The organism is Arcicella rosea (assembly GCF_014204325.1).
In the GTDB taxonomy this organism is placed as follows: Bacteria; Bacteroidota; Bacteroidia; order Cytophagales; family Spirosomataceae; genus Arcicella; species Arcicella rosea_A.
Map to the genome: position 1 here is coordinate 57,672 of NZ_JACHKT010000015.1, position 57,671 is coordinate 115,342.

A 57,671-nucleotide genomic window follows, 5' to 3' on the forward strand; every position below is an offset into this window, starting at 1 on the left:
ATTGCTAAAAAATTAGGTGTCAAATTGGTGGGTGTTAATATCAAAGGGGCATCTTGGTTTCCTTCGATGGCTCATGTACGTTATGAATTACCTTGGGGAAAGGATAAGCAAACGGGTTTTTCTACTTCTTTAAGCAAAGCAAAAAATAAATATGTATTTCTGCCGGTGGGTACAAAAATCTATCAATGCAGCGATAAGTATTGGGATAACAATGTAAAATTCACGGAGAAATTATTGCTAAGCATAGAAGGAAGTAAAAACGACTACACAGTTTCGTTAGAGTAAAAGTAAAACTCAATATAAATCATTTTAAGTAATGAACATAATTCAAGTGATTTTCTTGTCAACCTATTTTAGGCAAGCACAACTAATCACCAATCACTATTTACTAATTACTAATTAATTCAATTTTAAAAAATAGAAATCATGAAAGCATTATTCTCTAAAATCATCACTCCTGTTTATACTTCTGCTTGGTACACTGACTTGTTATTGGCTTTGCCACGTATTATTGGCTGTTACTTTTTAGCCGTAAATTTTGGCGGAAGTAAGTTCCCTTGTCCAGATTGGTTTATTCAAGATGTGACCAAATTTGGTTTTCCTTTTCCTGCCTTTTTTGCTTGGGCTGCAGTACTTGCCGAAACATTCGGGGGAGCATTGTTAGTGTTGGGTTTATGTATTCGCTTGGCTGGTTTTATGGTGATGTGTACGATGTTAGTTGCTATTTTCTTTCAAAAATGGGGAGGCGAAGTATGGGAAATGTTGCCTGCGATGGGCTTCCTTTGGATTTCTATTTACGCTGTCGTAATGGGGTCTGGCACTTTTGGACTCGACCACCTCATTGCAAAAAAATGGTTTAAATAAAACATTTTGTGCTTAATTTGATTTAATTGTTAAACTGCCTAATCATACTTTTATTTCTAAAACATTCCCCCAGATGCAAATCTACTGGTCTAATTATTCTGTTCCGCTTTGGTTTGGTTTTATTCAAGCATGGATTTATGCTTTCCTGTTTTGGAAAAGAGCTTATCAAAACAATCGTCTTTCCGACTACCTATTTGGTCTGGTTTTGATAGGAATGGCTTTTAATATTTGGGAGTATATGTTGGGTTTTTCGGGCATTGAAATCCTTTGGCAAGAACTCAATTTTCTGCCAAGAAACTTTGGACTCGCTTTTCCTCCGCTTTGTTACTTTTATTTTAAAAGTCAGATTGATAAAGATTTCCGTTTTAGTTTAAAAGATATTTTTAACTTTTTGCCCTTTTTGATTGATACTTTTTATAGAATCGTCATTTTTTCGATGGGGAAAGATTTTGTACAATACTTTGAGAAAAATTATCATAATGCTTGGGGAATTGGTCATCTTGAACTGCTGACAAGTATCGTGCTGACTGCCTATTATGTATATCGAGCATTCAAGCTTTACAATCAATATAGATTATGGACAAAAACACAATTCTCTGATATTGAATCGGTTAGTTTTAAATGGTTTCGTAATCTCTTGATTGTATTGCTTTTAGATTGGGCTGTTTCATTGATTAAACTGGTAATCATTAGCAATTTCAAATTAGATTTTTACCAAGATTGGTGGGATAATTTAATAGGTGTGATATTGATTTATTATATTTCTATTACGGGTTATGCACAAGCTCAACCCACCAAAGATTTGGTTTTTAAAGAAACGGAAGATTCTGTATTGGAAAACCCACCCAAAGAAAAATTTGAAGAAGAAGAATTAAGTAAATGGAAAACAAAAATCTTGCAATTGATGCACGAAGAGCAACTGTATTTACAGCCAGAACTCACACTTTCGGATATTTCCAGTCGCCTAAAAACCAATGTGTCAGTACTTTCGGGCGTAGTGAATAATGCTTTTGGAAAGAATTTCAATGATTTTGTGAATGAATACAGAGTAAAAGAGTTTCAAAAAAGAGCCATTTTACCTGAAAATAAAAACATTACACTCTTGGGCATCGCCTTCGACTGCGGATTTAATTCAAAAGCCACTTTTAATCGTTCCTTTAAGAAGTTTACAGGAAAATCGCCGAAAGAGTTTTTGACTTAATACAAAACTGGTTTTAGGATTTCCTAAGACCTAAAATAATCATGAGCGTCACGCCCGAAAGGGCTTATTGAAAATATAAAAATGTATAAAGGCAAAAGGAATATTTACTCTGATACATTTGCGAGCTTGACGCTCTTTGACAGTTTCGGGAGTAGGAAACAATTTACGATTAGTATGATACTTTTCTTTCAATTTTTTCTCCTCAATCGTATTGACTCATACAAGTCATTTTTCACGACAATTTCTTCCGTTGCAATCAAAGAGTATTCTTCATTAGGGAAAAATATATCCCAAATCCAAACAAACAACTTAATATGTTCTGAAGGAGTATTAAAAGGTAATAGATTTGACTCGATTAGTCTTCCAAAATCAATTTTTGTTTTTTTTAGGTAAAATACTAAACTAATTTTAACCTTTACTTTATAAGCATCAGTCGATTCTTCATAGTATGGATAAAGATACTCTTTTAATATTTTTTTTACCTCTTGCTCATTATCGGCATCTAAATATTGTAAACTCCTGAATTCATCTAAATCTGCTCCACCTGCTAAAGGACTAAGGATATCATGTAATAAATATTGGTTTACCTCTATCATTTTATTTTTGGAATTAAGCTATTTGATTTACCCTCCTAAACAAGTAGAAAAACAGTAAAAACGCCTGATAAGCAATCCTATCAAGCGTTTTTTATTAATCCTCAGCTTTTTCTCTTCCGTCTGCCATTCTTACGATTTTGGGCGAAAATTTCGCTAATACTTTTACCAATTCTTCCTGAGCAGCCATTACTTTATTGATGTCTTTGTATGCTTGTGGGGCTTCGTCTAAATCTGCCCCAATCAATTGTACTCCTGCCTTTTCAAGTGCCTCTTTTAAATCACTTTTGGTAATCATTCCTAAAGCTTTGGTTCTCGACATCCTCCGTCCTGCTCCGTGCGAGGCAGAATTAATACCTTCATCAATCCCTTTGCCACGAATCACAAAACCCGGCTGAGTCATCGAAGAAGGAATAATACCTAAATCATTTGCTCCCGCTGGCGTTGCTCCTTTTCTATGCACCATAATTTCAGTTCCATCTGCCAATTGTTCTTTCCAAGCAAAATTGTGGTGATTTTCAATGCGTTTCAAAGGATTTTGATTCATCGCTCTGGCTATTTTATTATGAATTTCATGATGATTCGCCGAGGCATAATCACCTGCTAAATTCATTGCCAACCAGTATTCTTGTCCTTCGTCGGTATTCATATCCAACCAAGCCAAATGCTTGGCTTCTTTGGGTAAGCGAGTTTTGTTCATGGCAATTTTTGAATAATGATTCGCAATATTGCCTCCCAAACCCCTTGAACCAGAATGTGAAAGTAAAGTTAAATATGAACCTTTAGGAATATTCATCAAATCGTCCTCCGCCAAAATTTCCAAAATACCCCACTCTACAAAATGATTTCCTGTGCCAGAAGTACCCAATTGACGGTAAGCTTTGTCTTTCAAATCACGGATAATTTTTATCGCTCCCCATTCCGAACGGTCGAATAATGAATCATCAAATTTCTTCCCTGATTCTGTACCCATTCCGAAAAAAGTATTTTCTGTCAGTACTTTCTTCAATAATTTATCTTCTTTTTGAATCATATTGGCTGGCAAATCGAAGATACTCATGCACATTCGGCAAGCAATATCAACTCCAACGGCATAAGGAATAATAGTGTTGGCGGTTGTCGCCAATACGCCACCAATTGGCAAACCATAACCTTGATGAGCATCGGGCATCAACGCTCCCGCTACTGAAATGGGTAATTTCATAGCAGTTTGCATTTGGTCTAAAGCTCCTTGTTCGATTTGACTCGCTCCGTAAATTTTATAGTTTAAAGCTTCTTCTCGTAAATCTACATCCACATCTGTCTGACGACCCACTTTCTTGATTTCAAAAACAGGTTTAGCGTTTTCGGCTTCTACCAAAGCTCTTCCGTAGTCCGACAATACGATTTCTTGACCAATTTCTTTTAGATGCTTCGTGTAAATGGCAAGGTTTGTTAATTTATTTTTAGAAAAAGCGTACTTTTTCGGGGAATCTATCATTTGGGCAAACATCAAAATCACCTGATTTTTGGGATAAACCCCATGACCAATTAAACCATTGGCTACTCTTAAAAATTTGGCTAAAGCCTCCTCAGTTTCCACGCCCAAAGCTTTTAGTTCTTCTTGGTCGATGGTTTCTTCTTGTAAAATGTTCATTGTTTAGTTTAAGTTTGAATCATTTATTAAAATAGGTGTAGAGATATTTACAAGGCAAAAAACGAAAAGAGAAAGATTTGCTCTACCAACTGAGCTACTACTTGTGTAAAGTAAGTGGGACTCGAACCCACGACCCAACCGCCCCGAAGCATCTCTTTTCTACGGCACTCATTTCTTTGAGGTAACAGGCATCAAATGTTTTATTAAACTGGGACTCGAACCCAAAGCCTAACGCTTTTACCACGAAGTAACATTTGACTAACGACACTCATTTTTACTGGAGCAAAAATCTATACCAAGTGCGGGGCATTGCATTGCTGGAGTCGAACCAAGAAGACCTCATTGAATTTCTCAATCTCGCCATTCCTCCCCTATATGGTTGCTACGAAGTAACTCGGTATTCTACGGCATCCTGTAAAGTCTTTAAAGCTCTATTTTATGAATTGTTTCTAAGACAGATTTTTGTGATTCAAGTGCTTCGAGAACATCAAAAATCTTTTCAGACCAACCTGCTATCAAGAATACATCTTCTTGTGGAGTATTGACTGGCATTTGTCCATATCCTGTTAAATCAAAAAGGTACAATTTTGCATTGGGTGCTATCTTTTTGTAAAGCCTCCAACAGTTTGATAGCGTGTTCTCGCCTTGTGTATCCCATAATTGCATATCTGTAAATATCATTACTTTATCTGCTTGATATTTACGGCTGATTAAATCTTGAATTACCAAGTGTCCATTTGTTGCGTAACCCACTTCACCTTCTCTGCGGTAAAAAGCATCAACATTGGCTAATATTCCTTGTGAAGGTAACTGAACTACTTTCCAAGTGTCACCAAATATACCTGTCACAACGTTTTTACATTTGGCTTGTAAAATCATTCCCAAAAGCAAACCTATATCATAAAACCTAACCTTACTTTTAGGAGAAATATTTTTTTGCATCGACCCCGAAACATCACAAGCAATCACCACTTTTACTTCATTTCCAAAACCTGACAAACTACTTGTACTGTGTTTGATGGCTTCTTCTAAAGTATTCAGTACTAATGAAACATTTCCATGTTTTACTTTCGATAATTCACGATAAGCTGCTAAAAACCTGAACGGTAATTGTTTAGAATTGGCAACAGCTTTTGGATTTGATAAATAATTAAGAGCCTTTTGAAGATATGCTTCTTCTACGTTGGCTTCTAAAATATTTCTTAGGTTTCTCAACATAGCCATGTAGCCAATCTTCTCACTTTCAATAAGTTCTTGCCATTTTTCTTTAAAAGCGGCTTTCTTTTCTTTGTTATTATTGAAATGTTTTTGTCCTAAAGCTGAAAGTTCAGTTTCCCAAGTATAAGGAACAGCCAAAGTATTCTTGGCAATTTTATCAAAAAGTAATTGTTGTTCAGGACTTTTTGGCTTAGGGTGTACCAAAAACAAAGCATCTTTCAGTTTAATACCGTTTGACTGATTGTATTTAGCAAACTGGTATTCATCAAAATTATTAAAAGCACCCGATAAGCCCTTTTGAATTTGTTTTGATAATTTATTGAGTTGCTTTGTGCCAGTACGAGCATTACTTTTTTGATAGTATGCCAATACTTCTACTATTTCATCTGGTCTGACTACGATTTTTTCAATCGTTTTTCTGACCAAGCTATTTCCTTGAGTAACTTTTGCTAATTCAACAGACAGTAAAACAGGTACTGTTCTCAAGTGCATTTGCAAACGCACATAAACAGCAAGTTTAGCAACAAACTCAGGACTTACTTTTTTCATCAATTCCTGAATTCTTTTTTGTCTGCGATTTTCATCTTCATAATAGGTAGCCTCAATTATACTTGTCACAGAAGCTGAATACAATTCCATTTCAGGAGTAATTCTGTAAGTTTTCGAACCTTCATAATTTTTAGAAAGGTTAAGAGCATCTTTAAACCAATTAAATTTCATCATTATAAGCTGTTTTCATTGTTGACACTACAAAGTTGCAAGCTCACAACGCAGTCTTTTTGCGTAGCAAAAATTATTTTCTATTTTTAGTGAAATATTTTAAAAATTCACAATTCAAAACTAATCCTATACAAAGGATTGTCAAATTATTGATTTTGGGTTTCAGATTTCAGCTTTATAAAAAACGTTTTTTAAATTACTTTATCCTATTTCCCGAAATCTGAATTAATTAAATCTTTCGTACAACATAATTCAAAACTCATAATTCATAACTAATTCAATATGCCTGCTAATAGAAATGCCTTGATTCGGTATAAAACCATTGATACTTGTTTGCAGAACCGTCACAGAAAATGGACTTTAGAAGACTTGATAGAAAGTGTTTCGGAGGCTCTTTATGAGTATGAAGGAATCCATAAAGGCATCAGTAAAAGAAGTATTCAGGCTGATATACAAATGATGAGAAGTGAAAAATTGGGTTATGAAGCACCGATTGTTGTCATCGACAAAAAATATTATACTTATGAAGACCCCAATTTTAGTATTACAAAAACGCCTTTGACCAGTGCAGACGTTTCCAGAATGAACGAGGCACTTGATATGTTAAAGCAGTTCAAAGGGTTTTCTCACTTCAACCAACTCAGTGAAGTAATCAATAAATTAGAAGAACATATTTACAGCAATAAAGAAAAACGTAATTCAGTAATTGATTTTGAGAAAAACGAGAACCTCAGGGGACTTGAGTACTTGGATGATATTTACCAATCTATCCTTCAAAAAAAAGCGATATATCTGAATTATCGGTCATTCAAAGCTCAACAGGCAAATCAATTTTACTTTCATGTTTGGTGGCTAAAAGAATTTAAAAACCGATGGTTTGCCGTAGGAGTACGACATAAACATGATGTAATCACCACTTTGGCATTAGACAGAATCTTAGATTTGAAAATTGATGCAGACGCTCCTTACATCGAAAATCTAAAATATAGCCCAGAATTGTATTATTATCATGTGATAGGTGCAACGGTAAGCCATAATGTGCGGGCAAGCAAAGTAAGAATCAAAGTCAGTAATTTGCACGCTCCATACATAGAAACTAAACCTTTGCATCATTCACAACAAGTAGTAGAAAGAAGCAATACGGGAATTATTATTGAAATAAAAGTTCAATTAAACTTTGAGCTTGAGAAGGAATTATTGGGTTTTGGGGAAGGCTTGGAAGTATTAGAACCACCTATTTTAAGAAAAATCATGCAGAAAAGATTGGATAGGGCGAGTGAGCAGTATAGATAATTTTCAATAGGGTCGGGATGAATCCTAACCTTTTACTCATGGCATGACTTAGAGTCATGCCATGAGTTGTTTTTTATCATAAACACTACGCTAAGCGAAGGTATGCAACATTATTTTTTCCCAACTCTTGATTTTATAAACTCTAACTGATCTTCTGTCAATGTTGTCATATCAATGAAATTGCCAAACTTTTTGCTGTGATATAAAATCAAAAACTTACCAAACTCTTTTTGCTTAATAATATGTGACCACAAAAAATCGCTATTAAATGTCAACCCTTTAACAGCAACTCCTCGGTCGCTAAAAGTGTATGTCATCTCATTTTGGAAACTTGGATTTGATGTAAACTGTCTAATAGAAATTAAAACAATTACTGATGGAGCTAACAAAAGAAATATTCCAATAACAATATCATATATTGGCATATCAGTGTAATAATCTATGACTTTAAGATAGTCAAGTAATACAATTGTTAGCAAGTAAAGTCCAAGCAAAGTGGCAAAGATAAATATCGGCTTTTTATAAAGTCCGACATACATTACTCTTGTATACTCTTTTATTGTCAAACGTGTTTTGATTGTAAAGTCTTCCATAGGAATTGAAGGGTTTAGCTAAATTTTATAGTACTTTTTGTATTATTCACAAACTAACTTTAGAATATGGTTTAGATAATTGGTGCGTTGCTTACGCACGTGTTGTTGGTGAGCAAACTCCAACAACAGCAAAAAAATTCTGTTAAAGTGAACGATTTTAATTGTAGTATGTTTAGTTAATACTTGTTTTATTTTGAAACAAGTATTAACTAATAAATAGAATGGCACTGTATAATTTCCCAATTTATATTTTAGTAAAAGGAAGAAAAGCACAAGAACTTTTAAAGAATGAAAACTTTCTTCTTGAAGTTGAAGAATCAATTGATATTGTCGATATACGTAAAATTATACTTAAATACTTTATGATTGATATTGATAATCATAATGATAGAGGTCTAATATCCATTAATGATGATTCGGATGAGCCTTTTAATTACAAATTAGTAATTAAAGATTTACAAGGACCTTACTTAGGTAAATTTTCAAATCAAGTTTAATTGACTAATTATGTATTCAATACTAATTAATAACCATCTCAAACTGGTCTTAAGATTTATTAAGACCTAAAACGAGGAAGAACTTCACGCTCGAAAGGGCTTATTGAAAATATTAAAATTTATCAAGGTAAAATGGATATTTATACCTGATACATTTGTGAACGTGACGCTCTTTAACATTTTGGTTCGTAGGAAACAACCTACGATTATTTGAAATTAAGCCCTTCTTCTTTCGTTGTTGGTGCAGGTTGCCCATGAACCATTTCATAATCTATGATTATTGCAGAGTTTGATATTTCAAGCATTTATCTGTCCGTTTTAAATCCTTCATAAATCCATATGCCTGCAAAAGTTAAAACCCAATAAACTGGGGTACAAATAATTAAGCCAACCAAAAACCACTCTTCTTCACCGCCCATAATGTAACCTGCAATATAGGGTAAAATTAGACTTGCTACGATGATAGCTCTTTGTACTCCTTTGAGTAATGCTTTGAATCTTGGAATCATAGTTTTCTTGTTTTGTCGTTTCTTAAAATGGTACACAACTCGCTAATATGCGAAATTGATGTCGTAATTCTACATTGTTAAACCAATTTTCTATTTTCCGAAAAGTACTACTTTATTTTTTCTCTGCAAACTCCTCTCTATTTTTTATCAAATACCCTTTAAAGCCTAATTAATCGCTTATTCTTTCCTGTTTCTTTTGAAATAATTTACCGTATAATAAAAATACGCTTGTTGATGTCGGTTCAATTTGAAAAAAAATATTAATTTTAAGTAGCTGATAGATAGGCTGATGAATGCTTTTATGGAACTCAAAGCTGTGATTAGTAGGCTTTTTGTCTGAGAAAGAATAATTTCAAAGGCAATCTTTTATATTTGAATGAGTAATGAAAATCAAGATAATTGACTCTTGCACAAGGAAATAACACTAAACTAATTACCTATGAAAGGATACTATAAAATTCCGACAATCATTTTTTCACTACTGTTAATAATTCCAGGAGATAAAATATCATTTCCTGTTTTTTTGATAATTCTATTAAGTTTTACAGGTGGTTTTTTGCAAATACTATTTAGTCTCTTTTCAATTACTTCAATAATTTATTTAATATACTCTACATATTCAAAATTCAACAATAAAGCAGATAGTATTGTTACAATTACAATTATTCTTATCTCCTTTTTATTGCTACTCACACAATATAATACTCTTTATTATTATGGAGATATAGCGGTTTTTATTTCAATATTTTTGTTTCTAGCCTTCTCCATTTTAACGCTTTATTATTCAATTAACAAGCTAATTAATCGAGGGAAATAGCCATTCATAAATTTAGATATATCCTTTTGTTGTTTTAATCATGGGATGACTTAGTGTCATGTATGAGTTGAAATTTGAGTTGGTTTTAATAGACAAGGGTCGGAATTAATCCCGACCCTTGTGAATATTAATGATTATTTTCCTTGAAAACTGATACTTATTTCCCTTGTGCTTCTACCACAGCAATGGCTACCATGTTTACAATTTCACGTACTGATGAACCCAATTGTAATACGTGTACTGGTTTACGTAATCCTAAAAGGATTGGTCCGATGTACTCAATATCACTGGTTTCTTTCAATAAGTTATAGGCAATGTTAGCCGCAGAAAGGTTAGGGAATATTAAAGTATTTGCTCCTTCCTCCGCTAACTTAGAGAATGGATAATTTTCTTTAATCAACTCATTATCAAAGGCTAAGTGTGCTTGCATTTCACCTTCTACAATCATTTCTGGATGCTTTTTCTGTAAAATAGCCGTCGCTTCTCTCATTTTTACAGCATCTTCTCCGTTGGCAGTGCCAAAGTTGGAATAGGTCAACAAAGCAATTCTTGGTTTCAAGTTGAAACGTTCAACAGCCTTGGCAGTTAGTTCTGTAATTTCAACAATGTCTTCAACCGTTGGATTGAAATTCACAGTTGTATCTGAGAAAAATACTGGGCCTTTTTTCGTCAATAAAATATACATACCCGCTACTTTCTTCACGCCATCTTCACGACCAATAATCTGTAAAGCTGGACGAATAGCATCTGGATAATTACGAGTAAGACCTGAAATCACACAGTCAGCATCACCAGTTTCTACCATCATCGAAGCGAAGTAACTGCGTACTTGCATCTGCTTATGAGCTTCGTACTGATTGTAACCTTTACGTTTTCTTTTATTGAAGAAAATATCACCATACTCTTTCAATCGTTCAATCGTTTCTGGTGCACGAGTATCAATGATTTGTACTTCATTCAAATCCAGATTATTTTCTTGAATAATTCTTCTGATTTTATTTTTATCCCCCAATAAAATTGGCACACAAATACCTTCATCTTTCGACTGTTGAACAGATTTTAATACTTTCAGATTTTCAGCATCAGCAAAAACAACTCGCTTAGGCGAACGTTTCGCTTTGTTGAAAATATATTTCATCAATTGATTATCTAAGCCCAAACGTTTACTTAGTTCTAATTCGTAAGCGTCCCAATCCGTAATTGGTTTTTGAGCCAAACCTGCTTCCATTGCCGCACGTGCCACTGCTGGAGCTACGGTAGTAATTAAACGTGGGTCAACGGGTTTTGGAATAATATATGTTCTTCCGAAAGAAAGATTCTTTTCGTTATAAGCCAAGTTTACGATGTCTGGCACTGGTTTCTTTGCTAATTCAGCTAAAGCTTTTGCAGCCGCCAATTTCATGGTTTCATCAATTTCAGTAGCACGCACATCCAAAGCACCTCTGAAAATGTATGGAAAACCTAACACGTTATTTACTTGGTTGGGATAATCCGAACGACCCGTCGCCATAATAATATCTTCACGAGCGGCTACAGCATCTTCATACGAAATCTCAGGCGTTGGGTTTGCCATTGCAAAAACGATAGCATCTTTTGCCATTGATTTTATCATTTGCTGAGAAACGATATTACCAACCGACAAACCTAAGAAAACGTCAGCGTCAACCATTGCCTCCGCCAAATTATGTATATCATTTCGGTCTGTAGCAAAAGGCTGAACGTATTTATTCAAATCTGTTCTTTGTTTCGATACCAAACCATCTTTATCAAACATCAAAATATTCTCTACTTTCGCACCTAAACCTAAGTACAATTTTGCACAAGAAAGCGCCGCAGCACCAGCACCCGAAATCGTGAATTTACAATCTTCAATGCGTTTCCCTACAATTTCCAAAGCGTTCAACAAAGCCGCTGCCGAAATGATGGCTGTACCGTGTTGGTCGTCGTGCATGATAGGAATATTAAGGTCTTTTCTTAATCTTTCCTCAATCTCAAAACACTCTGGCGATTTAATATCTTCGAGGTTTACGCCACCAAAAGTTGGTTCTAAGATTTTTACAGTACGGATAATTTCTTCGGGGTCTTCGGTGTTTAATTCAATATCAAAAACATCAATGTCCGCAAAAATTTTAAACAAAACGCCTTTACCTTCCATCACAGGTTTTGAGGCTTCTGCACCGATGTTACCAAGTCCTAAAACGGCTGTACCATTTGAAATTACGGCTACTAAATTACCTTTTGCTGTATATTTATAAACATCTTCACGGTTGGCTGCAATAGCCAAACATGGTTCTGCAACGCCTGGAGAATAAGCAAGAGAAAGATCTCTCTGAGTTTCGGTTTCTTTGGTTGGAATTACTGCAATTTTGCCTGGGCGACCTTTAGAATGGTAGTCTAACGCATCTTGTTTTCTAATTGAGATTTGGCTCATAATGAAGTGTCACTAATTGGGTTTGTTTAAAAAACTGTCGCAAAAGTACGCTAAGGGTTTTTGATAAACTAAGAAAATCGTGCTGTATTAAAGCACCAGAAAAAATGACGACGGTTCTTTTCTGACAAAAACCATTGTCGAAATATTTTAATATAAAATTTTATTAAAGCGTTACCGCCCAAGTACGCAAGAATATTTGGTGAGAAGCTAAAACTTCAATACCTTCTTTTTCTATTAATTCTTGTTCGTGATTTTCACTATCGGCAATGCCACACCAAGGTTCTATACAAACGAAGTTAGCATTTATTGCTGCCCAAATTCCCAAAAATGGAAATCCTTCAAAATCAAAGGTAAGTTTCGTATCACTATTATCTGCTTTTAAAACTACTGACGTTGATTGTAAATGCTTGAAAACGAGTGCATCTTGATAAAATAATTCTTTGGTCAATGGCAAGCGATTGGTGTTTTCTAAAAAAGTTGAGGCTTCTTTTTTGATTAAACCGCCATCTGCCAATTCCCAACGGGGAAAATCTTCGGTTTGATTAAATTCCAAATAATAATCGTCATAAACAGAATTTTCAGAAAGTGGCACAGCAAAAGCTGGATGCCCGCCTACTGAAAAATACATTTCTTCGTTTCCAGTATTTTTCACAGCATAAGAGACCGAAAGAGTTTTCTCCACTAAAGTATAAACCAAACGAAACTCAAAATTGAAAGGAAATACTTTCAGGCTTTCTTCATCTTCTTTCAACAGAAAAGTGATACTTGATTCCATCTGACTTTCTACTGAAAATACTCTTTCACGAGCAAAACCATGCCGAGGAAGGGTATAAGTTTTTCCTTGATAGCGATACTGATTATTCTTCAAAGCTCCAATGATTGGAAAAAGTACGGGCGAACTTTTCCCCCAAAAGGCAGGGTCGGCATTCCAAATATATTCTGTATTATTTTCTTTGTTGAAAAGACTCACCAACTCAGCCCCAAGTGGATTGATTGTCGCTTTTAGAAATTGATTTTCAATGATTTGCATAATTATTTTATATGTGTCAGTTTATAATTTAATTTTTCTGAAATAAATATTTCGTAGCGGCAATCCCTTGCGGTTGTCGTTGATATTGTAAAGATTCTCTGATGCGGCAACCGCAAGGGATTGCCGCTACGCTTTTTTCAGAAGATTCAAAGCACTCTTTCCATTTGTTCACGGTCAAATTCGCCTTCATTGTTGGCTAACCAAATCGTTGCTACGCCATTTCCGATAAAATTAGTAATCGCTCTCGCTTCCGACATAAATCTATCGACACCCAAAAGTAAGGCTAAACCTTCTACAGGAATAACTTTTACCGCCGAAAGTGTGGAAGCCAACACAATAAAACCGCTACCCGTAACACCAGCCGCACCTTTTGAAGTAATCATCAAGATACCAATTATCGTCAAGATTTGTTGCAAATCTAAATGAACATTGAATACTTGTGCTAAAAAAAGTACTGACATCGACAAATAAATGGTAGTTCCATCCAAATTAAATGAATAACCAGCAGGAACAACCAAACCAACCACCGATTTTGAACAACCCATTTTTTCTAACTTTTCCATCAAAGAGGGCAAAGCCGCCTCTGACGAAGATGTACCCAATACAATCAAAAGTTCTTCACGAATATATTTCAAGAATTTCAAAAGATTGATTTTATACATTCTAAGAATAAAGTACAACACTACAAAAATGAAAATTGCCATCGTACAATAGACTGTCACCATCAATTTTCCTAAAGGTAAAAGCGTATGCACGCCGTACTTGGCAATGGTAAAAGCCATTCCACCAAAAGCACCAACAGGAGCAAAAAGCATTACTTTGTGCAAAGCCCAAAATATTTTATTGGAAATGGGCTGGAGAAAACTAACTACTTTATGGCGTTCACCATAGTTACTAAAGAGTACTCCTAAGAATATAGCGAGGATAAGTACTTGTAAGGTGGCATTGTCTAAAAGGAATTTCAACCAACTAAAAGCCTCTGCCGATTGAGTATATTTTGAAATATCACCGCCTTTTATTTCAGAAGTAACTACGCCATCGCCTGGTCGGATAATATTTGCAACCACAATACCAATCAGCAAAGCGATTGTAGTTACTACTTCAAAATATAAAAGAGATTTGGCACCAACTTTACCAACTTTTTTCAAATCGCCCATTGAAATAATACCTAACATAATGGTAATGAAAATAATAGGGCAAATAAATACTTTTACAATGCTGATAAAAATACTACTCAGAAATTCGCTAAAAGTAGTTTTTATTTCGAATTCAGATAAGTAAAGACTGATTTTAATAGGTTTGTCAAGGATTTTTTGAAGTGCTACTTCTGGTGCGAAATGACCCAGTAAAACCCCTAAAGTAATGGCGGAGAGAACCCAAAAAGTTAAATTTTTAAAAAGTCTTTTCATGAAAATTGGATTTTAAAAGCTTTAAGCTTAAAAGATATTTGTCAAATTCAAATGGTAATTGGCTACCGAAAAAGCTTAATAGCAATATAAGTGTCTTTTTAAAAAAGATTTCAGCTTAAATTAGACATTTAATTTTCGCTTAATAACACAGAACCCCTTTGAACTTAATTTTGGAACTCCTTTTAAAGCGTAACAATTCATTGAAAGTAATCAAAAACTAAAACAAATCAATTTCATGAGAAGTAAATTATTGTTAGCCGCAGGCTTAATATTATCAACTTTTGTAGGTTCACAAGCACAAACAGAAGTAAAGCATTATCCTAATGCCTTGAACTTCTTGGTAATGGGCGACTGGGGAAGAAACGGTGCCGACCACCAAAAACCTATTGCCGCACAAATGGGAACAGTAGCGACAAAAATTAAATCAGAATTTGTGATTGCTACGGGTGATAATTTTTATCCAAGTGGCGTTATCAGCGAATTTGACCCACTTTTCAAGTACTCTTTTGAAGATATTTATACAGATTTTTCTTTGCAATGGGATTGGTATCCAGTCTTGGGAAATCACGATTATAAATCAAATCCTGATGCACAAGTAGCTTATTCAAAAATTAGTCGCCGTTGGAAAATGCCTGCTCGTTATTATTCAAAAACATTTTCTATCAATGGTGATGCCAATCAGCAAGTATTAATTGCCTTTATTGATACCAATCCTTTTATTCCAGAATTTTATAAAGGCGAGTATAGCAAAGCAGTGATCGGTCAAGATAGTACGGCACAAAAAGCATGGCTAGACAAAACTCTTTCTGATAATTCACCATCAATTAAATGGAAAATAGTTGTGGGTCATCATCCACTTTATACTGCTACAGAAAAAAGAAGAGAAAGTTATGATACCAAGGCTACTAGAAATTCATTAAAATCAGTTTTGGATAAACACCAAGTAGATGCTTATTTATGCGGACACGACCATGACTTACAACATTTAAAACCAGAAGGTAAAACACATTATTTTGTATCAGGTTCTGCTTCTGAAAAAACGCCAATTGGTACTTTGCCAATCAGTAAATTAGCCCTTTCAGACTATGGATTTATGGTTTTCTCAGCAACTGCCAACAAGCTATATGTACAAGTTGTAACAGAAGATGGTAAAGTAGTTTACAAAACCGAGTTAAGCAAGTAAACATTAACTTTCGAATAATTTATTCAGCGTATTGAGTGGTAAACCATTTTAAAATGTTATTTACCACTCAATACGCTTTTTTTATGAATGATTTTCTACGGTAAGAAATTACCATATTTTAACATACATTTCTGTAATTCAACAGGTTAACTATTAACTAATTATTACTCCTAGAATAAATTCTTGCCATTCTGGAATTAATCTGCAATTTTTACGTATAAATTTTTGTTCTGGTGATACTAACAAACGAGAAAAGACATTACAAAAATTAAGTAAAAAAGTATTAAATTTAACAATGGCAGAGCATACCAAATGCCTTATTATAGGCTCAGGACCAGCGGGTTACACCGCAGCAATTTACGCTTCACGTGCAGGATTGACACCCATAATGTATCAAGGCCCACAACCGGGAGGGCAATTAACAATAACCAATGATGTAGAGAACTTCCCTGGTTACCCAGACGGCATCCAAGGGCCAGAAATGATGCAAGACCTTGAAAAACAGGCTCGCAGATTTGGTTCAGATGTTCGTTATGGAATGGTAACTTCGGTTGACTTTTCTGTAAGTCCTAAAAAAGTTTTAGTTGACGATACACACGAAATTCTGGCTGATGCCGTTATCATTTCTACAGGTGCTTCGGCTAAATGGTTAGGATTACCTTCAGAACAAGCTTACAATGGTCGTGGAGTATCGGCTTGTGCAGTTTGTGATGGTTTCTTTTTCCGCAACCAAGAAGTAGCAATCGTAGGTGGTGGTGATACTGCCGCAGAAGAAGCTACTTATTTAGCGAATCTTTGTTCAAAAGTACACATGATTGTACGCCGTGATGAATTACGTGCTTCACAAATCATGCAGAAAAGAGTTACATCAAATCCAAAAATTCAAATGCACTGGAATTCATCAACAGATGAAATTTTAGGAGACGATGGCGGAGTAACGGGTGTAAGAATTAAAAATAGTGTTTCTGGTGAAACTACCGAATTACCAGTAACGGGTTTCTTTGTAGCGATTGGTCATAAACCAAACACAGACATTTTCAAGGGTTTCTTGGATATGGATGATGCAGGATATATTTTAACAGAAAAAGGCTCAAGCCGTACTAATATTGCCGGAGTATTTGCTTCTGGTGATGCACAAGACAATATTTATCGTCAGGCAATCACAGCAGCAGGAACTGGCTGTATGGCGGCTTTAGATGCAGAAAGATGGTTAGCAGAAAATGAATTGCACTAACAAACCTTGTGATTGCCCTCTATCTTTCATTAATTTTTTTACAGATGAATACAGTTAAAAATTTATTAGTCTTAGTATTTTGTTTGGTATCATTTATTTCTTTTTCACAAGAATCTGGAAGTTTTAAGAAAAATCCAAAGATGAATGTGAAATCAAATTCAAAAGATAGAAGCACTAAAAATTTAGACGAAGCATTAGATGAATTGCCAAAACTGCAATTCAGGACTGATTATGTTCCTGAACCAGTTTCAACTTCATCTGCCATTACAGCTTCATCCAAATTTGAACCTGCGAAAGAACTCAATGGCTCGATAAGTATTTTTGATACCACCTCTGTAGATGAAAGAGAACCATTAATTGTAGAAATTGAAGAAGAGAATAGAACAGAAGGAAGCGATGATTTTGTATCTGTAGCTACTTACTTTTCTATTTGGGATGCAACCAATATTGACCCTTACGGCATCAATCCAAAAGATTTTGATGATGTAGTTGATATTGAATTGTACAATAAAGAACAAGGAAAATACTGGTCTGTACCGAATAATGCTCCAAAATTGACTTCAGTTTTTGGTCCACGATGGGGAAGAATGCACTCTGGTGTTGATTTAGATTTAGAAACTGGCGACCCTGTTTATGCAGCTTTTGATGGTATTGTCAGAGTATCAGGTTATGATGGTGGCGGATACGGAAAGTTTTTAGTAGTTCGTCATTATAATGGTTTAGAAACACTTTATGGTCACCTTTCATCAAAAAACTTTGAGTCTGGTGCATATGTAAAAGCTGGTGACCAAATTGGCTTGGGAGGTAATACTGGTAGAAGTACTGGTTCACATTTACACTTTGAAACACGTTATGAAGGAAACCCATTCAATCCTGCGATTTATGTATTTAATTTTGCAGGAGAAAGAACTGAACCTGTTTCAGACCATGTGTTGATTTCAGCGAGAGTATTCGATACTTACGGACTTACTTTAGATAACGAATATGGTTCAAGTGCTAGAAAAGTTCAAACTCGTCGCACCGCTTGGACAACCGTTCGTTCTGGCGATTCATTATATTCAATTGCAAACAGAGCAGGAATTTCTGTAGAAAAATTAGCAAGAATGAATGGTATGAGAATTTCAGCCAACCTTAGAATCGGAAGAAGACTAAGAATTCATTAATATTTCACATTTTGAACAAAAGCGTCAGCAGAACCAAAATCTGTTGACGCTTTTGTTTTTTAGCTCAAATTCCTTCTTAAATTGCAAAGGTTTTCAACTCAGCAATAAGAATTTAGATTTTACGATGAAGTTAGATATTTTGGTAATGGCAGCACATCCTGACGATGCCGAACTCGGTTGTGCTGGAACAATTTGTATGCAGATAGCTCAAGGGAAAAAAGTTGGTATTGTAGATTTTACCCGTGGTGAATTAGGAACGAGAGGTACTCCTGAAATTCGTTTGGCAGAATCAGCAGATGCTACAAGAATTTTAGGCGTTCATGCCCGTGAGAACCTAGGTTTTAGAGATGGCTTCTTTGTGAATGATGAAGAGCATTTGATGAAATTAATCAGAGTAATCAGACGTTACAAACCTGAAATTGTATTAGCCAATGCTATCAACGACCGTCACCCAGATCACATCAAAGGTTGTGAATTAGCGATAGATTCATGTTTCAAATCAGGTTTAAGAATGGTTGAAACATTTGAAGACGACGGAAGTATTCAGGATGCTTGGCGACCCAAAAATGTTTATCATTATATTCAAGACCGTTATATAAATCCAGATTTTGTGGTTGATATTTCTGCTTATTGGCAACAAAAAGAAGATTCTATCAGAGCTTTTAGAAGCCAATTTTATGACCCAACTTCAAAAGACCCAGATTCTTATCTTAGTTCGCCTGCTTTTTTAAAATTTGTGGAAGCTCGTAATCGTGAAATGGGGCATAGTATTGGTGCTGAATTTGGAGAAGGTTATACTTCTTACAAAAAAATTGGCGTAACAGATTTATTCCATTTGAAATAAAGATTAAGCGAGTGATTCATCTTCTTAAATCACTCGCTTGATTTTTGAAAACTACGGAGAAAGTCTTTCTATCTTCCAAGTATGCTCTTCTAGTTTAGTATAAGCAATTCTATCGTGTAATCTTGATGGGCGACCTTGCCAGAATTCTACATAATTAGGAATCAACCGATAACCTCCCCAATGTGGCGGACGAGGTATTGGATTATCCCCAAATTTGTCTTTTAAATATTGTTCTCTTTCTTCTAATACTTCACGGTTATCAATCACCATACTTTGGTTAGAAACCCATGCACCAATCTGGCTTCCAATTGGTCGGCTTTGGAAATAAGCATCAGATTCTTCTGCTGTTACTTTTTCAATGATGCCTTCAATTCTTACTTGTCGTTCTAATTCCACCCAAAAGAATGTAATGCAAGCATTAGGATTCTCAGCTAATTCTGTTCCTTTTCGGCTTAAATAATTCGTAAAGAAAGTAAAACCTGTGTCAAAGCCTTTTAGCAAAACGACTCTTGCGGAAGGTTTGCCATCATTTGAAATCGTTGAAATTACCATTGCATTTGGCTCTGGTAATTTACTTTCGATGGCTTCATGAAACCATTTGTGAAATTGTTCTATCGGAGAAATGTTTACGTCTTGAACGTCTAAACTGCCTTTGCTATAATTTTCTCGAAGTGCAGCAATATCGATTTGTGCCATGGTTGGGTCGGCTAAGTACTCGCTTGCCAAATTTTAGTTTATGCTCTTACTGTTTTCGGAGTGATTATCTCTTATCGTTTTAAATGATTTTGTAATAAATAATCATTTTTGTAAAACGAGTTAAAGTCTCCGAATAACTAAAGCACAATTTCGGGAAAATAAACCAAAGCCACAATGAGGAAAGTTATTGTAATAAAGCAATTTTTTTAAATAATACCAACTAAGATACAACAAAGCGTTTTCTCCTTGAAATGGGAAGGATTCTTCCATCTAAAAGTACAATTGATTTCCTTCCGACTTTACTAATAAATTTTTGATTGACTAAATACTTTCGATTGATTCTAAGAAAACAATCCGTATTTACTCTTTCTTCAACATTCGACAACGTTTTAGAAATTAATCTTGTTTTACCCATTGCGAAATGAATTCTAGTGTAATTAATCTCACCTTCAAAAAAGATAATTTCATTGGCAAAAAAAGTAGCTCTTTTTCCCAATTTGAATTGAATTTGAAAAATGTGTTGCGGTATCATAGTATTGTTCTATTAGGAGGATTTCACGCAACAATATTCCTACTAATTAACAATTTGAACAATGTGTTAAATACGGTAAAATACACCGTAATTAACCCGTTTTTAACCTAAAACTTTTAGCTGGCTCAATCCGTATTTTGATTGACAAACACTTTTAAGAGAAGAACAACATTTTTTTAATCACAGAATTTCAGTAGTTTAAATAGGCTTTATACTTTTGCTACAAAGTATTACATTACCTAAAACAACTATGAAAATGTCTGAAATTTCTCGTCGTGATTTCCTTTATCAAGCAGGTTTGTTAGCATCTGCTTCTTTGTTTTCTTTTGAAAGTCAGGCTAAAGTGCCTAATCTTCAGTTAGCGTATTCAGCCATTACTTGGGGTGGAAAAGACCTTGATGCCATGAAAGATATTACTTCATTAGGCTTTAAAGGCGTTCAATTAAGAGCCAATGCCTATGATACTTATAAAACTAAAGTACAAGAGTTGAAAGAAGTAATCGCTTCTAATAGCTTATCTTTAGCGATGTTTTCAAGTGGAAATGTTGAGATTGACCCTGCTAAAGAAGCAAGTACTATTGACTATCACGTAGCTCATGCAAGTTTTGTAAAAGCGTTGGGTGGAAATGCCATTCAATTAACAAATTCTGTACGTCCGAAAGATAGATTGCCAACCACTGAAGAATTAAAACGTTTGGCGTTCGTCATGAATGAAATTGGAAAACAAACAGCCGATTTAGGAGTACAAGCAGTATATCATAATCACATGCACCAATTGGGCGAAACGCCCGAAGAAGTAGATATAATTGTACAGGCGATGAATCCGAAATACATGAAATTATTATTGGATGTTGCCCATTATCATCAAGGCGGAGGTATTCCTGCAAAAGCAGTTTTGCAGTATAAAGACATCATTGGAGCATTGCATATAAAAGATGTAAAAAGTCCTTTAGCAGATAAGCCTAATGACCCTAAAGCCTATAAATTTGTGGAATTAGGACAAGGAAATGTGGATTTGAAAGCTGTATTTGATAATCTTCAAAAGATTAAGTACAATAAATGGGCAATTGTAGAATTAGACGGCGTACCTGAAAAAACTCGTACTCCTTTGCAATCTGCGGAAATCAGCAAAGCATTTTTAAAAGATACTATCGGTTTTAAGATTTAATATTTTAAATAAATTTAATGGCTTCGATAAATTTTTAAATTTGTCGAAGCTAAAATTGACTTTACTATTTTCATCATCATTCTCTTTTTTTCATTCTCTAGGTATTTCTATTACTCCTTCTTGATAAATTTCTTCTCAATTCCTCAATTTCAAAAACAAAAGATAGGAATCAAAATGATTTAAGCGTTCTCGTATATTTATTAGAGTACATCGAAAAATTAATAAGATTTCCTGAAAAAATAGACACCACCTTTCTTCATTCATCTGGTTATTTATTGGTTGTTACAATTGTTACTCTCCAAAATTAGGATTTATAAATCTCAAAGATAGCTTAATGATGCAAATCTAAAGTATTTGAAAATCATTAAACAATTAACTGGCACACTTTTTTAGTGTTGATGCGACAAGTAAAACGCATTTTTTGATTTAATCAAAATTTTATTAGTGACGAAATAATGTAAGTTTTTATATAAAATCTTTGGTAAGCGAAGCATTATGATTTATTTTTATAATCTATTTGCAAATATTATCCTTTATAAATATGAAATTAGCTCACTTAATACTAACCTATACAGACCCTAAGCAAACTGAAAGATTATTAATGAATCTGTGGCATCCAGACTCAGATTTTTATATTCATGTGGATAAAAAAATAGATATAAAACCCCACCTATATTTAAATGATATTAAGAATGTTTACCTAATCAAAAATAGAGTTGAAGTACGATGGGCTGGGTATAATACTGTTAAAGCTACTTTTAGCTGTATTAAAGAAATTCAAGCAACGGGCAGAAAATATGATTATATCAATTTTATGAGTGGACAAGATTATCCTATTAAGTCTCTAGCATATATCTTGGCATTTTTGAAGGAGCATCAAGGAAAACAATTTATTGAAGCCATTAATATTGAAAAAGATGTAAAAGAAGATATGCCAAAACTAAATAGGTTTCATTTAGTCAACTTTACATTTAAAGGAAAATATAAGCTTGAATGGCTAATTAATATTTTTCTTGCTCCAAGGAAAATACCCAAAGAACTTACTATTTACGGCAAAGCGATGTTTTGGACATTAACACAAGATGCCGCTAATTACGTAGTAAAAACTGTTGAGGGAAACAGAAAGTTTTTAAACTTCTTTCTATATAGTTGGGGTTGTGATGAGTTTGTTTTTCAAACAATTTTAATGAGCTCTAGTTACAAAGATGCGATTACAAATAATCATGCTAGATACGTTGATTGGTCTGCTGGAGGGCCACATCCCAAAACGCTTGGGGTTGAAGATTTTGACAATTTAATGAAGTCTGAACATCTTTTTGCAAGGAAATTTAAAACGAGTCACGATTCAGAAATACTTGATTTAATAGATAAACACATACATAATAATAAATGGCTGAACTTTTAACCCTAAAAACTTTTCACGATAACAGAGGTTCATTGACGGTACTAGACCGTATAATTCCATTTGAAGTAAAAAGGTTATTTTATATTTATGGTGTTGATGAATCATCAAGAGGTGGACACAGGCATCATGAAACCCGACAAGCCGCTATTTGTATTCAAGGTTCTTGTGAAATTGTAAACCATAATGGAGAGCAACAAGAGCTTTTTTTATTGGATACTCCTGATAAATGCCTGATTCTTGAACCGAGAGATTGGCATATCATGCAAAACTTTAAACCAAATACTATTTTATTAGTGTTAGCTTCAACCGCATTCGATCCATCCGATTATATTTTTGAGCCTTATCAAGCCTGAAATAATAGAAAGGTTCTCTTGGTATTTTTGAGTATCCAGAGAACCTTTCAAAATAAATTTATAAACTGAGATTAATCCCTACACTAAGTGCGTTACTTCTCATAAAGCTATTTACTTCCTGATTTTTCACCCATGAATTAAATGAATTTTGAGTTGTTCCTTCAAGATGCAAACCTAATTTGGGCGTAAATTGCCAGCCTAAGCCCAAGCCAACCCTCACTCCAAAAATAAAGCTTGAGCCATTTTCAAGATGTTTGCTGTCGTAGCTAATCTTTTTACTATCTTCATAGATTATTCCCGCTACACCATAAAACGTTGTAAGAGCATCGTATGCGATATATCGATAGCTTGATTGCCTTTGAAAAGTAAAGTCTGCAATCCCATAAATTTTTAAATTAAGGTGCTTCTTTTTTTTACTTTGTAAGTTTAGAATATCATTTTGTGTTGTAATCCCTAAAGTAAAGGTTGTCATGCGGTGATCTTCAGTCATTAACATACTTCTAATGTTGTAGAGAGTATCTGGAGTTAGTTTTACTACTTCTGCAAATCTTTCAGCGGGAATATTAATCGTTCCTATAGGCAATATTGCACTGTAATATTGACTGCCATTTTTGGTATTGAGAAATACAGTTGGATAGCTCCAATAGCTATGCCATAATGGTATGTTTTTAAAAGGTTTGCCCAAATTATAACTATTGTAAGCTAGACTAATTCCCATTCTTGATTTCTCTGTGATTTTCCATGCAATATTTGCTTTTAGGTAAGTACTTGAGCTTTTTTCTGGATAAACTATATTGTAATCCAACGAATTGTCAGATTTAAACTTCCAAGTATTGGATGAAACGCCATAGTCGAATGAGACGATTGGGTGTTTTAAACTCAATTTAGAGCCTGTTTTTCTCGGTGCTTCTTCAGGTAAATCTTCTTCAAATACTTCTAATGGATGAATTTTATTTTTTAGTTTTTCTCTATTGATAGCTGATAAATCTCTCAATATTAAATCCTTATGCTTTATTTCTTTGAGCTTTATATTACTACTTTTTGAGTTTTGCCCAAGTATCACTGATGATGAATAGCCTTCATTATTTATCATTTCGTCCTTGGTTAGTTTTGTGCTTTTTGGCTCAGTGTGTTTTGTCTTAGAAAAAGCTAAAACTTCAATACTTTTCAGCTTTTGAGCTTCATTTAATGAATTTTGTCGGCTAATTGTTTCTTTGTTTAATATCGTTTTAGGCTTGTCTGAAACACTTGTGTGTGACATAATTTCAGCATTTGGAGGCAGGAGATTTGCCTCGACAAAAGTTGTTTTTTTGATTCCAAAAAACATTAAAGTGGAAATCATCAAAAATCCTGAGGTAAAAAAGAGGTACTTCATCATAGGTTTTATTTTTTTGTTTTCTTTATGAATAGTTTCAGCTGCAATACTTTCCCAAAGATTTTCTGGCGGAGGGAAAGCTTGGTTTTCAAGCGACTTTCTGAAAAAGCTATCTAATTTATGTTCTTGGTTATTTTCCATTGTCTTCTTTATTTCGTTACTCCCGATAATTTTTTCTGTAAAATTCTTCTGGCATCTGCCAAATTAGATTTAGAAGTACCTTCGCCAATGCCCAATTGTTCGGCAATTTCTCGGTGTTTCAATCCTTCAAAAACATATAGGTTAAACACTAATCTGTACGAAGGCGGTAATTCCTGAATCAATTGTAAAATTTCTTGATTGGACAAATAGCCTAAAATATCATCTTCACTTTCTATATCATAAACCTCTTCACTGTCTTCAAAAGCAATGTTTTTCCATTTGGTTTTACTTCTAAAATATGCTAAAGCGGTGTTGACAACCACTCGTTTTGCCCAACCTTCAAAAGAGCCTTCATTTCTAAAGTTTTTCAGTTGATGATAAATCTTGATAAAACTTTCTTGTAAAATATCCTTGGCTTCATCTTTATCTGCGGCATAGCGTAAGCAAACCCCAAACATTTTTGGTGCAAGGGCTTGGTAAATCTTCTCGAAAACAAGATGATTACCTTTTTGGAATTCTTCTATATAAGATGAAAGTTTATCGGGCATAATTTAAAGCAATAGCTAACAAATTCAGTTTCTAAAGATAAGATGGAATTTGAGATGAAATGGTGGGTTGGGAGGGGAGATTTTTTTTGACAAAAGAATCAAGACGAAAGAATCAAGATACAAGAGTCAAGATGTAAGAATCTAGAAATGAGATTAAGCTACTAGTTGTAAAATGTACAAAATCACAGTTTTTAAGTAGAAATTTGTTTATTTATTTAAAACATGTTGTTAGAATTTTGTTATACTCTTATGAATGATTTATTAAATAACTCTAGCAGCTATTCTAGATAGATTAGGATTTTACATCAAAGCAATTATTAAAATTGAACTTAATTTTCAAGTAACAAGATTTTCTTTTATCTAAAATCTTGCTTCTTTTATCTAAAATAAAATGAAACCCATCAAACCAACACGCTCGTTTTCTAATGAATTAATGGACAAACTCCGCCAAACTGGTGATGAAGTAGCCGATAATATTATTCTACAAGTATTTCAGCAAACAGAGATGGTTGGGCTTCGTGATTTTTTTAAATGGCTCAATACCAACGAAACGAAATATTCTTTAACAATTGTCAACGATTTTGTGAATCAGCAACCTGTTTTGCCAGACTTTGCTGACTGGAAAATGATGCAAAAAGGAATGAATTTCTTTCAAGAAAATCAGGAGCGTATCGGCATTATGTTGGCTTGTTTGGCTTTACCTTATTGTTATGCGGGAGCAGACGGAGCGAGAGTATTGGCAAAATCACAAAGAATTCAGAACGATACTTTAAAACGATTAGAAGAAACTGGCGAGTTTATTTTTACAGTAATGCAAGAAAAAAATTGGCAGGACGGAGTCGCTTTTCGTAAAATATTAAAAGTAAGATTGATGCACGCCGCTATTCGTTTTTTCTCTGAATATCACGGCTCTTGGGATAATACTTGGGGAAAACCCGTAAACCAAGAAGACATGGCGGGAACGAACGGGGCATTTTCTTACATCGTAATCCGTGGACTTAGGAAATCAGGGAAAGCACCTGAAAGTGCTGATGCTGAGGCTTATTTACACCTTTGGAATGTAATCAGTAATATCATGGGCGTTGAAAAAGATTTAATTCCAAATAACCTCAGAGAAGCCTTTACACTTGATAAAGTAATTGCTAAACGTCAATTCAGACCATCGGAGGAAGGTAAATTATTAACGAAAGCTTTACTCCAAACGCTAGAAAGTTTTGTGCCTAATCCTTTATTGAAATCTTTCCCAGCCGCACAAATGCGTTTTTTACTAGGCAACGAAGTAGCAGATTTGTTGGGTATTCCAGCTGTTCCGTTCGAGCGTAAATTAATTCCTTTTGTACCGAGTCAACTGATGTTTAAACCTGCTGATAAAAACTAATGAGTTAAAATTTCCTCTACATATTTTTTAAAATTATCTATTACTGCCTGTGTAAAGGCTTTTTGCTCAGGAATGGGCGTTTCAGTTTCAGGTTCGAAGGTTTCGATGAGAATGGTTTCATCGCCATTGGGTTTGAATATATTGATTACTTTTCTATGATCGAATAAAGTAGATTCAATGTATTCGTTGATGATTATTTTGTCGTAAGTACCCGTAAAATCAAAAGCTACGCTGCCGTTTTTTGCTTTCATTTTATAGATAAACTTTCCATTATCTTTTAAATCTACCGCTACGCTAGTCGTTTCCCAATCTTCCGACGGGTTGTTCCACTGAATAATATCAGCTGGAGTAGTCCAGCACTTCCAAACCTTTTCTATCGGTGCTTTGATGATTGTTTGTACAGTGAGTGCTTCCATGGTTAATGATTCCGATTTAATTGTTAGTTTAAATATACATGAATTATAATTTCAATTCGCTTCAATTTAAGAAAATAAAACACCTTCCTTCTCCTTAACCCCACAGGTTTGCATGGGTTTACAAAGATATTTTTTACTTTTATCCCAAAGACTATTATTAAACATTCCTAAAAATGAATATCAACAATAACCATTTTGAAAAAAACACTTTTGATGCCATTGTAGTGGGTTCGGGGATTAGCGGAGGCTGGGCTGCTAAAGAGCTTTCGCAGAAAGGACTAAAAGTACTCGTGCTGGAACGTGGACGCAATATTGAACACGTAAAAGACTACAAAACCGCCCTAACCGACCCTTGGAATTTTGAACACGGCGGTAGAGCTCCTCTTGATATTATCGCCAAACATCCTATCCAAAACCGCACTGGTTTTGCCATCACAGAATCTACTCATGAACATTTTGTAAACGATTTAGAAAATCCATATCTCGAAACCAAGCGTTTTGATTGGATTCGTGGATACCATGTGGGTGGACGTTCATTGATGTGGGGAAGGGTTTCTTTGCGTTTGAGTGATATAGATTTTGAAGCGAATCTGAAAGAAGGCATCGGAACCGATTGGCCTATTCGTTATAAGGACATTGCCCCTTGGTATAGTTATGTAGAAAAATTTGCAGGTATTTGTGGTTCTCGTGACGGACTTCCACATTTACCCGATGGCGAGTTTCAGCCACCGATAGAATTTACTTGTGCCGAAGAACATTTTTCGAAAACAATACGTCAGAAATTTCCTAATCGCTATTTAATTCATGGTCGTGGGGCACATCTTACGCAACCTACTGCCGAACAAACTGCACTTGGACGAGCTTCTTGTCAGTCACGAGATATGTGTATGCGTGGTTGTCCGTTTGGGGCGTACTTTAGTTCGCAGGCTGCTACTTTGCCTGCTGCTCAAAAGACGGGAAATCTTACGGTTCGTCCACATTCTATCGTCAATTCAATTATTTATGATGAACAAAAAAAGAAAGCCAAAGGCGTAAGAGTAATTGATGAACGCACAGGTGAATGGCATGAGTTTTTCGCCAAAATCGTTTTCTTGAATGCTTCTGCTTTGGGTTCTACTTTTATTTTGTTGAATTCTACTTCAAACCGTTTCCCGAATGGGATGGATGATAGCGGTGAGTTAGGACATAATTTGATGGATCATCACTTCAGAATTGGTGCTTATGGCGAAACAGAGTTATTTAAAGATAAGTACTACAAAGGACGAAATCCAGTGGGAGGATACGTGCCACGTTTCCGTAATATTGGTACTGATAAACGTGATTATTTGCGTGGTTTTGGCTACGAAGGCGGTGCAAGACGATACAGACAGTGGGCAGGAGAGGAGGAGTTTGGGGCTTCGCTCAAAAATAAACAAACGCAAATTGGTAACTGGAGTATGGATTTGGGAGGTTTCGGTGAATGCTTGCCTTACTACGAAAACAAAGTGGAGCTTTCTAAAGAAATTACCGATAAATGGGGGCAACCTGTTTTAAGAATGGATGCTGAATTCAAGGAGAATGAATTGAAAATGCGGGTGGATATGAAAAACGATGCCGCTGAGATGCTAGAAGCCGCAGGTTTCAAAAACGTAAACGCTTATGACGACATTAGTTATCCCGGTTTAGGAATTCATGAAATGGGAACTGCCCGCATGGGTCACGACCCTAAAACTTCGGTACTCAATAAGTGGAATCAGGTGTGGGCTTGCAAAAATGTGTTTGTCACGGATGGAGCTTTTATGACTTCGGCTTCTTGCGTAAATCCATCGCTTACCTACATGGCAATGACTGCCCGTGCAGCCGATTATGCGGTAAAAGAATTAAAAAAAGGAAATTTATAAACAACCAAATTCAATCCATGAAAACTATACGCTTAATAATTGCCCTTTTGATGTGTACTGGCTTTGCTTCGCAGGCTGTTGCACAGGATACACCCCAAAAAGGGATTGAAATTCTTTCTTACAACCACGTTGGTTTAGCCGTAAAAGATTTGAAAGTAAGTGCTAAGTTTTACCGTGAAATTATCGGTTTGTCGCCTGTAGATGTGCCAGATAATTTATTAGCGATTAGAAGATGGTTTAAGATTGCACCTGGACAAGAATTACATTTACTATTGGGCAGAGAACAACCTGTAGCAAACAATGATAAGAACGGAGCGCATTTCTCTTTATCAATCCCGACAAATTCGGCAGATGGAATCGAGGCGTTTTTGAAAGCAAACAATGTGGCGTATCACAGACAAATGCGTTTTGATGGTGCATTTCAAATTTATGTAACCGACCCAGACGGTTATGTGATTGAACTAAATGAGCCGAAGAAATAATGTTGATGTGAAAGGTGAAATGATACTACAGCACCTTTTCATTACAGATTTTTTCGTCCCTTTTCTCAAAAACAGGTCAGTAACATCGGTTGCTGACCTATTTTTGTTTTAGCCTATTTAGAAATAGATGTATCTATGCTATTTCTGTTGAGAAATGATTAGAAACATCTGTATCTAATCTATTTCTGCTGGAAAATGAATAGATACACTTGTATTTATATTATTTATGTTAGGGAATAATTAGGAACATGTATATCTGTACTATTTCTATTTGAAAATGAATAGAAATATATGTATCCATACTATTTCTATTAGAAAATGACTAGAAATGATATTAACTATCCTGTTTCAGTTTGTTAGAGAATAAAAAAACGTCATGAAACAAACTATTTAAAGCCAAGCTCCGTTTTCTTGGAAAATATTCATCTAAATAGTTTACAGCATGATACATACCTCAAAAATCTACCACTATTCCAACGCCTCGACCATTGGCTTTCTGGAAACTGTTATCTCCATTTGTAAAACGTTGAATCAACCAACTACCGAAGTAAGTCAAAAAATGGCGGAACTCTCTTCCGAGATAGAACAACTCAACCTGATTTTCTCAACGGCTAGAAAGAATCCACACACTGAGGGTTTAAAGGAGCTGGATACTCGTAGAAATCAGCTAACACAAGGCATCAGAGAAATTGCTACAAGCTATTTAAAGCATTTTAATGCCGATTATCGAGAGGCTGGCAAAAGTATTTTGAGAACCTTTGCCAAGTATGGAAAGCAGATTGAAAAAAGGAAATATTACGACCAAACCGAGATAACGAATAGCCTGATAAGGGATTTTGAAAATGATGAAAGTCTGAGCCAAGCCATCACCAAACTGCATTTATCAGACTGGCTTCAAGCCTTGAAAACAGATAATTTGGCATTTAATAGTTTGTACATAATAATGGTAATGTCAAGAGTAAACTTACCTGAAAAGAATTTCAAGGAAAGTAAAATGATAGCCATAGCACGATTCAAAAGCCTTTTTAATCTATTAAAAGCCCTAGAAATGGTATATCCCACAGCCGATTATGGTAATATCATCAAAGAAATTGAAGAATTGACTAAAAAATACAATGTATCAAGACCGAAAAGAGGAGGGAAGGAGTAAAAGAGAGTTGTCAACTGCGGGTGAATTAAATCGCCCGCAATTGAAAGTGAATTTGTGTCATGTTAATCCTAAAAATTAGGTTTCAACAAATACTTAGCATAAAAATCATCAATTACTTTCACGGCATCCGTCGGATTATCAACCAAAGAAACTAAATCCAAATCATCAGGATTGATAGTTCCCTCTGGTACCATCGTTTCTTTAATCCAATCAAATAAACCACCCCAGTATTTTTTACCAACCAATACCACAGGGAAGCGACCAATCTTTTGAGTTTGCATCAAAGTAAGCGATTCAAACATTTCATCAAGTGTACCAAAGCCACCCGGCATGATGATAAACCCTTGAGAATATTTCACAAACATTACTTTACGCACAAAGAAATATTCAAAGTCGATACTTTTATCACGGTCGATATAATCATTCGGTTTTTGTTCGAAAGGCAATTCAATGTTCAAACCTACCGATTTCCCACCTTGCAATTTCGCACCTTTATTACCCGCTTCCATGATACCCGGCCCACCACCAGTAATAACACCATAACCGTGGCGTACCAATTTAGAAGCAATTTCCTCAGCCATTAAATAATATGGATTGTCGGGTTTTGTTCTTGCCGAGCCAAAAATCGAAACACAAGGACCAATTTTAGCCAATTTATCTACACCCTCTACAAATTCAGACATGATTTTGAAGGTTCTCCAAGATTCTTCTGAATGAATTTCCGCCCAAGTATGGTCAACGAAAGCTTTTTTTATTTTCTCATCATGCGTCATTAATTTCCCGCTCTCTCTTTCTGTCATAGCTTTTTAAATTTTAATCGTTAAAAAAATATTGATACTTTGTACCTTTGTTAATGAATAGGTTGAAATAACGAAAAAAAAATCGTTCGATTTTACAAATACATAATTTTTATGGAATTTATTAAGAAAATCGCCATCGGTGGCGACCACGCAGGGTTTGATTACAAAGCCGAATTAATAACATATTTAACCGCAAAAGGTTACGAAGTAAATGATTTCGGGCCATACAGCAATGCCTCTTGCGACTATGCAGATTTTGCACACCCCCTTTCTTTAGCTGTTGAAAGCAAAGAATATACTTTTGGTATTTTATTATGTGGAAGTGCCAACGGAGTAGCTATTACAGCCAATAAGCATCAGGGAATTCGTGCAGGTTTAGCTTGGAATGCAGAAGTATCTTCATTGATTCGTCAGCACAACGATGCGAATGTATTATGTATTCCAGCTCGTTTTGTGACTTTGGAAGAAGCCATTGAAATCACAAACGTTTTTCTTACTACTGAATTTGAAGGAGGAAGACATCAGCTAAGAGTAAATAAAATTCCTTGCTAGGTTTTAAAGGTACAAAAAGTAAAAGCGGTCGAAATTAGTTTTTCGACCGCTTTTTTGTGATTTTAAAATTCGAGTGACTAATATTTATATCCTATTATTCAATTCATAAACGCCATCGCCAACTGAATGATACTTCCTAGCCAAAGCAGGAATTCGTTTAAACAATTTCGGTGCAAGATTTACTTTGTCGATAATAAATTCTGGATAATCGTTCTCTACATTTCTAAGAATATTGATAACGTTATCGTAGTTGTCAAGATTTTCCAATTCATATTTTGCCAAACTCCAGTTGATATATGGCGTAGCAGCAAAATTATTTTTGTATTCCTCCATGCCATCTCCGAGCACCAATATTTTTTTATTAGTCAACTTAATAGCAGGGTCTTCCTTCAATTTTAGACTTTTTAATTGCACCAAAGTTTCCACACCTTTGAAGTAAACAGCTTGATAATGAATCAATAAAACAGCAGCGAATAAAGCCAGACAAGTTAACTCAGCCAACCAAGCTCTTTTAGTATTGTTAAAGAAACTTACCGTAAAAAAAGCAATAGCAGGTACAAAAATGATAAACTGCATCGGTGCTAAAAAGGGCATTAAACCGATAGAAAGCACACCAGCAATTGCCCAAATCATCATTACTTGTTGGCAACGAATTTGGTAGTTATTAAAACCTACAGCATTGACTAATCTTAAAAAACCTAAAACTCCAAAAGTAATTGGCAATAACAAAGTAGCAAGCAAACTTCTGAAGTCATTCAAATCATACTGACGAATTTGCAAAACAGAAGAAATGAAATTTCTGGAAAAAGCTTCATAACTACCACTTAAATAGAAAAACAAAGCCGTGAGTGATAAGGGAAAAATAAAGCCGAATATTGATAAAGAGTGTTGACGTAACGTTGTACCACTAAAGAATAAAAGGGAAGCCGTAGCCCATAAAATAAATATTCCTGCTGGTGGATAAAATAAAGTAGCGATACCAATTAAAAAGCCGATTTCAAATACCTCGTCAGTCGCTTCTAATCGGTTCATTTGTTTTACTAATGTTCCAAGTGAAAGCAATACGAAGGTTGTTGCCATTAAGACAGGCGATAAAGTACAACAATCGAAAGAAATATTCATGAACAATAAGTAGAATAGCCCGGGTAAATAATTTCTTTTGGCTAAAATATCTCTATTATTAATCATTACATTAAAGTAAACCGCCTGAAAATAAGTAACAAAAAGTGCTACGATTTGATAAACCGATTGCGACCGACCGAAAAGTCCATCAAGACCAGCATAGACTAAAGTAGAAAGTGGTGCAGTATTATCCCAAATTTCAGAGTACATCACAAAGCCTTTATTGATTTGCTCGCCAACCAACATCCATTGCAATTCAGGGATTAGCTGAGGTAACCCTACCAAATACACGGGCATTCGGATAAGGATAAGTAAAATCAATAAACTAAAGATTTGATAGACAGCGTTTACTTTAAAGAAACTGAGCATATTGTATGAAGGTAATCAAGTTTTTCACGAATTTACGGTGAATCCAAGAATTATTCCGAAATTTGTGAGATTATTGAAAGAAGAGCATAAGATATTATGTGGTAGCGCAAATTACGATAATCAGAATTTGCAGAAATTAAAATTAAAATGGAATCGAAGAGACAACAACAATTCGCTAAATTAATTCAACAAGATTTAAGCGATATTTTTCAAAAAGATATGCGTACAACTTTCGGGAAGGCTTTTGTAACGATCACAGAAGTTAAAATGACCCCCGATTTGGCAATTGCAAGAGTGTATCTAAGCTTTATGTTAGCCAATGATAAAGCAGGTTTATTACAAGACATCCGTGAAAAATCTAAACATATCAGAGGTATTTTAGGAAATAGAATCCGTAACCAAGCAAGGATTATTCCGAATCTTGAATTTTTTATTGATGATACCGCAGAGTACGCCGCTCAAATGGACGCTCTAATTTCTGGATTAGATATCCCACCTTTGAAAGAAGGAGAAGAAATAGAGATAGATTAGTTTTTTAGTGATTAGTAATTGGTAATTAGTGATTAGAAGGTTTTTTAGGATTTCCCCTAAAATCTTATTGAATATTTCTGTGAAAAAGTATTTCTTATAATCTCTAATTACAATTTACTAATCACCCCAAAATTAAATCACTAAAAGCTCCACCTTCTAATCACTAATCACCAATTACCAATCACAAAAAGAAATATGAATTTCCCTTTCTTTATTGCTAAACGATACTTTTTTGCTAGAAAGAAAACGTCCTTCATTTCCTTAATTTCGATGATTTCGATGTTGGGCGTAGGTGTTGGAACGATGGCTTTAGTGGTGGTATTGTCGGTTTTTAATGGATTAGAAGATTTTCAAAGAGGTTTATACAAAAGCTTTGATGCTGATTTAAAGATTAGTCCGAAGAAAGGAAAATACTTCAATTGTCCGCCAGCCTTATTACAAAAAATTAGCAAAGTACAAGGCGTAGAAAGTATCACACAAGTAATTGAAGAGAATGTTTTGTTGCGTTATCGTGATGCACAAATGGTTGTTAACCTAAAAGGCGTTGATGAAAGTTTCTTGAAACAAGAGCGTTTGAAGAAAATGATGATTGACGGTCACGCAATATTGGACGATAATGGCATTGCTTATTCAATTGTTGGTTCGGGTATTGCGGTTAAATTAGGGATTGATATTGATGCTTTTTTTACGCCATTAGAAGTTTGGTATCCCAGAAATAAGCAAAGTAAAACCCTAGATTTTTACGCAACCGACGCATTTAATAAACAAAATTTAGTACCTGCTGGAATCTTTGCAATTGAACAGCAATACGATGATAATTATATTTATGCACCGCTTTCGTTTGCACAGAATTTATTTGAACTAGACAATCAACGCACAGCGATTGAAATAAAAGTAGCTAATGAAGAAGCAACAGCGAATATTCAAGACAAAGTACAAGAAATTTTAGGAACAAATTATATCGTTCAAAATCAAGATGAGCAACACGCCAGTTTGTTGAGAGCGATTAAAATTGAAAAGCTTTTTGTGTTCTTAACGCTTACTTTTATCATTGGCATTGCCAGTTTTAATATATTTTTCTCCCTTTCAATGTTAGCCATCGAGAAAAAAGAAGACGTTAAAACACTTTATGCAATGGGAGCAGATTCCCGAATGATTCAGAAAATCTTTTTATCAGAAGGTGCTATTGTTGCTTTTACAGGAGCAATCGTAGGTTTGGTTTTAGGATTTACTTTATGTTGGTTACAACAAACTTATGGCTTTATTTCGATGGGCATTGTAGGTGCGTTGATTGATGCTTATCCAGTAAAAATGCAGTTTTCAGATTTCTTTTTCACCACCATTGTTGTAGTTGTGATTACTTTATTGGCATCTTATTTTCCAGCAAAGCGTGCTGCTAATGTCGAAATTGTTTAAAGACAATTCATAAAAAATCCCCACAAGTAATATCAACTTACTTGTGGGGATTTTTTATGAATAAAATTTCAGTTTATGCTTCATTAAGCGTTTCACCTTCCCATTTACTTACTACTACAGTTGCAACTGCATTACCAACAACAGAAGTTGCCGAACGACCCATATCTAAGAAAGGATCTACGCCAAGAAGTAACACCAAACCTTCTTGTGGAAGTCCAAAGAGTGTCATTGTACCCATAATTACCACCAAACTGGCACGTGGCACGCCAGCGATACCTTTACTTGCTAATAACAGCGTTAAAAGCATCGTAATTTGTTGGTCTAAGTTCAATGGCATTCCATAAGCCTGAGCGATAAAACCAGTAGCGAAAGTCATGTACATCATCGAGCCATCCAAATTAAAACTATAACCCAAAGGCAAAACAAAACCGATGATTCTTTCGCTGATTCCCAAACTTTTTAAAGATTCAATTTGCTTTGGCATTGATGCTTCTGAACTTGCTGTACTGAAAGAAAGTAAAATAGCATCTTTCATCGTAGTCATCAAACGCCAGTAAGGAATCTTCAATACATAGCAAATCAACCAAAGTACAACGAAAATAAAGAATAGTAAAGCGGCAAAGAAACAAACAATTAAGTAAGCATAAGATGCTAAAACGCCTAAACCATTTTGAGCAATTACATTGGTCATGGATGCAAAAACAGCAAATGGTGCTAATAGCATTATATAACCAACGATTTTGAAGATTGCTTCCCCAATCCAATCAATACCTTTTGATATTTTTTTGCCATGTTCTCCCATCGTTGCCAATGCTATTCCAAAAACGATTGAAACCATGATGATTCCTAAAGTTTTATTTTCGGCAAAAACTTGAAAGATATTATCAGGGAAAATTTCAAAAAGGAAATCTCTAAAAGTTTTTAAAGGTTTGACAGTTACGCCAGTTTCTACACCAGAGGCTGGTAATTTCCAAGTACCAAATTCTCCGGGACGAGTAATATTTACGAAAACTAAACCAACTAATAAAGAAAGGATGGTGGCGAAGTAAAAATAAGCCAATGTTTTTAAACCTATTCTGCCCACCAAACGGAAATCTCCTAATTTGGCAACACCAACAGATAAAGTACAAAAAATAAGTGGCCCAACAATTAAGTGAATGCTTCTTAGAAATATATCTCCTAATAATTTAATATTTTTACTAGCATCTGCAATTTGCTCAACACTAAGCTGAGTGTGCATGATTTGTCCTACAATTATTCCGATAATAAAACCGATGATAATTTTAGTGGTAATGTTTAGCTTCATTTAAGATTAAGTTTGTTTGGGTCGAAATGATGAGATTTTTACTCGTTGATTTCAATTAAATGTATTTTGTCAAAACGAATTAACACAAAAAATCCACTCTTTGCAAATTTAGAGTGGATTTTGCTTTAGCGGAAATATCGTTTGTAAATGGGTTTTCTGTATAAAAATTGAAGATAAAGTAAGGGATACATCAAGTAATCCGTCAAAATAAAAGGAGTGTTGAAAGTAATATCATCAATAATCACTGTACCCGATTCCTCACTTATCATTGTATGTTGATGATGCCAATATTTTAAAAAAAATGGCAGTTTAGTTCCTTTGTCAATAAAGTAAATGCTAGATTCTGTCGTTTTTTGTTCAATAATTGAAGAAATCCAATCTTGTTTAAAAAGAATAAAATTTAATTCTAAATGAACAATATCGCCTTCAAGACAACCATCAAATTGCCGAATAATAACTGGAGGAAAAGGAGGAGAGAGTGCTTTGAATAGTTTCAAGTCAAAACCTTTCCAAACATTAGCAAGACTTTGATTTACTTTAGTTTTAATCAGTATTTTCATGGAATTGTAGCTCAAGTAGCTATGCTATTCCAAGCTATTATTAATTGTAAATGATTTAATTATTACCAAGCTTTAGAAGTAAACAAACTGATAATTGCGGCGACAATAGATTTTACAATACTTACAAAAGCACTAGTAATAAATTCTACAGTTGACTTTACTCCATTCGCAATCCATTGGATTAAAGATTTAGTAAAGTGATTGTCAGCAGGTTTTTCGGGTTCTTTTTTCAGTACTTGGTTTGCTTGTGTAACTTCAAATTGCTGGCTATTGTTTCGTAAAGTATCTTGTTTGTTACGATGTTTGGTGTGCATTACTGTAGAATACTCAATCAATCCAAAACCAGAAGCTTCGGAAAAAACCATTAAGGAGAATAAGAGGATGAATGTGGTTTTCATTTGATTTAAGATGTTGAGGTTCAATAATAATGCAATTTACTAAAGGTTTTAAATTATGTTATAAAATTTGATAAAGTTTAATCCTTATCAGCGTAAAAACTTTTTAAAATATGTTTAGGCTAGTCTCGTACCATTAGGTACTTTTCTTTCTACGGAAGTTAAAACTACTTCACCATCAGGCAACACAATGCCTGTTACTAATACTTCTGAGAAAAAATTTGCGATTTGTCTGGGTGGAAAATTCGTTACACAAATTACTTGGCGACCAATCAAATCTTCTTTGCTATATAGTTTTGTAAGTTGAGCTGATGAGTACTTGATACCTAACTCTTCCCCAAAGTCAATTGACAACTGATATGCGGGCTTTTTGGCCTTTTGGAAGTCTCTTGCTTCTAAAATTGTACCGACTTGGAGTATCACTTTTTCAAAGTCTTCCCAAGAAATCACCTCATTATTGTTATTATTTATCATAGATTAAATTGATTAGGTAAATTTGCTTTTTTTGTAAAACAGGTATTTTTACGCTAAAATCTTCAATGAAAACTTCCTTATTTTGTTGAAGAAATACATCTAAAGATTGAAAAAAAATATAATATACTTAGATTCTGTAAGTTTTTGTAATTCATTAAGAGCATTTTTTACTTCTATAAATCTTTAAAAGCTATGAATGAAAATGTATCTTTTCAGTTGAAGAACGAATCAGGAGATGAGTTCAGGCCAGATGAAGTATCGTTTGTGTTGTACTCTCAAATACTTAATATTCTCTACGTAAAGTTAAAAAATAATTTTAGTGAAGCTGTACAAATTGGAGTGCCAAAAAGAAAAAAAAGCATACTCCAAGAATGGCTAGATTACCATAATATATACTATCCGCCTGAGGATTTTTTATGAAATTACTAGACCTATTTTAAGTATCAATAGCGACTAACCCTTGCAGATTTTTAGTTCAATCACACAAATTGCCTCTAATTCTTAAAGTGACGTGGTGCTATTTGAATAAAATAGTACCACTTTTTTTCAAAGTTTAAAACTTATTATTTTTCATAAAACTCAATGGGTAATCCATCTGGGTCACTTATAAAAAAGAATTGTTTATCAGTTAATTCATCAATTCTAATACGCTCGCAGTCTATATTGAATCCTGTTAAATAATTATGTGTTTTTTGAACATCATTTACTTCAAAAGCTAAATGTCTTAAACCACAAGATTCAGGTCTGGAAGGACGAGCGGGAGGATTTGGGAATGAAAATAACTCAATTTGATATACACCGTTAACAGATAAATCTAATTTATAGGAATTTCTTTCTGTTCTGAATACCTCGTTTTCAATTTTGAAACCAAGTATTTCGGTATAAAACTTTTTAGATATTGTATAATCAGCACAGATAATAGCAATGTGATGAATTTTGTTGATAGCTAACATATTTGTATGTTTTTATTTCAACAAAGATATTGATTGGATTAGCATTCATCAAAAAATAATTATCTAATAATTACCTTACTTGCAGTGGCGGCTGCTCCAATATCTTGTTTTTAATATGATAACTTTTGGTAAAAAAAACCTCATCTCTTTTGAGATGAGGTTTGAGTAGGGTCTTTATCTTGTTATAATAAATTCATTTCATCAGCACTCGGACCATAACAACCAGGAATTGGAATATCAAGTAAGCGAAGAAAAACGCCTAATTGAGCTCTATGATGTACAATTTGACAGTAAGCATGACGAATAGTTTCACTTTTTGAAGTAGTACTGTAAATAGTATCACCACTTCTCAATGTCCAACTTTCATTTAATTGTTCTTCGCTGGCAGTCAATAAATGATTTTTTGCGTCTTCAAGCGTTTTTTCAAACACCTCTAAAAGTTCAGCGGTTGAATTGATTTTTATAGGTTCATAGGGTGTTGCTGCAAAATCTAACTCACTGGTAGTAAGGGCAAGCACAACCCAAGAAGGTAACTCGGCAATGTGTTTTACAAGTCTTAAAACAGTCATACTTCTAGGATGTGGCTGCCAGTTAAATTTATCTTCTGGCACTATTGATAACATTTTGCGAGTACTAACCGCTTCTTGGTCTAACTCTTTCAAGAACATTGCAATCATCGTCATGTCGTTTGTTTTTTGGTTGATGATACAAAGAAAACAGTTACTACTGACAACCCTATGTCAGTGATTTTTAAATAATTTTTCAATAAAACTAATAGTTTACTGGAAGTAATTTCATGTAATCAGATAAAGGAATATGATCGTTTTTCTGGAAAGGCATTTGAGTGTTTTTAACATCTAAAATTCTGGATACCCTGAAATCACGATAAGTATTTCGTTTGTAACACCAAGCAATTAAATGCCAATTAAAGGCATAAAAAACCAGACCGATAGGTTCTGCTCGTCGATGACTAATTTCGTCTTTGTTGTTTTTATAATTAAAATCAATGATTGTTTTAGCGGAAATAGATTGTTGTAAATCAGATAAGTACTCATAATTCTGTTCAATACAAGGTGAAATTTGGTATTTAATATTATCTGAAAGTAAATCAATTTTATCTTTTTGAGCATTCGGTAACACAGATTTTACTTTATTCAAAGCATTGGAGTAATGTTTTTGAATGGATTTATCCGTAAAGCGATAAACAATTGATTCCATTAAAAGTAAGGCATTTGCTTCATCACTTGTCAGCGAAATAGGAGGAAGGAAGAAGCCTTGAACAATAAAATATCCTTTGTTGGGTTCAAAGCCTAGTGGGATTCCTGATTCGTTTAAAGCCTTTAAATCTCTGTAAACAGTACGCACACTGATTTGAAATTTTTCAGCAATTTTTTCAGCGGAAGTGTATTTTTTTGATTGTAAAAAAGTGAAAATTCCAAAGAGTCTATCAATACGATTCATAAAAAATTTGTTTAGATTAAGCAGAAGAAACCAAATTTAGGAGAAATAATTTGTTGGCTAACAATTTTTTTAAATATAAAATTGTATTGTGTAATATTGATTTTTATTAATGCCTACAGTAACAAAAGAATTGTTATCTGTATGTAAATTGTAATATAGTATAAAAATAAATTCTTGTTTGAGGTGGCTTTTTTTTTCGATTAAATCATTGTTTGAGCGTTCATCTTTATTATCTTTGTTAAAATAACACACTGAAATATACATCATACTATTAAGGTTTACCCATGTTTAAAATGAGTTCTTTTTACTTAAACTAAGTTAAGTATTAAGACCTTGTAATTTAAGCATCTATGAATCATATATTATGTAATTTGAATCCGAACTAAGTAATAAATGTTAATTTCTCAATTTCTCAAAAGAATTGTTTGGTTAATTGTATGCATTAATTTTAATGGGTTAAGTACATCAGCCAAAGGCATAGATTTATCGAAGAATTCTTCTCCCTTAGATATTACCTCTTTAGTAGAATATTATGAAACGAATGACGAAACACTCACTCTTCATGATATTCAACACAGACCGTTTATTACTCATACCCAAAAAGCAATTCATTTTGGTTTTTCTGATATTACACGTTGGTTTAAAATTACTTTATATTCATCAAAAACTGGAAATTGGTCTTTTGAATGTGGAAATCCTTTAATTGAGTATTTTGATGTTTTCATCCCAAATGGAAATAATAAATTTGATATTATAAAAGGAGGTTGTTTTGTTTCAAGAGAAAAAAGAAGCTACAGTTATGGTTCAAATCATCCAATTATTCAATTTCCTCTATTAGCTAACCAACCTAAGACACTCTACATAAGAATTACTAGCCAAAGAGGTTTTTATACAAAATTTTTAGTAATGCCAGAAAAGGCTCAAGTACTTAAAAGCCGTTCTGACAATCGCAGGAATTCGCTTTTCGATGGAATTCAACTTTTTGGAAATTTATTGATTGCCATCGTTGCTTTTTTCTTATTTAAAACCAATGCCTATAGCGTTTTTGCTTTTTACTCTTTTTGTATTTCCATCACAGTATTAGGTTACCATGAGTCGCTTGGCGATTTATTTACGAGCAATCCAATCCTTTCTTCTTTAATCAATACTTTCCCTTATCGACTTTTAGTCATTCCTGAAATTGTTTTAACGTTTTTTCTTTTGCCAATCAATAAGTTATTTCCAAGATGGGTCAAATGGTACTTATATACCATTATTGTTATAACATTTATCTTATTATTCGGCATTTGTGTTGATTACAATTGGATATGGGTAAAAATGAATGTTTGGAATGCTGTGATTGCAGAATGTTCAATTTTGTTACTCTTTACTTATGCTTTTTATAAAAAAAACAAATTTGAAGGTTTTTTTGTCAGCTCTTTTTTATTTAGCTTTTTGGGTTTTTTATTTCTCCAACTAAGGTTATTGCAAGTCATTGATTTCGACTGGATTCATCATCTTATTTTGCTTTCTGAAATATCTAAAATTGTATTTTTTATACTTTTAGTTTTTCAGTTTTTCAAGCGTATTCAAAATGCTAAAATAAAAGCTCAACCAACAATACTGGAAAATACTTCCTCAAATTTAATAGCTGATAGATTATTCGAAACAAATAATACTAAAGAAAAGAGTAATGGAAAAACGCTAGTAGCCGAATTGGAGACACTAAGTGAAGAACCTATTTTGAATCATGTTGATGACGTTTTTTTACAAAGGATTAATCAGATAATTGAAAATAAGCTTTCAGACAGCACATTTAGTATTGTTGATTTAGCAAATGAGTTAAATCTTAGTCCAGTTCAATTAAGGAGAAAGCTAAAAATACAAACTAATCAAACAACAGTAGAATATATTAGAAATTATCGATTAAAGAAAGCTGCCGAATTACTGAAAAATCGTAGTGGAAATATCTCTGATGTTGCCTTTCAAGTTGGTTTTGAGAGTCTCTCATATTTTACCAAGGTTTTCCAAGAATTTCATGGGAAATCACCTTCTGATTGGTTGAAAACACAGTAATTGTACTTTACCTAGTAATTGTTGTTGTATAATAGTACTTTTTTGCTAAAAGGTACTAAATGAGCTAAATTTTGTCGCTTTCAAGCTAATATCCTAAAGACTTAAAATTGCATTTTTGTAATATTATTACTTGCCAAGATTATGAAAAAATTATACCTAACAAAAAGTAGTCAAATCGCTCTAAACGAAATTTTATATTTAAAGAGTGACGAAAATTACACAACAGTTCATACAACAAATCAAGAACGTTTGCTTGTAGCACGTACTTTAAGAGTGATGCAAGAAAGAATAAATGATGAATTTACTTTCATTCGTATCAGTAACAATCATGTAGTAAATATCCATTTTATGAATGGATGGAGGAAAGAAGATAAAAAGCTTTTGATAATTTTAGAAGATGGTCAGGAGTTAATTGTATCAAGAAGAAGAATAAGTGATTTCAGAGAAGCTATCAGAAAAACGCCTAAAGCAATTTTATTGAAGAAGAAACAAAGCCAAGTTAAAAACATAAAGACATTATGAAAGCGATGTCATTTTATCTCAAAACCTAACACACCCTAAAGTGAATCTAGTTTCTGGATTCTTGATCTGCTTATAAAGTATATACTTTTAGGGCAGGTTTTTTATTGAAGGCATCACCCAAAAAGTATCTTGGGTGATGCCTTTTTTTAATACTATTGCAAAACGTTTACTCTATAAAAGAATGGAGAACTATAGAAAGCTCCACCAGTAATGTTTGCACCCGTATTAGCAGCGTTATAAGACTTACCATTAGTAAGTTTCATCGTGCCAGTAATTTCAAAACGGTCGCCTGATGCAATATCTCCAATAACAAGTTTAGATGCCGCTAAAGCTTCTGTTCCTGTCACGCTAATTGTTGCTCTTGGATAGCCTGTAATCGCATCTTTTGTAAATGCAGAAGCCATTATCGTTTTGAGTGGAAGTACAGAAGTTGTTTTTGTACCGTTTGAAGGAGTAGCATCTACAAACCTTACAAACAATTCATAAGAAGCAAAATCTGCTCCTTTATTTGGCGTAACAGCTTCGGCAACAATTTCCATTTTAGTACCGCCCATGTCTGTAATTTTATAGTTGAACGTAGATGTAGCAACAGGATATGGACTTACTGTACGAATATACCCACCAGTTTCAAGTGCATCTAAATCAATTGGTTCAACAATTTCGGTTTTACAAGCTAGTACTACTAGCCCGCAAATCATTAAAATTGAATATTTTAAAATGTTTTTCATGATATTTTAATTTTAAGGAAATTCAAAAGCTAATATTATTTGAATAATGTTGCAGGATTATTATCCCAGAAAACTGGCGAAGTCATATTCGCTTTTTGTTTAGCGTTTGCATTTCTACTAACAAATGAAGTCGGATAATAGAAAGATCTGATAAATGCACCAGGATTTGGATCTAAAGCAGGCTGAAGATTTTTAGGCATTCCAGTTCTTCTGTATAAGTTGTAGGACTCAATACCATTACCATACAAGGCAAAATAATATTCAGTCGCTACGATGTTAAGTCTGTCAGCATCTGAAGTAGCAGATGAATAAGCACTTAATACAGCTGTTACATAATTATTTACCTCATTTGCCCACACAATATTGTTAGCAGCCTCGAATGTTGCGATTTTTCCACCTTCAGCTGATGCTAAGATAAAAGTACGTACATCTGCCATTGATTTGCGAATAGCTGATTCCAAAAGAGTTTTTGCATCTCCAGTTGTACCCAATGTAATGGCTGATTCAGCCAACATGAAATCTGTAAAAGATGACATAAAAATTGGATGAATTCCTGCACCAGCCGCACCAGCTACTAATGCAATAGGTTTTCCGTTATCATTGTCGTATTGTCCTCCTGCAGGATACAAACCCCAAGCAGTTCTTCTTAAACCATCTGGTGGAATACCTTCGTTACTCAAGTGGTCACGTCCCCAATAACCAACGTTTGTTGGCAAGCAGAAATAGTCTGTTGCTGCATAATGGTTAGGTTTTTGATTCGTGATACAGCGAATTTCATTCACATCTTTAGAGTTTACGATAACTTGGCGATAGAAGTAAGAACGAATTCTTGGATCTTTTTTATCATACATACTACCCATATAGGCATTAGACTGATAGTCCCCACCACCAGTTGGCGAATATTGACCAGCATATCTTGGATGTCTATTATCTGGGTTAACTTGGCTAGTACCGAACTTGAAAGCAAAATTTTGAGAAGTAGTTGAAATTAATTTTCCACCAGCTATTATGCTATTGATTGCTGTTTTTGAACCCGCTGCATCAATTAATCTTTTGTTCAACAAAATCTTTAATTTTAAAGTATTAGCAGCACGAATCCAGTTATCAACATTACCAGAATAGTATAAGTCTGTTGTTAAACCAGATTTAGATTTAGCTCCGAAGTTTTCAATAGCTTTATCAACATCAGCTAAAGCAGCGGTATAGATAGAAGCACCACCATCAGTTTTAGGGTTGAAATTACTAGCATCCAAAGCTTCCGAATAGGGTACATCACCAAAAGTATCCACTAAATTTACCATTACTGATGCTCTTAGGAAACGAGCCATACCTGCATGAACAAAAAACTCACCTTTTTCAGCTAAAGGAATAAGTGTTTTTATATCGTTCAAAATACCAGCATAAGCAGTGTTCCAAGTTCCATCAAGTCCACCAGGAGTAATGGCATTATCATAAATGGCAGCACCTGCATTTAACATTCTGGTTAATCGCATTCCTGGGTCACTTAATTGGTTAAAATGACCTGAGTAACTAATCTGGATTTGACTTGCTAAATAGTTTATATCGGTATTGCCAGTTGTTACTGCGTTTGGATTGTCAAGTAAGTCGAGTTTACACGAGCTTACCAGTATAGCTGACAAAACAAACAAATATTTTATGAATTTATTTATCATCTTTTTATGAATTATAATGAAAAAATATCATTAATTAGAAATCCCTAAACAATGTCTAGGTTGTTTAGAACGTCAATTTCAATGTTCCTCCTATTCTTCGTGAGCTTGGTCCAGTCAAGAATTCAAATCCTAAACCATTACCAACACCTAAACCTAAGTTGTCTGTATCAAGATTCAAGCCTTTAGGAATGTGTAAAGCTTTGTACCATAAATTATTACCTGATAAACCAATACTTGCACCTTTGATGCCTAGTTTACCCAAAAGTTTTTTAGGTAGGCTATAAGATAATGATACTTCTTGCAAACGAATTGTTGAACCATCGTAGATTCTACCTTCATCACCAAAGAAATAAACGTTGTTGAAGTTAATGTCAGAACCCGTTACTTGAATATCATTTACTGAGCCGTCAGCTTTAACACCTGGGAAGATGAACGTTTGTGCTCTATCATAGCCTGTTTCACTACCTGATTCAATCGTTAAGCCACGACCTAACAAAGCACCTGCTGTAGATGAGTACATCGCTCCACCATGACGATAAGAAACCATTACGTTCAAACTTAGTCCTTTATAATTAAATCCATTAATCATACTTGAGACAAAAGCAGGGTTAGGGTCACCCAGAATTACTGGTGAAGTTGTTGCCTGTAAGTTACCTGAACCATCAATTAATAATTTACCAGCCTCATTTCTACGGAAGCCAATACCTTTAATTACGTTGAATGGCTGACCAACAATAGCGTAATTACCCAATGCTGAACCAAAACCAGTCACTTGTACTTCTTGGATCGTTCCCCCTAAGTCTAATACTTCAGGAGTATTGCGTGAATAAGTTAAAGTAACATCCCAAGAGAATGGCCCTTTTACAACTGGTGTTCCTGTTAAACTGAATTCAATCCCTTGGTTTCTGATTTTACCTACGTTAATAGTAGTGTTTGTATAACCTGTTGAAGCATCCAAAGGAGCACTTGTAATCAAGTTTCTTGTATCTCTGCGATATACAGTAAGGTCGAAACTAATCTTGTTGTTGAATATCTTACCTTCTAACCCTAATTCAGTTTCTGTATGTAATTCTGGTTTAAGATTTGGATTACCTAAGTTATTATCCACTGAATGTGTTTGAATTGGTGAAGATGTTAACCAACCTCTTGCATTTTGATTCAAGATATTTCTTGTTTGATATGGGTTAGGGAAACCTGCTGAAGTACCAATACCAACTCTAAATTTCAAGAAATTGAGTGTATTGCTACTTAGGCTTTCAAATGCAGAAGTAGGTACAAAAGACAAACTGGCAGATGGATAGAAAACTCTACGATTATCAGCTTCAACTGTTGATGTCCAGTCATTTCTTCCAGCAAAGTTTAGGAATAAGTAGTTGTTATAATCTGCTGTAATTTCTCCAAAAATACCATAACGAGTTTGTTCTGAAGTAAAGTTTGCTGCTACGTTATCTATAAAGTTTGAATGGCGAAATAAATTACGAGCTAATTGATTCTGGCTTGAGATATTATAGAGCGAGAATCTATCGTTTCTCATGTTACCCCCTAACTTAGCTGAAAAGCTTAGTTTGTCAGATACTGTTTTGTTGTAAGAAAGAATCATTGAGTTATCCCAAATCGTATTCTTAAAATTCAAAGTATTGTAAAAACCATTTACAAATGAGACACCACCTTTGTTTAGTAAAAATTCCTGCGTTTCATCATAAGTATCTAAACCGATTTTATAGATTAAAGCAAGTTCTTTGGTAATATCTAAATTGAATGAAGTAGCTGAAAAGAATCTGTTTACAACACCAGTCGTTTTGTAGTTATTTAATATCCATCTTGGGTTGGGAATATCATTACCACTTCTAAAATACACAGAGCTTCCATCGATAGGATTTTCATAAGGCCAACCCATTAAATCAACCTGACGGGGTGTGTACATTACGTTCGCCAATACTGATGGGAAATCATTGGCATTGTTACCCGTACCAGAACTTAAAGGGGGTGATGTCTGGTCTGTATTAGTAAAGTTAAATGAAGTATTAACAGTAAGTTTTTTTGATAACTGTGCATTCAAACCAAGCCCTAAATTTACTCTTTTTAGACCATTATTCTCAATATATCCTTGCTCATTATTGTACCCAGCCGAAATGTTATAACTAACTTTTTCTCCACCGCCAGATATATTCATCGAAGTATTTGATATTAGCCCTGTGCGGAAAAAATCCTTAACGTTATTTGGATAAAACTGCATTGTATATGGACTAACGGATGCCACATACGAAGACATAGCTTCTCTTGTGGCAGCATTCGTTAAAAAAGCATAAGGGTGCGTTGTTAATGCAGTGTTGGTATTCTGTGAAGGATAGTTTTTAGCTTCTTCCAACGAAGGTCCCCAGTTACTGAAAAAGTATCCTAGGTTTTGTTGAAAACCACCCACATAAGAGTTTTGGTATCTTGGCAAGTGAGCTGTATTGGTAAAAACAGACTGAGTAATAGAGTACTCTGTTTTTCTGGCTTTTTTAGTACCATTCTTAGTTGTAATCAAAATTACACCATTTCTACCTTGATCACCATAAGTAACCGTAGCAGCCAAACCTTTCAATACCGTTACGTTTTCGATATTGTTAGGGTCAATATCAAGAAAACGGCTTGAAGAAGTCTGCCCTCCACCAGTAAACCCTCCACGTGTGTTTGTATTTGAGTTGAAAGGTACACCATCAACAACGAATAAAGGTTGAACAGAACCCGTAATAGACGAATATCCACGAATTGTGATGTTTGTACCAGTACCACTAACCCCAGAAGTAGATGTAATATTTACCCCTGGAATTTTACCTTGTAATACACGACCAATATCTGATTGGGGTTTATCCTCAATAGCACGTTTATCTAATGAAGTTACAGAATATCCAAGTGCTCTTTTTTCTCTAACAATTCCTTGTGCTGTTACTACTACTTCGGATAATTGTTGATTGTCACTTGTGAGTTGAACATTAATGACAGATTGGCTGCCTACTACAACTTCTTTAGGAGCGAAGCCAACAAATGTGAATCGGATTGTGCCACCCGAACTTACTGGGAGGGAGTAATTTCCATTAGCATCAGTAGTTGTTCCTTTGGTACTACCTTTCAATTGAACAGACACTCCTGGAAGACCTGAGCCATCCTCGGCTGCGGTCACTTTTCCTGTTACTTTTCTGTCTTGTGCATAAATACCTACGCAACAAGTCATCATAACGAGAAAAATCGTTAGTAATTTTTTGTTCATTTAATAATTTAGTTTTGGTTTAATTTAGTTTAATGATATTGTGTTATTGCTAACAATATCTAATTTAAAAAATTGTACTTTACAAACAAAGCAAATTTTAAATAATTTTATTCTTTATTTAATAAATAGCTTATATTTTTAAAGAAGCAGCTGTTTGAGTGTTTTTGGGAGACTATACTTATTGTATTTATTCGACTAAAACGAATATTTGTCTGACATAAGTCTTGTTTTTGTAGATGAATGAATATAGAAAATTATGTAAGAAGTACTCAGTTATATTACGTTAAAAATACTTAAACAAAAAAATGATTTGATTATGAATACTCAATTTGCATTATTACAATAATTGGGAAGTTGGGTTATCAAATTGACGGTCACCAGACAAACGTTTGTTCAGCGTTCTTGACATCGACATATTAATCCCTACTTTGAATTTATCTGTCAAAGCATGTTCTAAGTTCATACGACCAGTTGCTCTTGTCAAGGCATTTCCAACTAGAATCCCTTTTTGGTCAAGGTACTGGCCAGACATAAAGATAGACGTCTTTTCAGAACCGCTAGTGATATTCATATCATATTGGTTCATCGGAGCATCTTGATAAGCTAAATCACCCCAAGCTGTTGAAGTTTGCTGAGGAGTACCAAAAGTACCAAGACTTTGTGTTACATAGAAATTTTCCATGTAAGAAGTATATGAATCAGGGTCAGCTTGATCTAAGCTATCAATTCTATCAGAATTTGCTGCTGCTTGTCTGTAGAATTTAACATACTGTTCTGTATTAAGGAATTTCAATTTTTTGGTTGGTGTACTTGAACCAACTTGGTATCCGAAGTTAACTCTAGTCTGTCCAACTTTACCCTTTTTTGTAGTTATTATGATAACACCATTAGCTCCACGAGCACCGTATATCGCAGAAGCAGCAGCATCTTTCAATATATCCATTGACTCAATATCTTGAGGATTAATATCTGCTAATGGGTTGGTTGATCCAAATTGGAAAGAAAGGTTATTCGTTGTTAATGGAATACCATCAATTACAAATAATGGCTGAGTATTAGCAGAAATAGAAGATTGTCCACGAACGTTGATACGAATCCCTTGTCCTAGTTTACCACTACCAGCATTAACAAGTACACCCGCCGCTTTTCCTTGAAGAGCTTGGTCGAATGTAGGAACCGGCATATCTGCAATATCAGAAGATTTTATTTTTGCTACATTACCAGTCATGTCACGTTTGATTTGTGTACCATAACCAACAACTAATACTTCTTCTAATGACTTAACATCTTCTTTCAAAGAAATATTAATTACAGATTTATTTCCGATTGCAACTTCTTGAGAAGTAAAACCAACAAAACTAAAAATTACTGTTTTTTGATTATTCGAAACGCTCAATGAATAACTACCACTCGCATCAGTTTGAGTGCCTTTAGAAATCCCTTTTATTTGAACTGTTACACCAGGTAAAACAGAGCCATCGCTTGCTGAAGTTACCTTTCCTGTGATACGACGCTCCTGAGCAATCATGCTCAACGAACATCCCAAAAACAGAAGTAGATTGATAAATAATAAACGTTTGTTCATGAAATATTGGGGTTAATTGATTAAAAAAATAGTTTGTGAATTGTACTTTTCTATGTATTTAGTTTTGGGTTTCTTGATTTGGTAAAGTTTTTGTCTATAATTTAAAATTATTTTTTGTGAAATTTCAAAAAAATGGATTGTAAAATGTGTTTTTTAAGTACCTTTTTTATGAAAAAATGAAAATTAAGTATATTAATTTCGTTGATTTTTTGATAAAAATGAAATTTTAGGTTTTTTGTGTTGCAATTAAGTAGCAGCGAGGAGAGTCACGCTAAGTTAAAAACACTTTCGGATATTAGCAATATAAAATTTAATAAAAATATTTTTTGCACTTTTTTTATAATAAATTATATTAAAGCATATTTTCTGGTAAAGTTAATGATTTAGTATATTCATAACCTACTTTGAAAATGTTATGGGCTTTACGAATATCCTGAGGATCAAAATTTTTAAGAAGAGGCGGTTCTATGAGTAAATCACACAGGGCGAGGCGACTTTTTGAGTTGTTGTTAATGGCTAAAAAAAGTGATTTTTGAACCATCGAAGCCATTGATTTTGGTAATTGATTCATCCCATAAGGATTACAATGACTACCAATAATAAAATCGTATTTGTCTTTCAATGGTTCTACAGGCATATTATTTAAAATGCCCCCATCCAACAAAGTCTGATTGTTCATAATGATAGGCTCAAAAAGTCCTGGAATACAACATGAAGCCATGACGGGTCTTAGCAATTCACCACTAGAAAAGTAAATGCTTTCTCCTGCATATAAGTTGGTTGCATTAATGGTTAATGGAATTTTTAAATGCTCAAATGAATTATGAGGAATGTATTTTAGATAAGCTTCTTCTGCTTTTTTCATATTGAGCAATCCCACTCTACTCCAAGCAGGTCTTAAAGCTCGCAGTGTATTGGTTGAAACCACGATTTCAAAGATTTTGTCGGGCGAGTATCCCGCAGAAAACATTGCTCCAGCAATAGCACCAGCACTACAACCTGAAATTGCTGAAATTTCCACGTTTTTTTCTTGTAAAGCCTTTAATACACCAAGATGGGCAATGCCTCTAGCACCACCACCTGAAAGAACTAGACCGATTTTCATAGTTTTAGATTGTTTCCTTGATTGTATTTGAAATCCGTTCGTACAAAATACTTCTGAAAGTAAGCAACTTCTTATATATTGCAAAGTTTATTGAAACAAAATCATATTATAAGAATGAAATTACATAGCATTGATGCGGGAAATTTTAAATTAGATGGTGGAGCAATGTTTGGAGTAGTTCCTAAATCTTTTTGGCAAAAAACTAACCCTGCTGACGAAAACAATCTTTGTTCATGGGCAATGAGGTGTTTATTAATTGAGGATGGAAATCAACTGATTTTGATTGATACTGGGATGGGCGATAAACAAGATGCCAAATGGCAAAGTTATTATTATCGACATGGTGAAGGGGATTTGGTAAAATCTATTCGAGCCAAAGGATATACAGAAAATGAAGTGACAGATGTTATTTTGAGTCATTTACATTTTGACCATTGTGGAGGTGCCGTAAAATGGAATGCTGATAGAACCCATTTTGAAATGACTTTCCCAAATGCTCGTTATTGGACTCATTCAGCACACTTTGAAGCTGCCATTCATCCGAACCAACGAGAAAAAGCTACTTTTTTTAAAGAAAACATTTTGCCGATTCAAGAAGCTGGACAATTGTTTTTTACGGATAAAGTAACAGAAAGACCTTTTAAAAGTATTGAAATTTTGACGGCTGATGGACACACTGAAAAAATGTTAATGCCATTGATTACTTATCAAAATAAAAAAATACTTTTTATCGCAGATACGCTTCCTTCACAATCACATATTCCTATTCCTTATGTGATGGGCTATGATGTTAGACCTTTACAAACTATGGAAGAAAAAAGTGTTTTGTTGAACCAAGCTGTTGAAAATGACTGGATTTTGTTTTTTGATCATGACCCAACAGTTGAATGTGCTAGTATTAAAATGACAGAAAAAGGCTTTAAAGTAAACGATAATGGGAGATTGGATGCTTTTCTTTGATTTCTATTTCCCAAAGTGAAATAATTTTGTTGCATCAATTTTCGTTATTAACTTTAAGAAATATAAACATAAGTTTATTTATATAATTTCTAATTCAAACAAAATATCTTCTGAATTAAGGGCGAATCGTTCAGAGGTATTTTAAAATTTTAAGCTTGATTCGTTCCAAAAACAGATGAAATTAAAGAATATCTTACTTTGCTCAAGCGTAGTTTTGACTCCATTTTTTGTAAATGCACAAACTAAACCAACTGCTAAAAAAGTAGCTGTAAAACCTAAAACAACTGCCGTTAAACCAGCTAACACCTCAACACAATCAATTTCCTTAGCTTCTTTAAAAGATTCAGCTAGTTATGGACTAGGAATTTTGGTGGCACAGAATTTTAAGATGCAAAACATTGAAATCAATGCAGAACTTTTGCAAAAGGGTTTCAATGAAGTAATGAAAGGAGCTACTACGCCAATTACAGACATGCAGGCGAATCAGTTACTTCAAAAATACATGCAAAAAGAACAATCTAAACAATTTGAACCAAACAGATTGGCAGGCGAGAAGTTCTTGGCAGAAAATAAAAAGAAAGAAGGCGTTGTTACTTTGGCGAGCGGTTTACAATATCAGATTTTGAAAAAAGGCGATGGGGCAATACCAACAGCGAGTGATAAAGTAAAAACTCATTATCACGGAACATTGATTGATGGATTCGTGTTTGATAGTTCAGTAGATAGAGGCGAACCAATTTCATTTCCAGTTACAGGTGTAATTCAAGGCTGGGTAGAAGCACTTCAATTAATGCCTGTAGGTTCTAAATGGAAATTGTTTGTTCCTTATGAATTAGCGTATGGTACTCGTGGAAGTGGCTCAACAATCAAACCATATTCTACTTTAGTTTTTGAAGTAGAATTGTTGGGTATTGAAAAATAGACTAATGAAAAATAAGATGATGAAATACTTTCTTGCTCTTGTGCCAATTTCGCTGCTTGCGTTTTTTGGTTTACAGTCCTTCTCGCACAATAATAGTACTCTTTCTGGAGCAGATTATAAATTTGCGGCTGATGATTTACAACCGACTGCTACTCAAAAGAAAGTCGAAAACTTAGTGACTGAAATCCTGAGTAATTATCATTATCGCCGTGTGCCTTTGAATGACTCACTTTCTTCTAAAATCTTCGATAATTATATCAAAGAATTGGATTTCAATAAAATGAATTTTACTGCTGCGGATATAGCAGACTTTGAGAAGTTTCGTTTTCAGTTGGATGACCAATTAAAAAATGGAGAATTGACTGCTGCTTACCAAATCTACAATGTATTCAGAAACAGAGCTAAAGAGCGTTTTGCTTTTGTCGCTTCTGTGTTATCTAAGCCCGTAGATTTCAAAACAGACGAAACTTATACGCCAGATCGTGAAAAAGCTTCATGGGCGAAGTCTAAAGAAGAATTAGATAATATCTGGAGAAAAGCAGTAAAAAGTACTTTACTTGATTGGAAAATCAGTGGAAAAGCAGATACTTCTGCCATCAAAGATTTAAGAGAGCGATATAAGCGTACTGAAAAGTACTTTGATAAAACGAAGAGTGAGGACGTATTTCAACAGTTTATGAATTCGTTTACCGAGAGTGTTGACCCACATACTACATATTTTATTCCTAAAACCGCTTCAAGTTTCAATCAAGAAATGGCACAATCTTTCGAAGGAATTGGTGCTACGCTTAGAAATGAAGGCGATTATGTAATGATTGTAGATTGTATCGTTGGTGGACCAGCTTTCAGAAGTAAATTACTGAATCCGAAAGATAGAATTGTTGCCGTAGCACAGGGCGACGATAAACCATATCAAGACATTGTTGGTTGGTTTACTGATGATGCCGTGAAGCTAATCAAAGGGCCCAAAAATACAGTAGTTCGATTGAAAATTCTTTCAAGCGATGCACCAATTGGTTCAGTACCAAAAGAAGTACGCTTAGTTCGTGAGAAAATTAAACTTGAAGACGGAACGGCTAAGAAAGAAGTATTGAATTTTAACCGTGATGGTAGAGAATTCAAATTAGGATTGATTACGATTCCACTTTTTTATCGTGATGCTGAAGGTGCAAGAAATGGCGAACAAGGTTACAAGAGTACCACAGCTGATGTAAAAAAATACTTGAATGAATTGAAAGCCGAAAAAGTGGACGGAGTAATTGTTGACCTTAGAAATAACGGTGGAGGTTTCTTGAACGAAGCGGTTAGTTTAACAGGTTTGTTTATTTCGCAAGGCCCAGTTGTTCAACGTCGCCAGTCAGATGGAGAAATTAATGTTGAAAATGATAGAGATCCATCAATTACTTATGATGGTCCAGTTACTGTACTAGTTAACCGCTTTTCAGCTTCTGCTTCTGAGATTTTCGCAGGTGCTATCCAAGATTACAAACGTGGTTTAGTAATTGGCGAACAAACTTATGGAAAAGGCACAGTTCAGAGTTTAGTTGACTTAGACCGCTTCTTGAAAGGTGAACCAGAAGGAGTAGGGCAATTGAAAATTACGATGGAGAAATTCTATCGTGTTACAGGTAGCAGTACTCAACACAAAGGAGTAACGCCTGATATTGAATTCCCTTCGTCTTTCAGTGCTTCAGAATTTGGTGAAAGTTCTCAGCCAAGTGCATTGCCTTGGGATATGATTGCTTCTACCAAATATTCACCAACGACTGATGTAAATGAACAAGCGGTTGTTAAATTGAAAGCTTTGTACCAAGATAGATTAAAAACGGATGCTGATTTGAAAAAATTAGTAGCTGATATTAATTATATTAAAAAGGCAAAAGAAAAGAAAACAATCTCTTTGCAGGAAGATAAAAGACATAAAGAAATAGATGACCAAAAGAAGAAAAATTTAGCTGATTTGGGAGACGAGTTGACAAGTGCTACAGAAAAAGAACCTGAAAAAGCACCAACAGATTCAACAAGTATTGCTCAGGCTAAATTGAAAATTTTGAAAGAAAGAAGAAGTAAAGATACTTATCTAAAAGAAAGTGAGAGAATTTTAACGGACTTCATTCTATTGAATCCAGCGACTCCTCAGATAAAACTTTCTAATGTCGATAAGAAGAAGTAAGCTTTTTTTATGGAATACTTCCTTTGATAACATATTTCACCAAAAAACCACTCATGCTCTTTGCAATGAGTGGTTTTTTATTTTGTTAAAGTAAATATTTATAAAAAATGCTAGCTTGTGCTGATTTTGTTTCCCTATGCTTCTGTGGATATTCAATATTTATTTTTGTAAATCTTTGAGTGAAAATATTCTCCACTGATTTTTGAATAAAAATTAATCAATTAAAGCTCATTTTTGAAATATTGCTCTGTAAATCTATATCAATTCCAAAAACTACAAACTCTTCAAATGTCTTTCCAACGTTTCCATGTCTTTTATCAATACTTCTCTGGCTTTTGAGCCTTCAAATTGACCGACGATTCCAGCGGCTTCTAATTGGTCAATTAAACGACCAGCACGATTGTATCCTAATTTTAATCTTCTTTGAATCAACGATGTTGAGCCTTGTTGATGGGTGACAATTAAGCGAGCGGCTTCATCAAAAAACTGATCACGGTTACTTGGGTCGAAATCACTTTTTTCACTGCCTCCTCCTTCACTTTCGCCTTCAAATTCTGGTAACATATAAGCAGAATCGTATCCTTGTTGATTTCCGATAAATTCACATACATCTTCTACTTCTGGTGTATCTACAAAAGCACATTGTAAACGAATAATATCAGAACCCATCGAAAGTAACATATCTCCTTGACCAACCAATTGTTCGGCTCCACCTGTATCCAAAATCGTTCTTGAGTCAATTTTTGAAGTAACTTTAAAGGAAAGTCGTGCAGGAAAGTTAGCTTTAATTGTACCAGTAATAACGTTTACTGATGGTCGTTGCGTTGCTACAACCAAGTGAATACCGATAGCACGGGCTAACTGAGCCAAACGAGCAATTGGTTGTTCCACATCTTTCCCAGCAGTCATCATTAAATCTGCCAACTCATCTATAATCAATACGATATAAGGCATAAAGTAATGACCTTTATCTGGATTCAGTCTTCTATTGACAAATTTCACATTGTATTCTTTCAAATTTCTACAACCTGCATCTTTCAACAAATTGTAGCGATTATCCATTTCTATACAAAGCGAATTTAAAGTATGAACAACCTTTTTAGTATCCGTAATAATAGCTTCGGCAGCGTTGGGTAACATTGCTAAAAAGTGTCTTTCAATTTTATTGAAAAGTGTTAATTCAACCTTTTTAGGGTCAACTAATACAAATTTTAATTGTGATGGATGCTTTTTATAAAGTAGTGAAGTAAGAATCATATTCAACCCAACTGACTTTCCTTGTCCAGTAGCACCCGCCATCAATAAGTGAGGCATTTTAGCTAAATCAGTAATAAAAATATCATTACTGATGGTTTTCCCTAAAACGATTGGTAATTCAGCTGTTGATTTCTGGAATTTTTCAGAGCCGATGACCATTTTTACAGGAACCATTTCACGGTTTTTGTTTGGAACTTCAATACCAATTGTCCCTTTTCCTGGAATTGGAGCGATGATACGAATACCTAAAGCGGCTAAAGATAAAGCAATATCATCTTCTAAATTCTTAATTTTTGAAATCCTAACTCCAGCATCAGGAATAATTTCATATAAAGTAACCGTTGGTCCAATCGTAGCTTTGATAGAAGCGATACCGATGCCATAATTCGCCAAAGTTTCCACAATTTTATCCGAATTGGCTTTCAATTCTTCTTGCGAAACATTTGGTTTACCCATGTCATACTCTTTCATCAAGTCCAAGGTTGGGTACTTGTAATGAGGTAAATCTAACATTGGGTCGTATAAACCAAATTTCTTTACCAGTTCATCATTGACAGATTCATTGATTTCCAAAATTGGAGCTTCATCTTCAAACTCTTCAATGATTTCTGGAATATCATCGCTGTTTTCAATGGTCAAAGCAACAGGACTTTTGCTTGCATTATTGCTTTTAGCAATTGGTGTTTCCACAATTGGTGGGAGAAATGGACGAATATTGGCTTCATCGAAATTATCTTCAC

Annotated in this window: 52 protein-coding genes (2 of these 52 cut by a window edge); 24 read left to right on the forward strand and 28 right to left on the reverse strand. The window is 34.4% G+C overall.

Annotation, left to right across the window (positions count from 1 at the left end):
• The 3 genes from HNP25_RS11390 to HNP25_RS11400 form a co-directional block, all read left to right on the forward strand.
• Positions 1-285: the end of a hypothetical protein gene (locus HNP25_RS11390; RefSeq protein WP_184134242.1), read on the forward strand. 417 nt of this gene lie to the left of the window's left edge; 285 of the gene's 702 nt are visible here — the last part of the coding sequence; its start codon lies off the left edge, out of view; it ends in the stop codon at positions 283-285.
• A gap of 141 nt (positions 286-426) precedes the next feature.
• The gene (locus HNP25_RS11395) at positions 427-864 is read left to right on the forward strand and encodes a DoxX family protein (protein ID WP_184134244.1); all 438 of its coding nucleotides are present in this window, start codon (positions 427-429) and stop codon (positions 862-864) included.
• Between the two features lie 73 nt (positions 865-937).
• Positions 938-2,065 carry a helix-turn-helix domain-containing protein gene (locus HNP25_RS11400; RefSeq protein WP_184134246.1) on the forward strand — a complete coding sequence of 376 codons (1,128 nt, stop codon included), beginning with the start codon at positions 938-940 and terminating at the stop codon, positions 2,063-2,065.
• A 188-nt stretch (positions 2,066-2,253) separates the two neighbouring features.
• Here the strand turns inward: HNP25_RS11400 and HNP25_RS11405 are convergent, their stop codons facing one another.
• The 3 genes from HNP25_RS11405 to HNP25_RS11415 form a co-directional block, all read right to left on the reverse strand.
• Positions 2,254-2,661 (reverse strand): hypothetical protein, encoded by a 408-nt coding sequence (locus HNP25_RS11405; protein ID WP_184134247.1) that lies wholly within the window; start codon positions 2,659-2,661, stop codon positions 2,254-2,256.
• A gap of 94 nt (positions 2,662-2,755) precedes the next feature.
• Complete coding sequence (locus tag HNP25_RS11410) at positions 2,756-4,294, reverse strand: RtcB family protein (RefSeq protein ID WP_184134249.1); 1,539 nt, start codon at positions 4,292-4,294, stop codon at positions 2,756-2,758.
• A gap of 423 nt (positions 4,295-4,717) precedes the next feature.
• On the reverse strand, positions 4,718-6,235 hold the full coding sequence (locus tag HNP25_RS11415) for a TROVE domain-containing protein (protein ID WP_310587168.1): 1,518 nt from the start codon (positions 6,233-6,235) through the stop codon (positions 4,718-4,720).
• A gap of 279 nt (positions 6,236-6,514) precedes the next feature.
• Here HNP25_RS11415 and HNP25_RS11420 point away from each other — a divergent pair, with 279 nt between their 5' ends.
• A complete protein-coding gene (locus tag HNP25_RS11420) occupies positions 6,515-7,525 on the forward strand; it encodes a helix-turn-helix transcriptional regulator (RefSeq protein WP_184134251.1) in 1,011 nt (336 codons plus the stop codon).
• 110 nt (positions 7,526-7,635) lie between these two features.
• Here HNP25_RS11420 and HNP25_RS11425 read toward each other — a convergent pair whose 3' ends face one another.
• Complete coding sequence (locus HNP25_RS11425) at positions 7,636-8,118, reverse strand: hypothetical protein (RefSeq protein WP_184134253.1); 483 nt, start codon at positions 8,116-8,118, stop codon at positions 7,636-7,638.
• Positions 8,119-8,339: 221 nt separating this feature from the next.
• Between HNP25_RS11425 and HNP25_RS11430 the strand changes: the two genes are divergently transcribed.
• Positions 8,340-8,615, forward strand: coding sequence for a hypothetical protein (locus HNP25_RS11430; protein WP_184134255.1), 276 nt, complete (start codon positions 8,340-8,342; stop codon positions 8,613-8,615).
• A 305-nt stretch (positions 8,616-8,920) separates the two neighbouring features.
• Here the strand turns inward: HNP25_RS11430 and HNP25_RS11435 are convergent, their stop codons facing one another.
• From HNP25_RS11435 to HNP25_RS11450, 4 genes are all read right to left on the reverse strand, one after another.
• On the reverse strand, positions 8,921-9,124 hold the full coding sequence (locus HNP25_RS11435; protein WP_184134256.1) for a hypothetical protein: 204 nt from the start codon (positions 9,122-9,124) through the stop codon (positions 8,921-8,923).
• Positions 9,125-10,098: 974 nt separating this feature from the next.
• Complete coding sequence (locus tag HNP25_RS11440; RefSeq protein ID WP_184134258.1) at positions 10,099-12,372, reverse strand: NADP-dependent malic enzyme; 2,274 nt, start codon at positions 12,370-12,372, stop codon at positions 10,099-10,101.
• Between the two features lie 163 nt (positions 12,373-12,535).
• Positions 12,536-13,402: an aldose 1-epimerase family protein gene (locus tag HNP25_RS11445; protein WP_184134260.1), complete on the reverse strand. Its 867-nt coding sequence runs from the start codon at positions 13,400-13,402 to the stop codon at positions 12,536-12,538.
• 146 nt (positions 13,403-13,548) lie between these two features.
• Entirely contained in the window at positions 13,549-14,811 is a 1,263-nt protein-coding gene (locus tag HNP25_RS11450) for a cation:dicarboxylate symporter family transporter (RefSeq protein WP_184134261.1), read from the reverse strand.
• 235 nt (positions 14,812-15,046) lie between these two features.
• On the opposite strand from HNP25_RS11450, the gene HNP25_RS11455 reads away from it, so the two are divergent.
• The 4 genes from HNP25_RS11455 (at position 15,047) to bshB1 (ending at position 19,235) form a co-directional block, all read left to right on the forward strand.
• Complete coding sequence (locus tag HNP25_RS11455; RefSeq protein WP_184134263.1) at positions 15,047-15,994, forward strand: purple acid phosphatase family protein; 948 nt, start codon at positions 15,047-15,049, stop codon at positions 15,992-15,994.
• A gap of 295 nt (positions 15,995-16,289) precedes the next feature.
• A complete protein-coding gene (gene trxB, locus HNP25_RS11460; RefSeq protein ID WP_184134264.1) occupies positions 16,290-17,228 on the forward strand; it encodes a thioredoxin-disulfide reductase in 939 nt (312 codons plus the stop codon).
• A 44-nt stretch (positions 17,229-17,272) separates the two neighbouring features.
• Positions 17,273-18,391, forward strand: coding sequence for a peptidoglycan DD-metalloendopeptidase family protein (locus HNP25_RS11465; RefSeq protein WP_184134265.1), 1,119 nt, complete (start codon positions 17,273-17,275; stop codon positions 18,389-18,391).
• Between the two features lie 124 nt (positions 18,392-18,515).
• On the forward strand, positions 18,516-19,235 hold the full coding sequence (bshB1, locus tag HNP25_RS11470) for a bacillithiol biosynthesis deacetylase BshB1 (protein WP_184134267.1): 720 nt from the start codon (positions 18,516-18,518) through the stop codon (positions 19,233-19,235).
• Between the two features lie 51 nt (positions 19,236-19,286).
• Here the strand turns inward: bshB1 and pdxH are convergent, their stop codons facing one another.
• Together pdxH and HNP25_RS11480 are read right to left on the reverse strand one after the other, a co-directional pair.
• The gene (gene pdxH, locus HNP25_RS11475; protein WP_184134269.1) at positions 19,287-19,931 is read right to left on the reverse strand and encodes a pyridoxamine 5'-phosphate oxidase; all 645 of its coding nucleotides are present in this window, start codon (positions 19,929-19,931) and stop codon (positions 19,287-19,289) included.
• Between the two features lie 220 nt (positions 19,932-20,151).
• On the reverse strand, positions 20,152-20,463 hold the full coding sequence (locus HNP25_RS11480; RefSeq protein ID WP_184134270.1) for a LytR/AlgR family response regulator transcription factor: 312 nt from the start codon (positions 20,461-20,463) through the stop codon (positions 20,152-20,154).
• A gap of 256 nt (positions 20,464-20,719) precedes the next feature.
• Between HNP25_RS11480 and HNP25_RS11485 the strand changes: the two genes are divergently transcribed.
• The 3 genes from HNP25_RS11485 (at position 20,720) to HNP25_RS11495 (ending at position 23,389) form a co-directional block, all read left to right on the forward strand.
• Positions 20,720-21,631, forward strand: a complete 912-nt coding sequence (locus HNP25_RS11485) for a sugar phosphate isomerase/epimerase family protein (RefSeq protein WP_184134272.1) — start codon at positions 20,720-20,722, stop codon at positions 21,629-21,631.
• 541 nt (positions 21,632-22,172) lie between these two features.
• Positions 22,173-23,036: a beta-1,6-N-acetylglucosaminyltransferase gene (locus HNP25_RS11490; RefSeq protein WP_184134274.1), complete on the forward strand. Its 864-nt coding sequence runs from the start codon at positions 22,173-22,175 to the stop codon at positions 23,034-23,036.
• Positions 23,021-23,389, forward strand: a complete 369-nt coding sequence (locus tag HNP25_RS11495; protein ID WP_184134276.1) for a sugar 3,4-ketoisomerase — start codon at positions 23,021-23,023, stop codon at positions 23,387-23,389. Before HNP25_RS11490 ends, HNP25_RS11495 begins: the two co-directional genes overlap by 16 nt.
• A 58-nt stretch (positions 23,390-23,447) precedes the next feature.
• On the opposite strand, the gene HNP25_RS11500 is transcribed toward HNP25_RS11495, so the two are convergent.
• Positions 23,448-24,905: a hypothetical protein gene (locus HNP25_RS11500; RefSeq protein WP_184134278.1), complete on the reverse strand. Its 1,458-nt coding sequence runs from the start codon at positions 24,903-24,905 to the stop codon at positions 23,448-23,450.
• An 8-nt stretch (positions 24,906-24,913) separates the two neighbouring features.
• Complete coding sequence (locus HNP25_RS11505; protein ID WP_184134280.1) at positions 24,914-25,453, reverse strand: RNA polymerase sigma factor; 540 nt, start codon at positions 25,451-25,453, stop codon at positions 24,914-24,916.
• A 391-nt stretch (positions 25,454-25,844) separates the two neighbouring features.
• On the opposite strand from HNP25_RS11505, the gene HNP25_RS11510 reads away from it, so the two are divergent.
• On the forward strand, positions 25,845-26,831 hold the full coding sequence (locus HNP25_RS11510) for an oxygenase MpaB family protein (RefSeq protein ID WP_184134282.1): 987 nt from the start codon (positions 25,845-25,847) through the stop codon (positions 26,829-26,831).
• Here HNP25_RS11510 and HNP25_RS11515 read toward each other — a convergent pair.
• On the reverse strand, positions 26,828-27,247 hold the full coding sequence (locus HNP25_RS11515; RefSeq protein ID WP_184134284.1) for an SRPBCC domain-containing protein: 420 nt from the start codon (positions 27,245-27,247) through the stop codon (positions 26,828-26,830). The two genes, HNP25_RS11510 and HNP25_RS11515, sit on opposite strands and share 4 nt — an antisense overlap.
• A 173-nt stretch (positions 27,248-27,420) precedes the next feature.
• On the opposite strand from HNP25_RS11515, the gene HNP25_RS11520 reads away from it, so the two are divergent.
• The 3 genes from HNP25_RS11520 to HNP25_RS11530 all read left to right on the forward strand — a co-directional run bounded on the left by HNP25_RS11520 (position 27,421) and on the right by HNP25_RS11530 (position 30,759).
• On the forward strand, positions 27,421-29,127 hold the full coding sequence (locus HNP25_RS11520; protein WP_184134286.1) for a GMC oxidoreductase: 1,707 nt from the start codon (positions 27,421-27,423) through the stop codon (positions 29,125-29,127).
• A 17-nt stretch (positions 29,128-29,144) separates the two neighbouring features.
• On the forward strand, positions 29,145-29,609 hold the full coding sequence (locus tag HNP25_RS11525) for a VOC family protein (protein ID WP_184134287.1): 465 nt from the start codon (positions 29,145-29,147) through the stop codon (positions 29,607-29,609).
• 442 nt (positions 29,610-30,051) lie between these two features.
• Positions 30,052-30,759, forward strand: a complete 708-nt coding sequence (locus HNP25_RS11530; RefSeq protein WP_184134289.1) for a DUF6261 family protein — start codon at positions 30,052-30,054, stop codon at positions 30,757-30,759.
• A gap of 68 nt (positions 30,760-30,827) precedes the next feature.
• Here HNP25_RS11530 and HNP25_RS11535 read toward each other — a convergent pair whose 3' ends face one another.
• Positions 30,828-31,559: an LOG family protein gene (locus HNP25_RS11535; RefSeq protein WP_184134291.1), complete on the reverse strand. Its 732-nt coding sequence runs from the start codon at positions 31,557-31,559 to the stop codon at positions 30,828-30,830.
• Between the two features lie 111 nt (positions 31,560-31,670).
• On the opposite strand from HNP25_RS11535, the gene rpiB reads away from it, so the two are divergent.
• On the forward strand, positions 31,671-32,111 hold the full coding sequence (gene rpiB, locus HNP25_RS11540) for a ribose 5-phosphate isomerase B (RefSeq protein WP_184134292.1): 441 nt from the start codon (positions 31,671-31,673) through the stop codon (positions 32,109-32,111).
• A gap of 84 nt (positions 32,112-32,195) precedes the next feature.
• On the opposite strand, the gene HNP25_RS11545 is transcribed toward rpiB, so the two are convergent.
• Positions 32,196-33,602, reverse strand: coding sequence for a hypothetical protein (locus tag HNP25_RS11545; RefSeq protein ID WP_184134294.1), 1,407 nt, complete (start codon positions 33,600-33,602; stop codon positions 32,196-32,198).
• Between the two features lie 147 nt (positions 33,603-33,749).
• Here HNP25_RS11545 and rbfA point away from each other — a divergent pair, with 147 nt between their 5' ends.
• Positions 33,750-34,133, forward strand: coding sequence for a 30S ribosome-binding factor RbfA (gene rbfA, locus HNP25_RS11550; protein WP_184134296.1), 384 nt, complete (start codon positions 33,750-33,752; stop codon positions 34,131-34,133).
• A 195-nt stretch (positions 34,134-34,328) separates the two neighbouring features.
• Positions 34,329-35,549, forward strand: coding sequence for an ABC transporter permease (locus HNP25_RS11555; RefSeq protein WP_184134297.1), 1,221 nt, complete (start codon positions 34,329-34,331; stop codon positions 35,547-35,549).
• A gap of 73 nt (positions 35,550-35,622) precedes the next feature.
• Here HNP25_RS11555 and HNP25_RS11560 read toward each other — a convergent pair whose 3' ends face one another.
• The 7 genes from HNP25_RS11560 to HNP25_RS11590 form a co-directional block, all read right to left on the reverse strand.
• A complete protein-coding gene (locus HNP25_RS11560) occupies positions 35,623-36,855 on the reverse strand; it encodes a dicarboxylate/amino acid:cation symporter (RefSeq protein ID WP_184134299.1) in 1,233 nt (410 codons plus the stop codon).
• Between the two features lie 125 nt (positions 36,856-36,980).
• Positions 36,981-37,415 (reverse strand): SRPBCC family protein, encoded by a 435-nt coding sequence (locus HNP25_RS11565; protein WP_184134300.1) that lies wholly within the window; start codon positions 37,413-37,415, stop codon positions 36,981-36,983.
• Positions 37,416-37,477: 62 nt separating this feature from the next.
• Positions 37,478-37,813 (reverse strand): hypothetical protein, encoded by a 336-nt coding sequence (locus HNP25_RS11570; RefSeq protein ID WP_184134302.1) that lies wholly within the window; start codon positions 37,811-37,813, stop codon positions 37,478-37,480.
• Positions 37,814-37,927: 114 nt separating this feature from the next.
• The gene (locus tag HNP25_RS11575; RefSeq protein WP_184134304.1) at positions 37,928-38,284 is read right to left on the reverse strand and encodes a tRNA-binding protein; all 357 of its coding nucleotides are present in this window, start codon (positions 38,282-38,284) and stop codon (positions 37,928-37,930) included.
• A 563-nt stretch (positions 38,285-38,847) separates the two neighbouring features.
• The gene (gloA2, locus tag HNP25_RS11580; protein WP_184134305.1) at positions 38,848-39,237 is read right to left on the reverse strand and encodes an SMU1112c/YaeR family gloxylase I-like metalloprotein; all 390 of its coding nucleotides are present in this window, start codon (positions 39,235-39,237) and stop codon (positions 38,848-38,850) included.
• A gap of 182 nt (positions 39,238-39,419) precedes the next feature.
• Positions 39,420-39,920 carry a DinB family protein gene (locus tag HNP25_RS11585; protein WP_184134307.1) on the reverse strand — a complete coding sequence of 167 codons (501 nt, stop codon included), beginning with the start codon at positions 39,918-39,920 and terminating at the stop codon, positions 39,420-39,422.
• 88 nt (positions 39,921-40,008) lie between these two features.
• The gene (locus HNP25_RS11590) at positions 40,009-40,698 is read right to left on the reverse strand and encodes a helix-turn-helix transcriptional regulator (RefSeq protein WP_184134309.1); all 690 of its coding nucleotides are present in this window, start codon (positions 40,696-40,698) and stop codon (positions 40,009-40,011) included.
• A 393-nt stretch (positions 40,699-41,091) separates the two neighbouring features.
• Between HNP25_RS11590 and HNP25_RS11595 the strand changes: the two genes are divergently transcribed.
• Positions 41,092-42,753 carry a 7TM-DISM domain-containing protein gene (locus HNP25_RS11595; protein WP_184134310.1) on the forward strand — a complete coding sequence of 554 codons (1,662 nt, stop codon included), beginning with the start codon at positions 41,092-41,094 and terminating at the stop codon, positions 42,751-42,753.
• A 141-nt stretch (positions 42,754-42,894) separates the two neighbouring features.
• Complete coding sequence (locus tag HNP25_RS11600; protein ID WP_184134312.1) at positions 42,895-43,275, forward strand: LytR/AlgR family response regulator transcription factor; 381 nt, start codon at positions 42,895-42,897, stop codon at positions 43,273-43,275.
• Positions 43,276-43,427: 152 nt separating this feature from the next.
• Here HNP25_RS11600 and HNP25_RS11605 read toward each other — a convergent pair whose 3' ends face one another.
• The 5 genes from HNP25_RS11605 to HNP25_RS11625 all read right to left on the reverse strand — a co-directional run bounded on the left by HNP25_RS11605 (position 43,428) and on the right by HNP25_RS11625 (position 51,619).
• Positions 43,428-44,003, reverse strand: coding sequence for a hypothetical protein (locus HNP25_RS11605; protein ID WP_184134313.1), 576 nt, complete (start codon positions 44,001-44,003; stop codon positions 43,428-43,430).
• A gap of 35 nt (positions 44,004-44,038) precedes the next feature.
• On the reverse strand, positions 44,039-45,643 hold the full coding sequence (locus HNP25_RS11610; protein ID WP_229202842.1) for a SusD/RagB family nutrient-binding outer membrane lipoprotein: 1,605 nt from the start codon (positions 45,641-45,643) through the stop codon (positions 44,039-44,041).
• Between the two features lie 97 nt (positions 45,644-45,740).
• Positions 45,741-48,929, reverse strand: coding sequence for a SusC/RagA family TonB-linked outer membrane protein (locus HNP25_RS11615; protein WP_184134316.1), 3,189 nt, complete (start codon positions 48,927-48,929; stop codon positions 45,741-45,743).
• 337 nt (positions 48,930-49,266) lie between these two features.
• Positions 49,267-50,514, reverse strand: a complete 1,248-nt coding sequence (locus HNP25_RS11620; RefSeq protein WP_184134318.1) for a SusC/RagA family TonB-linked outer membrane protein — start codon at positions 50,512-50,514, stop codon at positions 49,267-49,269.
• A gap of 352 nt (positions 50,515-50,866) precedes the next feature.
• Positions 50,867-51,619, reverse strand: coding sequence for a patatin-like phospholipase family protein (locus HNP25_RS11625; protein ID WP_184134320.1), 753 nt, complete (start codon positions 51,617-51,619; stop codon positions 50,867-50,869).
• Positions 51,620-51,733: 114 nt separating this feature from the next.
• Between HNP25_RS11625 and HNP25_RS11630 the strand changes: the two genes are divergently transcribed.
• The 3 genes from HNP25_RS11630 to HNP25_RS11640 all read left to right on the forward strand — a co-directional run bounded on the left by HNP25_RS11630 (position 51,734) and on the right by HNP25_RS11640 (position 55,674).
• The gene (locus HNP25_RS11630) at positions 51,734-52,579 is read left to right on the forward strand and encodes an MBL fold metallo-hydrolase (protein ID WP_184134322.1); all 846 of its coding nucleotides are present in this window, start codon (positions 51,734-51,736) and stop codon (positions 52,577-52,579) included.
• Positions 52,580-52,754: 175 nt separating this feature from the next.
• Positions 52,755-53,501, forward strand: a complete 747-nt coding sequence (locus HNP25_RS11635) for a BamJ family beta-barrel-assembly machinery protein (protein WP_184134323.1) — start codon at positions 52,755-52,757, stop codon at positions 53,499-53,501.
• Between the two features lie 4 nt (positions 53,502-53,505).
• Positions 53,506-55,674 (forward strand): carboxy terminal-processing peptidase, encoded by a 2,169-nt coding sequence (locus HNP25_RS11640; protein WP_229202843.1) that lies wholly within the window; start codon positions 53,506-53,508, stop codon positions 55,672-55,674.
• Positions 55,675-55,947: 273 nt separating this feature from the next.
• Here HNP25_RS11640 and HNP25_RS11645 read toward each other — a convergent pair whose 3' ends face one another.
• Positions 55,948-57,671, reverse strand: the 3' portion of a protein-coding gene (locus tag HNP25_RS11645) for an FtsK/SpoIIIE family DNA translocase (protein WP_184134325.1). The gene runs 781 nt beyond the window's last position; 1,724 of the gene's 2,505 nt are visible here — the last part of the coding sequence; the start codon falls outside the window, past its right edge; its stop codon occupies positions 55,948-55,950.

Excerpts from the sequence above, each read along its gene's own strand:
- HNP25_RS11490 (WP_184134274.1), top strand. The coding sequence starts at position 22,173 with ATGAAATTAGCTCACTTAATACTAACCTATACAGACCCTAAGCAAACT.
- HNP25_RS11505 (WP_184134280.1), bottom strand. The coding sequence starts at position 25,453 with ATGCCCGATAAACTTTCATCTTATATAGAAGAATTCCAAAAAGGTAAT.
- HNP25_RS11585 (WP_184134307.1), bottom strand. The coding sequence starts at position 39,920 with ATGACGATGATTGCAATGTTCTTGAAAGAGTTAGACCAAGAAGCGGTT.
- HNP25_RS11555 (WP_184134297.1), top strand. The coding sequence starts at position 34,329 with ATGAATTTCCCTTTCTTTATTGCTAAACGATACTTTTTTGCTAGAAAG.
- HNP25_RS11405 (WP_184134247.1), bottom strand. The coding sequence starts at position 2,661 with ATGATAGAGGTAAACCAATATTTATTACATGATATCCTTAGTCCTTTA.
- HNP25_RS11445 (WP_184134260.1), bottom strand. The coding sequence starts at position 13,402 with ATGCAAATCATTGAAAATCAATTTCTAAAAGCGACAATCAATCCACTT.
- HNP25_RS11625 (WP_184134320.1), bottom strand. The coding sequence starts at position 51,619 with ATGAAAATCGGTCTAGTTCTTTCAGGTGGTGGTGCTAGAGGCATTGCC.
- HNP25_RS11410 (WP_184134249.1), bottom strand. The coding sequence starts at position 4,294 with ATGAACATTTTACAAGAAGAAACCATCGACCAAGAAGAACTAAAAGCT.
- HNP25_RS11515 (WP_184134284.1), bottom strand. The coding sequence starts at position 27,247 with ATGGAAGCACTCACTGTACAAACAATCATCAAAGCACCGATAGAAAAG.
- HNP25_RS11500 (WP_184134278.1), bottom strand. The coding sequence starts at position 24,905 with ATGGAAAATAACCAAGAACATAAATTAGATAGCTTTTTCAGAAAGTCG.
- HNP25_RS11630 (WP_184134322.1), top strand. The coding sequence starts at position 51,734 with ATGAAATTACATAGCATTGATGCGGGAAATTTTAAATTAGATGGTGGA.
- HNP25_RS11485 (WP_184134272.1), top strand. The coding sequence starts at position 20,720 with ATGTCTGAAATTTCTCGTCGTGATTTCCTTTATCAAGCAGGTTTGTTA.
- rpiB (WP_184134292.1), top strand. The coding sequence starts at position 31,671 with ATGGAATTTATTAAGAAAATCGCCATCGGTGGCGACCACGCAGGGTTT.
- HNP25_RS11605 (WP_184134313.1), bottom strand. The coding sequence starts at position 44,003 with ATGAAAAACATTTTAAAATATTCAATTTTAATGATTTGCGGGCTAGTA.
- HNP25_RS11565 (WP_184134300.1), bottom strand. The coding sequence starts at position 37,415 with ATGAAAATACTGATTAAAACTAAAGTAAATCAAAGTCTTGCTAATGTT.
- trxB (WP_184134264.1), top strand. The coding sequence starts at position 16,290 with ATGGCAGAGCATACCAAATGCCTTATTATAGGCTCAGGACCAGCGGGT.
- HNP25_RS11395 (WP_184134244.1), top strand. The coding sequence starts at position 427 with ATGAAAGCATTATTCTCTAAAATCATCACTCCTGTTTATACTTCTGCT.
- HNP25_RS11615 (WP_184134316.1), bottom strand. The coding sequence starts at position 48,929 with ATGAACAAAAAATTACTAACGATTTTTCTCGTTATGATGACTTGTTGC.
- HNP25_RS11545 (WP_184134294.1), bottom strand. The coding sequence starts at position 33,602 with ATGCTCAGTTTCTTTAAAGTAAACGCTGTCTATCAAATCTTTAGTTTA.
- HNP25_RS11435 (WP_184134256.1), bottom strand. The coding sequence starts at position 9,124 with ATGATTCCAAGATTCAAAGCATTACTCAAAGGAGTACAAAGAGCTATC.
- HNP25_RS11495 (WP_184134276.1), top strand. The coding sequence starts at position 23,021 with ATGGCTGAACTTTTAACCCTAAAAACTTTTCACGATAACAGAGGTTCA.
- HNP25_RS11575 (WP_184134304.1), bottom strand. The coding sequence starts at position 38,284 with ATGATAAATAATAACAATAATGAGGTGATTTCTTGGGAAGACTTTGAA.
- HNP25_RS11620 (WP_184134318.1), bottom strand. The coding sequence starts at position 50,514 with ATGAACAAACGTTTATTATTTATCAATCTACTTCTGTTTTTGGGATGT.
- HNP25_RS11450 (WP_184134261.1), bottom strand. The coding sequence starts at position 14,811 with ATGAAAAGACTTTTTAAAAATTTAACTTTTTGGGTTCTCTCCGCCATT.
- HNP25_RS11535 (WP_184134291.1), bottom strand. The coding sequence starts at position 31,559 with ATGACAGAAAGAGAGAGCGGGAAATTAATGACGCATGATGAGAAAATA.
- HNP25_RS11530 (WP_184134289.1), top strand. The coding sequence starts at position 30,052 with ATGATACATACCTCAAAAATCTACCACTATTCCAACGCCTCGACCATT.
- rbfA (WP_184134296.1), top strand. The coding sequence starts at position 33,750 with ATGGAATCGAAGAGACAACAACAATTCGCTAAATTAATTCAACAAGAT.
- HNP25_RS11600 (WP_184134312.1), top strand. The coding sequence starts at position 42,895 with ATGAAAAAATTATACCTAACAAAAAGTAGTCAAATCGCTCTAAACGAA.
- HNP25_RS11425 (WP_184134253.1), bottom strand. The coding sequence starts at position 8,118 with ATGGAAGACTTTACAATCAAAACACGTTTGACAATAAAAGAGTATACA.
- HNP25_RS11590 (WP_184134309.1), bottom strand. The coding sequence starts at position 40,698 with ATGAATCGTATTGATAGACTCTTTGGAATTTTCACTTTTTTACAATCA.
- HNP25_RS11455 (WP_184134263.1), top strand. The coding sequence starts at position 15,047 with ATGAGAAGTAAATTATTGTTAGCCGCAGGCTTAATATTATCAACTTTT.
- HNP25_RS11415 (WP_310587168.1), bottom strand. The coding sequence starts at position 6,235 with ATGATGAAATTTAATTGGTTTAAAGATGCTCTTAACCTTTCTAAAAAT.
- HNP25_RS11420 (WP_184134251.1), top strand. The coding sequence starts at position 6,515 with ATGCCTGCTAATAGAAATGCCTTGATTCGGTATAAAACCATTGATACT.
- HNP25_RS11440 (WP_184134258.1), bottom strand. The coding sequence starts at position 12,372 with ATGAGCCAAATCTCAATTAGAAAACAAGATGCGTTAGACTACCATTCT.
- HNP25_RS11560 (WP_184134299.1), bottom strand. The coding sequence starts at position 36,855 with ATGAAGCTAAACATTACCACTAAAATTATCATCGGTTTTATTATCGGA.
- HNP25_RS11510 (WP_184134282.1), top strand. The coding sequence starts at position 25,845 with ATGAAACCCATCAAACCAACACGCTCGTTTTCTAATGAATTAATGGAC.
- pdxH (WP_184134269.1), bottom strand. The coding sequence starts at position 19,931 with ATGGCACAAATCGATATTGCTGCACTTCGAGAAAATTATAGCAAAGGC.
- HNP25_RS11400 (WP_184134246.1), top strand. The coding sequence starts at position 938 with ATGCAAATCTACTGGTCTAATTATTCTGTTCCGCTTTGGTTTGGTTTT.
- HNP25_RS11520 (WP_184134286.1), top strand. The coding sequence starts at position 27,421 with ATGAATATCAACAATAACCATTTTGAAAAAAACACTTTTGATGCCATT.
- HNP25_RS11465 (WP_184134265.1), top strand. The coding sequence starts at position 17,273 with ATGAATACAGTTAAAAATTTATTAGTCTTAGTATTTTGTTTGGTATCA.
- HNP25_RS11595 (WP_184134310.1), top strand. The coding sequence starts at position 41,092 with ATGTTAATTTCTCAATTTCTCAAAAGAATTGTTTGGTTAATTGTATGC.
- HNP25_RS11525 (WP_184134287.1), top strand. The coding sequence starts at position 29,145 with ATGAAAACTATACGCTTAATAATTGCCCTTTTGATGTGTACTGGCTTT.
- HNP25_RS11430 (WP_184134255.1), top strand. The coding sequence starts at position 8,340 with ATGGCACTGTATAATTTCCCAATTTATATTTTAGTAAAAGGAAGAAAA.
- HNP25_RS11635 (WP_184134323.1), top strand. The coding sequence starts at position 52,755 with ATGAAATTAAAGAATATCTTACTTTGCTCAAGCGTAGTTTTGACTCCA.
- bshB1 (WP_184134267.1), top strand. The coding sequence starts at position 18,516 with ATGAAGTTAGATATTTTGGTAATGGCAGCACATCCTGACGATGCCGAA.
- HNP25_RS11480 (WP_184134270.1), bottom strand. The coding sequence starts at position 20,463 with ATGATACCGCAACACATTTTTCAAATTCAATTCAAATTGGGAAAAAGA.
- HNP25_RS11570 (WP_184134302.1), bottom strand. The coding sequence starts at position 37,813 with ATGAAAACCACATTCATCCTCTTATTCTCCTTAATGGTTTTTTCCGAA.
- HNP25_RS11640 (WP_229202843.1), top strand. The coding sequence starts at position 53,506 with ATGAAAAATAAGATGATGAAATACTTTCTTGCTCTTGTGCCAATTTCG.
- gloA2 (WP_184134305.1), bottom strand. The coding sequence starts at position 39,237 with ATGTTAGCTATCAACAAAATTCATCACATTGCTATTATCTGTGCTGAT.